This is a genomic window from Duganella sp. Leaf126 (assembly GCF_001423125.1).
In the GTDB taxonomy this organism is placed as follows: Bacteria; Pseudomonadota; Gammaproteobacteria; order Burkholderiales; family Burkholderiaceae_D; genus Rugamonas.
Genome location: NZ_LMNW01000001.1, coordinates 115,344 through 173,014 on the forward strand (window position 1 = coordinate 115,344; position 57,671 = coordinate 173,014).

A 57,671-nucleotide genomic window follows, 5' to 3' on the forward strand; every position below is an offset into this window, starting at 1 on the left:
AGCAGGCACAGGCCCAGCATGCCGTTGAGGATAATCATGACTGCCGCAAACACGGTGTCGCGCGCCAGCCCGGCGGTGGACGCGCCGCCGGCGATCATTAGCGACACGATCAGCGCCACCTCGATGGCGGTCACCGCGATCGCCAGCACCAGCGTGCCATACGGCTCCCCGACCTTGTGCGCCACCACCTCGGCATGGAATACGGCTGCCAGCACGCCACCGAACAGGCCCGCCACCAGCAGCAAGGTATAGGCCAGGCCCAGCGTCTGCTGCGCCCCCAGCGCCTGACCGGCAATCAGCAACCACGCCACCACCGGCGCCGCCATCGACCACAGGGGCAAAGACTTCGTAATTTTCACTATGACGCTCCCGTACGTAGCTCAAGAAAACCCATTGTATCTTGTGCATCGTGCGGGCCCGGTTCCGCACCAGAACGCCCCCAGCTACGCTTAAAACAAACGCGATTGCATGGTGGTGAGGTTACCGAAACTGTCGTGCATCGGTTGCAGGATGGCGTCGGCGATCGGTTGCAGTTGCTTGGTCAGGTAGTGCTCGTAGTCGATCGGCGAGCGCAGCGCTTCCAGCGGTTCGGGGCCGCTGGTGGTCATCACGTAGCTGATCCAGCCGCCGTTCTGGTAGCGCAGCGGGCGGCGCTGCGCCAGGTAGTATTCGTCGGCCAGGCGCGCCGCGCGCACCTGCGGCGGCACGTTGACCTTGTAGTCGTCGAGCGGCTGGCGCAGGCGCTTGCGGTAGACCAGCAGATCGTCGCAGGCGCCGGCCAGCATGCGGTCGGCGTAGTCGCGCACGTAGTCCTGGTAAGGCTGGTTCTTGAAGATGCGCAGGAACAGGCCCTGCTGGAACTGCTGGGCCAGCGGCGTCCAGTCGCTGCGCGCCACTTCCAGGCCGCGATAGATCACCTCTTCTTCGCCACGGCCGTTGATCATCAGGCCCGCGTAGCGCTTCTTGCTGCCGAGGTCAGTGCCGCGGATGGTGGGCATGAAGAATTTCTGGTAGTGGGTGTCGAACTCGATTTCGAGGTGGCTCTCGAGCCCCTGCTTTTCCCTGAGCGTGGTGCGCCACCAGTCGTTGATGCCGTCGGCCAGCTGCTGGCCGATGGCCAGCGCATCGTCGTTGCGGTGCGCTTTTTTGAGCCAGATGAAGATCGAATCGGTATCGCCGTAGATCACGTCGTAGCCCTCGGCTTCGACCAGCGCGCGGGTCTGCTTCATCATCTGGTGGCCGCGCAGCGTCACCGACGACACCAGGCGCGGATTGAAGAAGCGGCACTCGGTGGCGCCCAGCACGCCGCAGAAGGAATTCATCAGCAGCTTCAGGGCCTGCGACAGCGGCTCGTTCTTCGCGCGCTTGGCGGCGTCGCGCTGCTGCCAGATCCGGGTGGTGATCTCGGGCAGGCAATGCCTGGTGCGCGAAAACACGGTGCCGTTGATACCTTCCACCTGGTCAGCCGGATCGGTGGCCGCTTCGCCCTCGATCAGCCCCACCGGATCGACCAGGAAGGTGCGGATGATGGACGGGTACAGGCTTTTGTAGTCGAGCACCACGACCGAGTCGTACAGGCCCGGCTTGGAGTCCATGACGAAGCCACCGGGCGACGCCCCGCCCGACACGTCACCCACGCTCGGTGCCACGTAGCCCTCGCGGTGCATGCGCGGCAGGTAGTGGTGGCTGAAGGCGGCGATCGAGCCACCCAGGTGGTCGGCCTGCAGGCCGGTGACGGTGGCGCGCTCGATCATGAAGGCCAGCAGGTTGGCCTGCTCGAAAATGCGCGTGACCAGCTCGCAGTCCCTGAGGTTGTAGTGCGCCAGCGCCGGCTTGTCCTGATGGAAGCGACGCTCGATCTCGGCCATCTTGTCGTCATCGCTGCCGATGTCCTTGCCCTCGCCCAGCATCTCGCGCGAGACGTTTTCCAGGCTGTAGGACTGGAACATCCACGACGCCGCCTTGAGCGCGTCGATCCCGTCAAGCACGATGCGGCCGACCACCGGCGCGAACATATAGCCCGGCTTGCCCGGATGCTCGCGCCATTCGATGGTCTTGCCTTCGCGGCCCAGCGCGAGCGCGATGCGGTGCTTGTCGGCGTTCTTCTGCAGCACCCGCAGATCGAACTGCACCACGTTCCAGCCGATGATGACATCGGGATCGTGCTGCGCGAACCAGGCGTTGAGGCGTTCGATGATCTGGCGCGGCGTGGCGCAGTAGTCGAGAGCGAAGTCGATGGCCTGGCCGGCGCTTTCGGGTGCGGCGCCCAGCATGTACACCTGGCGCTGGCCGCAGCCTTCCAGCGCGATCGAATACAGGTCGCCATGGGCGCTGGTCTCGATGTCGAGCGAGACGATGTTGAGCCTGGGCCGGTAGTCGGGCGCCGGTTTGAGCCGGCCATCGAAAATGGTGCACCCGTCGCTGCGGCCGCCCTCGACCTGCACGCCGGCCGAAATGAAGCGCTCCATCAGGTAGCGCTCGGGCGGACGCACATCGGCCTCGTACATGCGGATGCCATGCTCGCGCAGCGTGCGCTCGAGCGCCGTCAGAGCCTTGTAGCGCGAGGCGTACACGCCGATCACCGGCGCCTGGCCGAAGGTTTTCAGCTGCAGATCGCGCAGCTCGATGCCGGCGGCAGGGTCGATCAGGGCCGCGATGGCCGCGCGCTGTCCTGCCTCGGCAAAGGCGACCGATGTCTGCGCGGTCAGCCGGACCTTGCGGGGGCCGTCATCGGTGGCCAGCCAGAAGTGGATCTCGGTGCCGTGCGCGGTATCGCGCCAGTGGCGCGTGAGAATGAAGCCGGTGCAGGTCATGCCGGCATTATACTGTACACACATACAGGCAAGTACGTGGCAACAGCGCCTGAATTCAGGCGCTGTCGCGCTCGATGATCGAGAAGCCGATATCGTGTATCCGCTCGCCCACCTCGCGCTCGTGCGAGCGGTCCAGGATGTAGCGCGCGGCCATGGTGCCGATCAGGGCGCCGTCGATGCGCACCGTGGTCAGCGCCGGGTGCAGCTCGCGCGCAAACGCCAGGTCGCCCTGGCCCACCACCGCCAGCTGCGCCGGCACCGCGATGCCCAGCGCCTGCGCCTCGGTCAGCACACCGAGTGCCACCATGTCCGAGCTGCAGAACACGGCGTCGATGTCGGGATGCTGCGCCAGCAGCGCGCGCAGGCCGGTGCGCCCGAAACCGGTATTGGTGGGCGCGGGCGCCACCAGGGCCGGCACGGCCGCCTCGCCCGGCGCCGCCATGCCCAGCGCAACGGCCTCTGCCGAGAATGCGCCCATGCGGCGCCGCGCGCGGTCGTCGTCGGCGCCGAGCGTGGCGACGCGGCGGCGGCCGCGCCCATGCAGGTACGCGGCCACCGCCTGCCCCACTTTTTCGTGCGAAAAACCGATCAGCATGTCGATCGGATCGGGCGTCAGGTCCCAGGTTTCCACCACCGGGATGCCGCTGCTGAGCAGGCGCTTGCGGCCGGCCGGCGAATGCATGATCCCGGTCAGCACCACGCCGTCGGGACGGCGGCCGATGATCGCCTCCAGCAGCTCGTCCTCGCGCGAATTTTCGTAACCGGACTGCCCCAGCATGACCTGGTAGCCGTGCTGCGCCAGCGCCGCCGTGAGCGACTGCACCATCTCGAGGAAGACGTTGCCGGTGATGGTCGGTATCACTGCGGCCACCAGGCGGCTCTTGCGCGACGCCAGGCCGCCGGCCAGCATGTTCGGTACATACCCGGTCTGCGCCACCGCGTCCTTCACGCGCTGCATGATCGCGTCGGACACCACGCTGGGATTGTTCAGGGCGCGCGACGCGGTGATCGGCGCCACCCCGGCCAGGCGCGCGACGTCGCGCAGCGTGATGCCGCCGCTGTTACGGCGGCGCCGGGGGCTGTCGGTACCGGGCGGGTTGTCGATGGGATCGGTCATGCTGCGATTCTAACAGGTGGCCCGGCAGAGCTGGGGCCGGGCGATCGCTCGCCCGGCCGACTTGATTTAAATTGCATTAAAAGTAACAATAGGCGTCTAGCACCAACCCGACCTTCCTTCTGCAGGCCCTGACATGACCGACAACGCGCTGCGACCGCCCCCCATCCTGCTGATGGTCTTGCTGCTTTTTGCTACCCAGGCGTGCACCGATATCTACCTGCCCGGCTTGCCGCAGATCGCACGCGAGTTCGGCGTACCGATGAGTGTCAGCAATCTGACCATTTCGGCCTATAACTACAGCCAGGCCGTGTTCGTGCTGTTCATCGGCGTCGTCAGCGAATTGTGGGGCCGCCGCCCCACCATCCTCTGCTGCCTGCTGGTGCAGATCCTCGCCTCGGCCTGGATCGCCCTGTCCACCAGCATGCCGACCATGATCGCGATGCGCGTGGCGCAGGCGCTCGGCAGTGCCGCCATCTACATCGTCCTGCGGCTGGTCATCAAGGACACGATGGACAAGAAGGCGCAGCTGCACGCCACCGGCCTGCTGGTGGTCGGGCTGGTGCTCTCGCCGATCCTGGCGCCGGTGCTGGGCGCGTGGATCGTCAAGGTCTCCAGCTGGCGCAACTGCTTCTGGGCCATCGCGCTGTTCGAACTGCCGCTGTTCGCCTGGGCCTGGTTAGCGATCCGGGAGAGCAACCACCGGCAGCAGGCGTTCCGCCAGGCCTTCAGCCTGCAGGCCCACCTGCGCGCGTATGCCAGCGTGCTGCGCAACCGCTATTTTTTGAGCCTGGCGCTGATCGTCGGCTCGGCATTTGCCGCCTTCTATGCCTTCATCGGCATTTCCAGCTTCATGTACATCGACCAGTACCGGATCGCGGAAACCAGCTATGGCTGGCTGTTCGTCGGGATCGCCGGCGCCTACCTGTTCGGTAACCGCGTGATGAGCAAATTGAACGAAAACAACCTGGCGCCGCAACGGATCGTCGGCATCGGCATCGCCATTTCCCTGCTGGGCGCCCTCGTAGTCGCCGCCCAGTCAGCGAGCCATGACACCCTGCTCACCGTCGCGCTGCTCACGCTGGGAAGCTGTCTGCTGCGCCTTGCCACGGCCCTCATCAACCCGCCGGTGCAGGTGATGGTGACGAACCAGTTCCAGGACCAGGGCGCCCATGCATTGGGACTGCTCACCTGCATCCAGTACGGCTTCGCCGGTGCAGGCACCATGGTGGTATCGGGCCTGCCGCTGACGCCGAGCGCCAATTTTACGGTCAGCACAATCCTGTTCACGGTGCTGGCGCTGGCCGGCTATCTGTGCGCGACCAAGACAGGGTCGCGCGCAGCCCGGTCCGATCCCCGCTAGGCGTCGCTAGCGGTAGGTCAGCACGTCAGGTCCGCCGAGCGCTTCCAGGTGCGCATAGTTGTTGAAGTAATCAAGGCCGAATTCGCCGGGCCGGTGCAGCAGCCGGGTCACCGAGCAGTTGGCCATCTTCCAGGTCATTTCCATCACCTGGTAATCCTGCAGGCCCAGCACGTGCTGCATGACGGTGGCGATCACGCCGCTGGAGGTGAAGACCAGCGTGGCCTGCTTGCTGTCGGGGCGGTCGAGGCGCTCCAGCGCGGCCACCACGCGGCCGCGAAACTCCGGCCATGCTTCCGCATACTGGTCGTCGTGCCAGCCTGTCATCCAGCGCTGCATCGCCGCGCGGAACAGCTGCTCCATGGCGCGCTGCGGCGCGGGCTGGCCGGCCAGCCGCAGCGCCAGCGCTGCCGGGTCGGCAAATTCCGGACAATGGCGCAGCATCACCTCGTGGTGGTCGAACTCGGCGAAGCCCGCTTCGGTATCGCGGAGGGATGGCCACGCGCCGGCCGGCATCTCGGCCTGGCACGCGTGCGCTGCCTGCGCATGGCGCACCATGCCGCCGGTGAGCACGCGGTGGAACTGCTGACCGCGACTGGCAAACCACCGGCCCAGCAGGCGCGCCTGCTGCACGCCGCGGGCCGAGAGCTGGTCGTAATCGGCACTGCCGAACGAGGCCTGCGCGCTGCGCACCAGGAAAATCTGTCCCATGGCCGGCCTACGGTTGCGCAGCCGCTGCGGCCGACGCGGACGGGCAGGCGGCGCTGCCATTGACCGCCAGCGCGCGCACCACGGCAGCGACATCGTTGCCCAGGCGCGCCACGGCGCGGCGGTGGCCGGCCACCAGCGCCTCATTGCCGGCACCCACGGTCTCGCTGGTCACGGTGCGGCAGGTCAGTACCTGCGGACTGCCTACACGGCGCACGCTCCAGACGGCGTCGAGCAGCGCGTATTTGCCCGGCGCCGATTCGAAGCGCTGGACGTTGGTGCTGATGCGGTACACGGTGGCGCCGTCCGGCGTCGGCGTGCGGAACACGTCCACCGCGCCGAGCGCGCCGGTCACCACCTGGGACAGGGCCTGGCCGATTTCCGCCGCCGGCGGCGAGGTCCACAGGTCCTGCTCCAGCAAATCCATGCGCCCGTCGGTGACCACCACCAGCTGCTTGCGCGTCACCTGCTGCGGCACGGTCACTGCCGGAATCTCGACATAGTAGTTCGGCGCCGCGCCGCTGTGCGCGGCGGGCGTGCCCATGCCGGTGGCCAGGCTGTAGAAACGGTCCGGCGGCGTGCTGGAGCAGCCGGCAAGGGCCAGCGCAGCAGCGGCAGCGATTGCGGCGGCCACGCGGGCACGGCGATACGGGCGTTGCATCATTTCTTCTCTCCTTTTTTCTCCGGCTTGCCGCGGATGAGGGACTCGGGATGGCGTTCCAGGTAGTCCGACAGCGCATTGATCGACTCCATGGTCTGCGTCAGCTGCTGCAGCGCCTCGCGCAGGTCGGACTGCACCGGCGAATCCTTCTGCAGCAGTTCGTCGGCGGTGCTGAAGGTCTTGCGCGCCGCGCCCAGCGTGTCTTTCATCTCGGGCACCACCTGCGCGTCGAGCTGCTTGAGCAGGATGTTGGCGCTCTTGAGGGTGTCGCGCAGGTTGGTACCGATTTCCTCGAACGGCACTTTATCGAGCTTGCGGGCGATGCTCGAGAGCTGGGTCTGCAGCTCGTCGAGCGTGTTGGGCACGGTCGGAATCTCGAGCGGATCCTTGCTGGTATCGACCTTGACCGACGGTGCGTTGGGGAAGAAGTCGAGCGCCACGTACAGCTGTCCGGTGAGCAGGTTCCCGGTGCGCAGCTGGCCGCGCAGGCCGCGCGCCACCATGCGCTCCATCAGCTGCGGCCCGGCATTGCGGTCTTGCTCGTTATCGATGCTCTTCTGGAAGGCGCGCCCGAGACGTGCCGGGTACATGTCCACCGTGACCGGCATGCGGAAGGTTTTCTTGACGCGGTCGTATTCGACGCCGACCGAGCGCACTTCGCCCAGCACGATGCCGCGGAAGTCCAGCGGCGCGCCCTGCGACAGCCCGCGCAGCGACTGGTCGAAGTACAGCACGGTGGTGATTGCCGGGCCGTCCGGGTCGCGCAGTGCGCTGGCCTGGTCGGCGGCCAGCAGGAACTGGCTGCCTTGCGGCGCCACGGCGTCCGGCTTCTGGCCGTTGGCGCTTTCGAAGGCGATGCCGCCGACCACCAGCGCTGCCAGCGATTGGGTATTGAGCTTGAAGCCCGACGAATCGAGCCGGACATCGACACCGCTGGCATGCCACCAGCGCGTGTTCTTGCCCACGTACTGGTCGTACGGCGCGCGGATGAACACCTTGAGTTTCACGCCGCGCCCCTGCTCTTCGAGGTCGAAGGCGGTCACCCGGCCGACGGCGATGCGGCGGTAATAGATCGGCGAACCCACATCGACCGAGCCGAGGCTCTCGGCATGCAGGGTGTACAAGCTGCCCTTTTCGTCGGCCGCCACCTGCGGCGCTTCTTCGAGCCCGGTGAATTCGGTGGCGGTATCCTCGGACTTGCCGGCATCGACCCCGATGTAGGCGCCGGACAGCAGCGTACCGAGCCCCGTCACGCCGGTGGCGCCCACCTTGGGCCGCACCACCCAGAAGCGGGTATCGGTGGCGGCGAAGCGCTCGGCATCCTTGCTCATGTCGATCTTGACCAGCACCTTGGACAGGTCGCGCGCGATCGAGATCGAACGCACGATGCCGATATCGACATCCTTGTATTTGACCTTGGTCTTGCCCGGCTCCAGGCCGTCGCCGCTGCGGAAACTCACCGTCATCGACGGTCCCTGGTCGACAAAGGTCTTGATCACCAGGCCGACGCCGATCAGCGCTGCCAAGAGCGGGATCAGCCAGACCAGCGATGGCAGCCAGCGATGGGATTTTTCGACAGCCGGTTCGTGCACCGGCGCCCGGTGGTCTTCGTTTTCAGGCATGCTTTTCTCCATGTGATTCGACGGGGTCCCAGATCAGGCGCGGATCGAACTGCATCGACGCCATCATCGTGAGCACCACCACGGCGCAGAACGCCAGCGCGCCTGGGCCGGCGGTGATCACCGCCAGCGACTGGAAGCGCACCAGCGCCACCGTCAGCGTAATGACAAAAATATCGAGCATCGACCAGCGGCCGACGAATTCGACGATGCGGTACAGCGCCGTGCGCTGGTCCGGGCGCCAGCGCGAACGGCGCTGGGCGGTGGTCGCCAGGATGGCCAGCGCCACCAGCTTGAGCACGGGCACCGCGATACTGGCCACGAAGATGATGATGGCCAGTGCCTGCGAGCCGCTGTTCCAGAACAGCAGCACGCCGCTGATGATGGTGTCATCCTCCTTGCCGAGCAGCGAGTTGGTGTACATCACGGGCAGCAGCATGGCGGGGAGGTAGAGAATGGTGGCGGCCAGCAGCAGCGCCCAGGTACGGCCCACGCTGTTCGGGCGGCGGCGGTGCAGCGCCGACTTACAGCGCACGCAGCGCTGGTGTCGGCCCTCTTCGGGCGCGACCAGGCCGCAGCTGTGGCAGGCCACCAGCGGCGCGCCCGCGGCCAGCGCGCGGTAATTGACTTGCGACTGCGACGGCCGCATGCCCTTCGGTCCCGGCAGGTGCTCGCCGATATTCCACAGGATTTTCGGATCGAACGACATCACCACGGCCAGCATCAGCGTCAGCACGGCAAACGCAAACAGGCCCGGATGCACGATGACGCGGGCCAGGCTGGTCATCTTGACGATGGTGATCAGGATGCCGATCATCAGCACTTCCGTCATGCCCCAGCGGCGCGCCGTGCCGAGCGCACGCAGCATGGAGTCGAAGCCGGGCGGCCGGCGCCCCCGGCTCAGCGCCAGCGTGACATAGAACAGCGCTCCCAGCTCGACGGCCGGCAGCACGATGGTAAACAGCGTGACGACGGTGGCGACGATTTCCATCTTCTCGCGCCAGAGCACGTAGATCGCGCCCAGCAGCGTGGAATCGATGCTGTAGCCGCTGACGGACAATTCGACGATGGGAAAGAACTGGGCGATCAGGAAGGTGAAGATGGCGGCCAGCGTGATGGCGGCCATGGCGCGCGGGTCGGACCGGATGCCGCGATACAGGATCGAGCCGCAACGCACGCACCGCGCCTTTTCGCGCGGTTGCACAGGGCGATGCTGGTGCAGCACCCCGCAGTCGTGGCAGCTGATCAAGTCGTAGCGATACACGGTCCGGCCGTAAGGAGGAAAACATTCGTATCATACGGCAATACCACCGCGCACAATTGTGCGGCGGGACCGGTTTCTTGGCAGTTATTTACTTGCCTCCCAGGAAATCGAACAACGTGGCGGCCACCACCTTGGTCGCCTTGCGCAAATCGTCGAGGCTGAGGCGCTCGTCGGCCTTCTTGGCGTTCGATTCGGGCACCGTGCGCGGGCCGGCGCCGTACAGCACGGCCGGAATGCCGTATTCGCCGTACAGGCGCGCGTCCGCGTACAGCGGCGTGCCCTGGGCCGGGATGGTCTCGCCCAGGTAGGTCTCGGCGTTGCGCTGGAGGCTGGCCACCAGGTGCGCCGTCCCGGGCAGCTCGCGCAGCGCGTGCGACAGCAGCAGGCGCTTGATCTCGAGCGTGATGCCCGCCTGCCCTGCCACCGCCTGCTCGATCAGCGCGCGCACCTGGGCCTCGACCTGGACCGGATCCTCCTCGGGTATCATGCGGCGGTCGAGCTTGAGCACCACCTTGCCCGGCACCACGTTGGTGTTGGTGCCGCCATCGATACGACCCACCAGCATGGTCGGCGAGTCGATGCCGGCGATGCCGGACTTGATTTTCTTGAGTTCGGGCAGCTGGTCGTAGAGCGCGTTGAGGATGCGGGTGGCCGCCTGCAGCGCATCGTGTCCCGTTTCCGGCATGGCGCCGTGACCCGATTTTCCGTGGACCGTGACTTCCAGCTGCAGGCAGGCGTTATGGGCGGTGACGATGTGGTAGCTGAAGCCTGCCGCAATCACGTAATCGGGCCGGGTCAGCTTCTGGTCGAGCAGCCAGCCGGGGCCCAGCAGCCCGCCGAATTCCTCGTCGTAGGTGAAGTGCAGCTCCAGCGCCCCCTGCAGCGGCACGCCCAGCGCTTCCAGCGCGCGGGTGGCGAAGAGATAGGTGGCAAAATCGCCCTTGGAGACGGCAGCGGCGCGGCCATAGATATAGCCCTGGTCGACCACGCCGCCGTACGGCGGATAGGTCCAGTTGTCGCCGGGCGGCACCACGTCGCCGTGGGCGTTGAGCGCCAGCGTGGGACCGCCGCTGCCGTAAGGGCGGCGCACGATCAGGTTGGTGATGCTCTCCATGCCGTACTCGCGCACCTGCTGCTGCGGCACCGCGTGCCGTTCGGCAGTCCAGCCGTATGCCTGCACCAGGTCGGCCACCATCTCGGCGTGCGGCGCGTTATTGCCGGGCGGGGTGTCGGTGGGAATGCGCAGCAGCTGCTGGAGCACGCCCAACTGCTCGTCGAAATGGGCGTCGATCCACTGCGCCAGTCGGTCTTTTTGGTCGTTCATGTCGGCTTTCATTGTGCGCCGGCCTGGTACCAGGCGGCGATCTGCGCCCGTTCGGCGTCGGTCATCTGGGTCAGGTTCGCCAGCGGCATGGCTTTGAGCTGGACCGTCTGCTTGTAGATCTTCTCGGCGTTCTGACGGATTTCCGCCTCGTGCTCGAGCATGATGCCGGCCGGCGCCGCGGCAAAACCGGGCTGCTTCGGTTGCGCGGCATGGCAGGCCACGCAGCGGTGGTCGATGACGGCTTTCACCTGCGCGAACTGTGCCGCCGCTGCCTGCGGGGCAGCGACAGCGGCACCGGTCACCGGGGCCGGGCGGCTCGGTGCGATCGCCACGGCCACCGTCGCCAGCAGCACCACGCCGATCGCCGGATAGCGCCATTCCACGCGGCCCTTGTGGCGCAGGTTGAAGAAGTGGCGGATGAACACACCGGCGGCCATGATCATGGCCAGCACCAGCCACGCATGGTCGTGGCGATAGGTCATCGCGTAGTGGTTGCTGATCATGATGAACAGCACCGGCAGGGTAAAGTAGTTGTTATGGACGCTGCGCTGCTTGGCCTTCTGGCCGTGCACCGGGTCGGGCATGCGGCCGGCCGACATGGCCTCGACCATCTTGCGCTGGCCGGGAATGATCAGCATCAGCACATTGCCCACCATGATGGTGCCGATCAGTGCACCGACGTGGATGTAGGCGGCGCGGCCGCTGAGCACATGGGTCAGGCCGAACGCCGCTGCCACGATCAGCGCGAAGATCACCACGCCGAACCAGAAGTCGTGCTTGCCCAGCGGCGAGCGGCACAGCAGGTCGTACACGGTCCAGCCGACGACCAGCGTGCCGATGCCGATGCCGACCGCCTGCCAGCTGGTGATGTCGGCCACCGATTTGTCGATCATCATGGCCTGGGCGTTGAAGTAGTAGGCGATGGTCAGCAGGGCGATGCCGGACAGCCAGGTGGAATAAGCCTCCCACTTGAACCAGTGCAGCTCCTTGGGCAGTTCGGCCGGCGCCACCAGGTATTTTTGCGGGTTGTAAAAGCCGCCGCCATGCACCGCCCACAGTTCGCCGGACACGCCTTTTTTCGCCAGGTCGGAACCTGGCGCCGGCGGACGGATCGAGTTGTCGAGCCAGACGAAATAGAACGAGGCGCCGATCCAGGCGATACCGGTAATGACGTGCAGCCAGCGCACCAGGAGGTTGAGCCATTCGAGGCCATAAGGGACGAGTGACGCGAACAATTCCATGGCTGCTCTTTCAGGTGGAGGCTAGGCTGATGTAAGGACGATAGTCGCAAATGCTGCATGGCACATGAACTATCGAGTATATTAAACATATCGCAATCTGTATAAACCGAACAAGACTTTTCATGGCCGCTCTCCCGCAACACCTGGACCTGCACCTGATCCGCATCCTGTACCTGCTGCTGGTGGAGAAAAATGTCTCGCGGGTGGCGCTCAAACTGAATCAGCCGCAGCCCTCGATTTCGGCGTCGCTGCGCAAGCTGCGCGAGCTGACCGGCGATCCGATCCTGGTCCGCGGCGCCCGTGGCATGGTGCCCACCCAGCACGGCGAAAGCCTGCTGCTGCCGGCCAAGCGCATCCTCGACGAAACCGAGAACCTGTTCCTGAAAAAGTCGCCGTTCGTGCCGCAGATCGAAGCGCGCACCTTCCACGTGGCCGCCCCCGATTATCTCGACAGCCAGTTCCTGCCGAATCTTGTTGCGCTTTTGCGACGCGGCTCGCCCAACAGCCGCGTCAAGATCCACAGCCTCGGTCCGCGCGTGGACTACGTGCGCCTGCTGTCGGACGGCGACATGGACCTCGTCATCGCCAACTGGGACGAGCCGCCCGAGCATCTGCACATGTCCAAGCTGTTCGAAGACCCGATCACCTGCGTGATGCGCGCCGACTGCCCGTACGCGCTGCGCACGCCCAGCGACGCCATGACGCTCGACGATTACCTGGCCCTGCCCCACGTGGCGCCCACCCAGCTGATGCCCGGCTACCTGGGCGTGATCGACGACTTCCTCGACCGCCAGGGCCTGCAGCGCAACGTGGTGGTGGAATCGGCCTACTTCGGCCTGATCCCGAACATGCTGGCGCAGACCGACCTGGTGCTGACCACGGGCCGCCAGTTCGTGCGCCAGTACGAAAAACAGATGCAGCTGAAAACCTATACCGTGCCGGTCAAGTTCCCGGCCATGCGTTTCTACCAGCTGTGGCACGAGCGTGTCCACCAGGCGCCCGAACACAAGTGGCTGCGCGACCAGGTGGCGGCGGCGGCCAAGGGCCTGACGCTGAAGTAAGCGGCTCCGAATGGCCCCCCACCGCGCCGGCGGAGAGCCGATGCATGTTTTCACCGTATAGGCGATAAACGGCGCGGCATATGTCGGATCTTCCCGCCCGCGCTATGATCGAGGTTCGCTCACATACAAGCCCATACATCCACACAACCACGCGTCCCCCGTGCGGACATCCACGCCATGACCACCGTCACCCTTTCCGAGCTCAATGGCTGCAACGCCGCCGCCTTCATCGACCACCTGCGCGGCATCTACGAACACTCGCCGTGGATTCCCGAGCGCGCGGCCGCGCAGCGGCCGTTCGCCAGCGACACGGCGCTCAAACTGGCCTTGCAGGACGTGGTCACGCGTGCCACGCTTGATGAACAACTGGGCCTGATCCGCGCCCACCCGGAACTGGCCGGCAAGGCCGCCGTCGCCGGCCAGCTTACCGAGGAATCGAGCAGCGAACAGGCAGCGTCGGGCCTGCACCTGTGCAGCGCCGCAGAGTACGCGCAGCTGCAGCAGCTCAATGCCGACTACAACGCGAAGTTCGGCTTTCCCTTCATCCTGGCCGTGAAAGGCCCGACCGGCAAGGGGCTGACACGGCGCCAGGTAATCGCCGCCTTCAGCCGCCGCCTGAACCATCGCCGCGATGACGAAATCGCCGAATGCCTGCGCCAGATCAAGCGCATCGCCGAGATCCGCCTGGGCGACCTGCTGGGCGTGTCGCTCGCCTTCGGCCCCGCCATCATGGCGTGGGCCGAAACCCTCGCTGCCTGGAGCGATATCGACGCCGGCCCCGGCCCCGGCCATGAACCGGATCTCACCTGCGCCTACCTGACGCCGGCCCACCAGCGCACCGCCGCCCAGCTGCGCGACTGGATGACCGACGCCGGCATGGACGCCCGCATCGACGCCGTCGGCAACGTGGTGGGCGTGTACCGCAGCGGTGCGCCGGGCGCGAAAACGCTGATGACCGGCTCCCACTACGACACCGTGCGCAACGGCGGCAAATACGATGGCCGCCTCGGCATCCTGCTGCCGATCGCGATCGTGCGCCACCTGCATCAACGCGGCGAGCAGTTGCCGTTCCAACTCGAGGTGGTCGGCTTCGCGGAAGAAGAAGGCGTGCGCTTCAAAAGCACTTTCCTCGGCAGTAACGCCATCACGGGACGCTTCGATATGGCGCTGCTTGACCAGCAGGACGCCGACGGCATCACGATGCGCGCGGCACTGGCCGCTGCCGGTCACGATGTCACGCACATCCCTGCCCTGGCCCGCCAGCCGCAGGACGTGCTGGCCTTTGTCGAGGTCCATATCGAACAGGGCCCGGTGCTGCTGCAGCGCGACCTGGCGCTGGGCGTGGTGACGGCGATTGCCGGCAGCTCGCGTTTCCTGGTGCAGCTGACGGGACTGGCCAGCCACGCCGGCACCACGCCCATGGACATGCGCAAGGACGCTGCCGCCGCGGCCGCCGAGATTGTGCTGCTGGTCGAACGGCGCTGCAGCCAGGCGCCATCGCTGGTGGGCACCGTGGGCCAGCTGACCGTCCCCGGCGGCTCGGTCAACGTGATTCCCGGCGCCTGCCAGCTCTCGCTCGACATCCGCGCCGCCGACGATGCGGTGCGGCAGGCCGCAGTGCAGGACGTCCTCGATGGCATCGCTGCCATCTGCGCACGGCGCCAGGTGACATTCACCTCCGAACAGATCGTCGACGCTGCCGCCGCCCCCTGCGCGCCACGCCTGATGGACCAGCTGGGCGCCGCAGTCGAACGCGCCAGCCTGCCGCGCTACGATCTGCTCTCGGGCGCCGGCCACGACGCGATGGCCATGGCCGCCATCACCGACGTCGCCATGCTGTTTACCCGCTGCGGCAACGGCGGCATCAGCCACAACCCGTTGGAAACCATGACGGCGGACGATGCCGACATCGCGGCGCGGGTGTTGCTCGACTTCATCCGCAACTTCCAAACTTAGGGGTCAGTTCCTCATGCAGTGAAGTTAAGCGAAAAGTATTAATTTTGTTGGCATAAAAACGTCGTCCCTGCGCAGGCGGGGACCCAAGTTGGCTGACATGTCGACGCATCTCGCGGAACTTGGGTACCCGCCTTCGCGAGTACGACGGAAATGAAGGGCCTAACTTAACGGCCATCGTAGGCACAGTGAGCATGATTGCCAGGGCGGGAAACACAACCGGCTTCCTGGGATGGCATCAACAGTTCCGATGGACCGGTGCAGGTGGCGCCGTCACCTTGCACGAGCTAGCGCGCGCCCATGTCCTCGATGCGCGGCCGGGCCGAGCAGGCAGCTCGCCTGCGCCCAGAGGACGACAGTGGACGTGGCGGTGCGTCGAGGGATGTTAATGGTCATGACCGGCATTTTACCGACGCCGCGCCCGGCAGCTTGCGCCACCACGGCGTCAGCGCTGCTGCGCTTTCTCCGCCCGCGCAGCCACCGGCAGATACGTCAGCCCGAACAAGCCGGCATATTCGGCCATGGTCGGTAGCCCGATGCTGCGGCGGCGGGCGTCGACGTTGGCTTCGTCCTCAATCGGTTGAAAATGCAGCGGTTCGCCGCCGAGCTGGGTGCCGTAACGTTGTGGTTTGCCTTCCGCCACCAGCAGCCTGTCTTCCAGCATCGCCAGCTCGCTGCCCAGCGCATCGTGCCGCTCCACCGCCTGCCGCAGCAGGGGGAGATATTTGCGCTGGGTGGCATCATCGGCGTGCTGCAAGACCAGGAAGGCGGTCTGCGAGGCCGGGCCGGCGAAGCGCAGGCCCGGCCAGCCGAAGGTGTCGATGATCTGCACCAGGCGATTGGCATTCGCAACATCGATGGCGGTTTGCCGGCGCCAGTCGTCATCGGTCAACGAGACGCCTGTCGCGTCGCGTCCCCGGTACAGCTGGTCGGACGCCGCCATCTTTTCCAGGTCCTGCATGGCTTTTGCCCGCTCGGCGCTGATGACTTCCCGGGTGAGCACGATGTCTTCGCCGAACAGCGCGATGGACTGGTCTGCCGGCAGTGTCAGGCGCCCTTGCACGTTGCCGGTCAGGTGCATGGCCTTGCCATCATTCTCCCTGTTGTTGGCAACCACGGAGAGTGTCGGCCGGACCCCGATCGGGAACAGCAGGCCGGCGACCGGCTTGCCGCCGGCGTAAATCGAGATCGTACCCTGGGTCAGGGCTTCTTCGGCGTGGCCGGTCTGCATCGCGCCCAGCGTCAGGCTCAAGGCCTGGACAACAAGCGCCGCTGCCGGCAAATAAGGTATTTTCAAGAGTCCACTTTCCCGGCGCGTTCGAGCATCGCATGCAGCAGGACGTTGCACCCGGCTTCAAGGTGCTCGGGCTTGGCGTCCTCGATTTCGTTGTGGCTGATGCCGTCCTTGCACGGCACGAAGATCATACCCGATGGCGCCAGGCGCGCCGCATAAATCGCGTCGTGGCCGGCGCCCGAGACCACGTCCATGGTCGGGTAACCGAGTCTGGCGGTGGCGTTGCGCACGGCGCTTACGCAGTCGGGGTGGAACGGGCATGGCGGATAGTACGACACGCGGTCGAGCGCAATCGTCAGACCGGTGTCGCTGCGCGTCTTGTCGATAAATGCCAGCAGCTCGGCGTGCATGGTGTTCAGCAGGTCGTCGTTCACGTTGCGCAGGTCGATGCTGAATTTGACTTCGCCCGGGATCACGTTGCGGCTGTTGGGGAACACTTGCACCATGCCCACGGTGCCGCGCCCGTACGGCGGGTAGCGGTGGGCGATGGCCACCACTTCCTGCATGATGACGGTGGCCACCTGCAGCGCGTCCTTGCGCAGTCCCATCGGCGTAGGGCCGGCGTGCGCTTCCATGCCGGTCACCACGCAGTCGTACCACGACAGTCCCATCACGGCCGGCACCACGCCGATCACCTTGCCCGCGTCTTCGAGTACCGGGCCCTGTTCGATATGGGTCTCGAAGTAGGCGCCGATCGGATGTTCGCCGGGCACCTGGTCGCCGCGGTAGCCGATGCGGGCGAGTTCTTCGCCCACGGTCTTGCCGTCGATGTCCGTGGCCGCATACGCGGTCTCCAGGCTGAAGGCGCCGCAGAAGACGCCGGAACCCATCATCACCGGCACGAAGCGCGAGCCTTCCTCGTTGGTCCAGAACGCTACCTCGATCGGCGCTTCGGTGCGGATATTCAAATCGTTCAGTGTACGCACCACTTCCAGCCCGGCCAGCACGCCGTAATTGCCGTCGAACTTGCCGCCGGTGGGCTGGGTGTCGATATGACTGCCGGTCATCACCGGCGGCAGCGCGTTATTGGCGCCGTCGCGGCGCATGAACACATTGCCGATCTGGTCGATCGTAATCGACATGCCCGCTTGCCTGCCCCACTGCACCACCAGGTCGCGCCCCTGCTTGTCGAGGTCCGTCAGTGCCAGGCGCTTGACGCCGCCCTTGGCGGTGGCACCGATCTGTGCCAGTTCCATCAGCGATGCCCACAGGCGGTCGCCATCAATGCGCAGGTCTGTCATGGTCAGGCTCCTTGGGTGGAATGGGTGAATGCCGGACGGTCGATGTGGCGGCCGGCGCCTTCCACGGCCATCAACTGGCCATGCTGGAACACCACCTTGCCCGCTGCCACCGTGGTGGACGGGATGCCCTTGACGGTGCGGCCCTCGAACACATTGAAGCCGCCCTTGGCAAACTGGGTTTTGGCGGAAATCGTGCGCGTACCCTGCGGGTCCCACACCACGATATCGGCGTCGGCACCGACGGCAATCACGCCCTTGCGCGGATAGATGTTGAAGATCTGCGCGGCGTTGGTGGAAGTCACGCGCACGAATTCCGACGGCGTCAGCCCCCCCGTGTTCACGCCGGCGTCCCATACCACCGCCATGCGGTCTTCCACCCCGCCGCAGCCGTTCGGGATCCTGGTGAAGTCGTCCTTGCCGGCTGCCTTTTGCTCGGCACAGAAGGTGCAGTGGTCGGTGGCGGTCGTATGCAGGTTGCCGCTTTGCAGACCGTCCCAGAGCGCCTTCTGATGGTGCTTGCTGCGAAACGGTGGGCTCATCACGTGGCCCGCTGCATAGGCGAAATCCTCGCTCTGGTACACGCTTTCGTCGATCACCAGGTGGCCGGCCAGCGCCTCGCCGTACACGCGCTGGCCGTGCGACCGCGCCCGGGTGATGGCCTCGAGCGACTCCGCGCACGAGACGTGGACGATGTACACGGGGGTGTTGAGCACATTGGCGATCGCAATCGCGCGGTTGGCCGCCTCCGCTTCCACCGCCGGCGGGCGCGATAGCGGATGCGAGGCGGGACCGGTCAGCCCTTGCCTGAGCAGATCCTGCTGCAGCTGATACACGAGCTCCCCGTTTTCTGCATGCACGGTCGGGATCGCACCGAGTTCGAGCGACCGGCGGAAGCTTTTGACCAGGGTCTCGTCGTCGGCCATGATGGCGTTCTTGTACGCCATGAAGTGCTTGAAGCTGTTGACGCCATGGTCGCGCACCAGGATGCCCATGTCGCGGTGCACGGTATCGTCCCACCAGGTAATGGCCACGTGGAAGCTGTAATCGCCGGCCGACCTGGCTGCCCACTGGCGCCACTGTCGGTAGGCGTCGATCAGGTTCTGCTGCGGCGCCGGGATCACGAAGTCGATGATGGTCGTGGTGCCGCCGGCCAGACCGGCTGCCGTACCGGTAAAAAAATCGTCCTCGGTGACGGTGCCCATGAACGGCAGATTCATGTGGGTGTGCGGGTCTATCCCGCCCGGCATCACATACTGGCCGCCGGCGTCGATCACGCGGGCCGATGCCGGGGCCTCGAGATTTTCGCCCACGGCCACGATCTTGTCGCCGTCGCACAGCACATCGGCGCGAAACGCGCGGTCGGCGTTGACGACGGTGCCGCCCCGAATCAAGGTAGTCATGCAGGTCTCCTTTTCCCTTTCATCATGATGCCGTAGGCGATGGCCGAGATGGCCACGCCGACGAACCATGCATAGGTGTAGATGGTCTTGAACAGCGGGCCCACGCCCGGGAACGACGCCGGAAACGCAGCGTTGAGAAAGCCCGGAATATTGGGCAGCACGCCGACGATGAACGCTGCCAGCGCGGCCACGTTCCAGCCGCGCAGTGATCCCCCGGGATAGCTATAGCAGCCGTTCTCGCGGTACAAATCGTCGACCTCGAGCTGGGTCTTGCGCACCAGGTAGTAATCGACGATCAGAATGCCGGCGATGGGGCCGAGCAGCGCCGAGTAGCCGATCAGCCACGTGAAGATATAACCCTCGGTCGATTCCAGCAGCTTCCACGGCATCATGACAATCGCGATGGCTGCCGTCAGGTAGCCGCCCGTGCGGTAGCTGATCCGGCTGGGCGCCAGCGCCGAAAAATCGTAGGCCGGACCCACCAGGTTGGCGGCCAGGTTGACCGATACCGTGTCGATCAGCAGGATGATCAGCCCCACCAGCACCGCCACGCCGGTCATGCGGCTGGCCAGGTCCACCGGATCCCAGATCGCCTTGCCGTACAGGACCACCGTGGCAGAGGTGACGATCACCGCCATCATCGACAGCAGCGCCATCGGCACCGGCAGGCCGACCGACTGGCCCACCACCTGGTCGCGCTGGGTTTTGGCAAAGCGGGTAAAGTCGGGAATGTTCAACGCCAGCGTGGCCCAGAAACCGACCATGGCGGTCAGCGAGGGCCAGAACACGGACCAGAACTGGCCCGCCTTCTTGCCGCCGGCGACGAACTGCGAGGGCGCCGACAGCAGGTCGCCAAAGCCGCCGGCCTTGCTGTGGACCCAGCCCAGCAAAACAAAGCAGATCAGGATCTTCAGCGGCGCCGTGTAAGTCTCCAGCTTGCGGATCGACTCCATGCCATGCACGATGTAGTACAGCTGGATGGCCCAGAACGCCAGGAAGCACAGCAGCTGCGCACCATTGATGCCGAGGATGGCGATCCGGGCGCCGCCGATCTCGCTGCCCGCCAGCACGCCGAGCAGGGTATAGATCATCTGGCCGCCGAACCAGGTCTGGATGCCGTACCAGCCGCAGGCGACGATGGCGCGCATGAGTGCCGGCAGTTTGGCACCGGAAGTGCCGAACGACGCGCGCGCCAGCACCGCGTACGGGATGCCGAACTTGGTGCCGGCATGGCCGATCAGCAGCATCGGCAGCAGCACGATGGCATTGGCGATGAATACCGTGAGTACCGCCTGGTAGCCGGACATGCCGCCCTCGATCAGGCTGGCCGACAGCGTGTACGCCGGGATGCACATCACCATGCCCACCCACAGCGCCGCAAAATGGTACCAGCGCCAGGTGCGCTGGGCAGCGGTGGTCGGCGCCAGGTCTTCGTTCCACAACTGCGTGCTGCGGGACGAGTTTGCCGGACTTGGTGGACTTGGTGGACTTGCTGGTCTTGCTGTCACGGGCACACTCCCAAGGTTGGTCGACAAGCTGCTGCGAAGCCGGCGCCGCGCGCGATGCGGTTGCCGCCAGCGCAAACCGCCATGCGTTACGACAGGCCGGCCTGCGGCATTGACGCTGCAAGTTTCATACCCAGGGAGGTTACACCCCCTGCGCCACGGCGGAGCGCTCGGCGCGCGGGTTGCGCGGGTCCTCGGTCCAGTTCATATACGGCTTGCCGGTCTGCTGCGGCACCATCGTGATGCAGCCCTGCACCGGGCAGGTGATCTCGCACAGGTTGCAGCCCACGCACTCTTCCTTGATCACTTCATAGCGGCGGCCGCCGGCAGCATCGATGGTCTGCCGGATCGACTGGTGCGATGTATCTTCGCACGCCACGTAGCAGCGGCCGCACTGGATGCAGTCGTCCTGGCTGATCTGGGCAATGACCTGGTAGTTCATGTCCAGGTATTTCCAGTCGGTGGTATTGGGCACGGCCTTGCCGGCGAAGTCGCTGATCGTGTGATAGCCCTTCTGCGTCATCCAGCGCGCCAGGCCATCTTTCATTTCCTCGACGATGCGGAAGCCATGCAGCATGGCTGCCGTGCACACCTGCACGCAGCCGGCGCCGAGCGCGATGAATTCGGCGGCATCGCGCCAGTTGCCGATGCCGCCGATGCCCGATATCGGCAAGCCGGCCGTGGCCGGATCGCGGGCGATTTCTGCCACCATGTTCAGGGCGATCGGCTTGACGGCCGTGCCGCAGTAACCGCCGTGGGTACTGGCGCCGCCCACCACCGGGAACGCCACCATCCGGTCCAGGTCCAGGTGCGTGATCGAATTGATGGTGTTGATCAGCGAGACCGCGTCTGCGCCGCCAGCCTTGGCCGCGCGCGCCGGCGCGCGCACATCGGTGATATTGGGCGTGAGCTTGACGATGACCGGCAGCCTGCTGTGGGTCTTGCACCAGCGCGTGACCATTTCCACGTACTCGGGCACCTGGCCCACGGCCGCCCCCATGCCGCGTTCCGGCATGCCATGCGGGCAGCCGAAATTGAGCTCAATGCCGTCGGCGCCGGTCGCCTCCACCAGTGGCAGGATCTCGGCCCACAGCTGTTCCTCGCACGGCAGCATCAGCGAGACGATGATCACACGGTCCGGCCAGTCCTTTTTGACCTGCGTGATTTCCTGCAGGTTGATGGCAAGCGAGCGGTCGGTAATGAGCTCGATATTATTGAAGCCGATCACCTCGCGGTTCTTGCCGTACAAGGCCGAGTACCGCGACGAGACATTGACGGCCGCCGGGTCTTCGCCCAGCGTTTTCCACACCACGCCGCCCCAGCCGGCTTCGAACGCGCGCACCACGTTGTAGGCCTTGTCGGTCGGCGGGGCGGAGGCCAGCCAGAATGGATTGATCGATTTGATGCCGCAGAATTCGATGCTCAGATCAGCCATGCCGGGCCTCCAGTTCAGGGTTGATGTCGCTGTGGATGGCATGCGCGGCCAGTTTGCCGTGCTGTACCGCCTGCACCGTCAGGTCCTGGCCCGGCGCCACGCAGTCGCCGCCTGCATAAATCCCCGGCAGCACGGTGCGGAAATGCGCATCGACATAGATCTTGTCGCCGTCGCGCTGCAGGGTCGCGGCCAGCGGATCGCTGATGCTGACGGTGTCCATGCCCTGGCCGATGGCCTTGAAGATGGCGTCGGCAGCAAGCTCGAAGGTTTCGCCGGTGCCGTTCAAGCGGCCACCGGTGTCCGTGGTGCGCTCGAAGCGCATGCCGCGCACGCGGCCGGCGTCGTCGAGCAGCACCTGCTGCGGCTGGGCCCAGGTGCGCAGGCGCACCTGGTTATCCCTGGCGATATGCTGTTCGTGCCCGGTCGCGCTCATCGCTTCGAAGCCACGGCGGTACACGAGCGTCACTTCCTCGGCGCCCAGGCGCTGGATCTGCACCGCCATGTCGATGGCGGTATTGCCGGCGCCGATGACGATGGCGCGCGACGGCAGCGGCAGTGCAGCCAGGTCGCTGGCCTGGCGCAATTCGGCGATGTAATCGACCGCCGCCAGCAGGCCCGGTGCTTCCTCGCCGGTCAGACCCAGCTGCCTGCTGGCGCCCAGGCCCAGCGCCAGGAACACGGCGTCGTACTGCGCATGCAACTGCTTGAGCGACAAGTCGGCGCCAAGCTTGTGGCCATGACGGATCTCGATGCCGCCGATCTCGAGCAGGAAGTTCACTTCCTTCTGCGCGAAGTTATCGGTCAGCTTGTACTTGGCGATGCCGTACTCGTTCAGGCCACCGGGCTTCTGCTGCGCCTCGAACACCACCACGTCGTTGCCGAGCATGGCCAGCCGGTGTGCGCACGACAGCCCTGCCGGCCCGGCGCCGACCACGGCGACCGTCTTGCCGGTGGCGGCAGCGCGCGCGAACGGATGCGCGGCGAGCGCCATGTTGTCGGTCGCGTAGCGCTGCAACAGGCCGATCCTGACCGGCTGACCTTCCGCGTCGTGGTTGCGCACGCAGGCGTCCTCGCACAGGATTTCGGTGGGACAGACGCGCGCGCAGCTGCCGCCGAAGATGTTCTGCCTGAGGATGCCGGTGGCAGCGCCGTCGATGTTGTCATCGTGGATATTGCGGATGAAACTGGCGACATCGATACCGGTCGGGCAGATGCGCGTGCATGGCGCATCGTAGCAGTACAGGCAGCGCGCGCTCTCGATGGCAGCCTGGCGCGCAGTGAGGGCCGGCGCCAGGTCGGTAAAGCGGGAAGCCAGTTGGGCATTGGCTTCCCTCGGATGCGGCAGGTGGTTGAGGGCTTCGATCATCATGCGTTCTTCCTGGCGAGATACAACGATGGCTGGGATTACTTCATCTGAGGGAATGCAAATTCTGCGCCAGCGGTCGCGGTATTTGGCCAGCGTTCCATCACCGCCTTGTGCCGCGTGTAGAAGCGCACGCCTTCCGGTCCGTAGGCGTGGTGGTCGCCGAACAGGCTGCGCTTCCAGCCGCCGAAACTGTTGAACGCCATCGGCACCGGCAGCGGCACATTCACCCCCACCATGCCCACCTGGATCTGCCGCACGAATTCACGCGCCGTACCGCCGTCGCGCGTGTAGATCGCCACGCCGTTACCGTATTCGTTACGGTTGATCAGGTCCACCGCGCTGCCCACATCGGGCAGGCGCACCATGCACAGCACCGGGCCGAAGATCTCTTCCTTGTAGATGCGCATGTCGGGCGTGACATGGTCGAACAGGGTGCCGCCGACGAAGAAGCCGTTCTCGCGTTCGGGCACCACGTGGTGGCGGCCATCGACTACCAGGGTCGCGCCTTGCGCCACACCGTCGCCGATCAGGTTCTCGATGCGCTGCTGGGCCGCGCGCGAGACCACCGGTCCCATTTCGGCGTCATGCGCCATGCCGTCGCGCACTTTCAGTGCGGCCGTGCGCTGCGCCAGTGCATCGACGAGGCGGTCGCCGGCGTCGCCGACGGCCACCACCACGGAGATGGCCATGCAGCGCTCGCCCGCCGAGCCGAATGCGGCGCCCATCAGCGCATCGACCGCCATGTCCATGTCGGCGTCGGGCATGACCACCATGTGGTTCTTGGCGCCGCCGAGCGCCTGCACGCGCTTGCCCGCCGCGCAGCCGCGCGCATAGATGTATTCGGCGATCGGTGTGCTGCCGACGAAGCTCACTGCCGCGATGGCAGGATGGTCGAGCAGCGCATCGACCGCGAGCTTGTCGCCCTGTACCACGTTGAACACGCCGTCCGGCAGGCCCGCCTCCTGCAGCAGTTTGGCGTGCAGCAGCGAGGCGGACGGGTCGCGTTCGGACGGCTTGAGCACGAAGGTATTGCCGCAGGCGATGGCAAGCGGGAACATCCACATCGGCACCATCACCGGGAAGTTGAACGGCGTGATGCCGGCCACCACGCCGAGCGGCTGGCGCAGCGACCAGGCGTCGATGCCGCGCGAGATCTGCTCGGTGAATTCGCCCTTGAGCATCTGCGGGATGCCGACTGCGAATTCCACCATCTCGATGCCGCGCGCCACTTCGCCCTGGGCGTCGGCAAAGGTCTTGCCGTGTTCCAGCGTGACGACTGCCGCAAAATCATCGACATGCTGCTGGCACAGCTGCAGGTACTTGAACAGCACGCGGGCGCGGGTCAGCGGCGGCGTCGCCGACCACGCCGGAAACGCCGCCTCGGCAGCGCGCACGGCCGCATCGACCTCGTCCGCGCTGGCCAGCGCCACGCGCGCAACCGGTTCGCCCAGCGCCGGGTTATAGACATCGGCATAGCGGCCGGACGCCGTATCCCGTTTGGCGCCGTTGATGAAGTGCGTGATGGTGTCAGGATGGTTCATGTCGTGGATCGCTTCAGTCGAGGTTTTTCAAAATCGTGGTCAGCTTGCCGAACAGTTCATCGACATGTTTTTTCTCGAGCACCAGCGGTGGCGAGAGCGCGATGATGTCGCCGGTCACGCGGATCAGCACCCCGTCTGCAAAGGCCTGCTTGAAGGCGGCAAACGCGCGCGCGCCGGGTTTGCCGGCGATCGGCGCCAGCTCGATGCCGGCCACCAGGCCGATGCTGCGGATGTCGATCACGTGCGGCAGCCCCTTGAGCGCGTGCACGGCGTCGGTCCAGTACGCGACCATGCCGGCCGCGTGGCCGAGGATGTCCTGTTCCCTGAACACTTCCAGCGTGGCCAGCGACGCGGCACAGGCCACCGGGTGGCCCGAATAGGTGTAACCGTGGAACAGTTCGATGCCCGGCGGCGCATCCATGAAGGCGTCGTGGATGAACTGCTTGCTGAACACGGCGCCCATCGGAATGGTGCCATTGGTCAGGCCCTTGGCGGTGGTCATCAGGTCCGGCTCGACGTCGAAGTAGTCGACTGCGAAGGGCGTGGCCAGGCGGCCGAAACCGGTGATCACTTCATCGAAAATCAGCAGGATGCCGTGCCTGGTGCACAGCTCGCGCAAGCGTTTCAGGTAGCCCTTGGGCGGCACCAGCACGCCGGTGGACCCGGCCACCGGCTCGACGATCACGGCAGCGATGGTGGAGGCGTCGTGCAGCGCCACGATCCGTTCGAGTTCGTCGGCCAGTTCGAAGCCGTGCTGCGGTTCGCCGCGCGTGTAGGCGTTTTTTTCGAGGTCGTGGGTGTGCGGCAGGTGATCGACGCCGGGCAGCATCACGCCGTATGGCTTGCGGTTGCCGGCGATGCCGCCGACCGAAATGCCGCCGAAACCCACGCCGTGGTAGCCGCGTTCGCGGCCGATCAGGCGGGTGCGACCAGCCTCGCCGCGCGCCCGGTGGTAGGCCAGCGCCATCTTGAGCGCAGTGTCGACGGACTCGGAACCGGAGTTGGTGTAGAACACGTGGCCGAAGCGGTGACCGGTGTAGTCCATCAGCCGCTCGGCCAGTTCGAAGGCGGCCGGGTGGCCCATCTGGAAGGTCGGCGCGAAATCGAGCTGGCCGACCATCTCGCGCACGGCAGCGACGATCCTGGGCTGGGCGTGGCCGCACGGTACGCACCACAGGCCGGCCGTGCCGTCGAGGATGGTGTTGCCATCGACATCCTTGTAGTACATGCCTTCGGCAGAAACCAGCAGGCGCGGATGGGCCTTGAAATCGCGGTTATTCGTGAAGGGCATCCAGAACGATGCCATGGCGTCGGGACGGGACAGGTGCATGCAAAGCTCCATCGTAAGGGTTTTGACGACCCGTAAAAAAATTTTACAAGTGGCAAAATGATGATGCAATAATAGTCAGCGATGCAACGATGGCACAGATACACGGGCGGCAAAACAGTCCAACCGTATCGGTCGCTGAAACGATACAGTTTTGAGGTGGACCCGGAAGGAGTCAAGCATGGGCAATGGAAACGTTGCGGTGGATCAACCCGACTGGCCCGTCGTCGCTATAGAGCGCAGCAAGAAGGGCAGCCTGGTCGAGCAGATCGTCGCGGCAATCTCGGCCCTGGTGGGCAGCCGCGCCCTGCGCGTCGGCACGAAAATGCCGTCCGTGCGGCAGTTTGCCAAGTGTAATGGCGTGAGCACCTTTACAGTTGTCGAAGCCTACGACCGGCTGGTGACGTCGGGCCTGCTGATGTCGCGGCGCGGTTCCGGCTACTTCGTGGCCCGCCAGGACCTGCCGCCGGTGCTCACGCCGATGGCTTTGCACACGATGCCGACCGCGATCGACGCGCTCACCCCGGACCTGTATTCGGGCGTCTCCGAGGCGCTGGCCGCCGGCGTGGGCTGGCTGCCGCCCGAGTGGTACGGCGACGACACGGTGCTCGACGCCGTGCGCCACGCGATGCGCATTCCGTCCAGCCGCCTGCGCGGCTATGGCCACGCAATGGGTTTTCCCACGCTGCGCCACCACCTGGCCGCCACCCTGAGCGACGAACTGTTCCCGGTCGATCCCGAGCAGATCATGCTGACCCACGGCGCCACCCACGCCTTCGACCTGGTGCTGCGCACGCTGACCCGCCCCGGCGACACGGTGTTTGTCGAGGACCCCGGCTACAGCAACCTGCACTCGCTGATCCGCCACCACGGCTGCATTGCGGTCGGCATCCCGCGCGGCGAACACGGGATCGATGTCGAGCTGCTGGCGCGCGAGGCCGCGCTCACGCAGCCCAAGCTCATGTTCGTCAACACGGTGCTGCACAACCCGCTGGGCACGTCGCTGTCGGCAGCGCAGGCGCACCGGCTGCTGGCCCTGGCCGAGCAGTTCGATTTCTGGCTGGTGGAGGACGATATCTACCGCGAACTGGCGCAGCGCGGCGACGCCTCGCTGGCGGCGATGGACGGCCTGCGCCGCGTGATCCGGGTGGGCAGCTTTTCCAAGACGCTGTCGCCGGTGCTGCGGGTGGGATCAATCTGTGCGTCCGCCTCGCTGCTGCCCGAGCTGCTGCGGGTGAAAATGCTGGCCGGGCTGACCACGTCCGAGATCAACGAGCGCGCCGTGTACCACGCGATCAGCGCCCGCCCCTACCGGCGCACGGTGGACAAGCTGGTGGCGCAGCTCGATGCGGGGCGCGAGCGCACCCTCGACAGCCTGCACGGCGCCGGCATGACGCCGCTGGCCAGGCCGCGCGGCGGCATGTTCGTCTCGGCCGGCTGGCACGCTGCACCGCGCGCGGACTGGAACGGCAAGCGCATTGCGGACGCGGCGCTCAAGGCCGGCATCCTGTTGTCGCCGTGCGATTTCTTCATGCTGCGCCCGCCCGAGTCGGTCTGGTTCCGGTTCAACGTCGCCTATAGCCACCACCCGCAGTTGCTGGACTTCCTGCAATCGTTCCGTCCTGCCTGAAAGCGCTGCCGATGAACACCGTCAAACCGCAAGCCCCGCGCATCAAGCGCCGCCTGCTCAACCGCGACAAGCTCGAAGCCGAGATCGTGACCGCCGCCGTGCGCGTATTCGCCGAGAGCGGCTACGAGGGCGCGTCGATCGCCACCATTGCCGACCGCGCCGGGCTGTCCAAGCAAAACCTGATGTACTACTTCGCCACCAAGCAGCTGCTGTACGAACGGGTGCTCGACGACGTGCTCGACGACTGGCTGGACCGGATGGAAAGCCTGGCAGCGGTCGCGCAGTCGCCGCAATCGGTGTTGCGCGCCTATGTGCAGGCCAAGCTGAAATTTTCGCGCGAACAGCCGTGGGCCTCGCGCGTGTATGCGATGGAAGTGATCGGCGGCGCCCAGCTGTACGGAGCGCAGATCCGGCGCCGCGTGGTGCCGCTGCTGCGCAAGGACATCGCGGTGTTCGAACAATGGATCGCAGCCGGCCGGATCGCACCGGTCAACGCCACCCACCTGCTGTTCGCCATCTGGGCCATGACCCAGTCCTACGCAGACTTCGCCCCGCAGATGGCGCTGGTCCTGAACCGCAAACAGTTAAGCAAGAAGGATTTCGACGACGCCGAACGGCTGATCGTGGACATGGTGCTGGCGGCAGTCAGCCTGCCTGTGCTCAACCCACCCTAGAACACCAGGAACGCCCCGAACAGCTTGTCAGGGCAAGGCGCAGCGCCGCAGACAGTKCGCAGYACGGCRAGGCGCTGCAACGCCGCCATGGAGGCCAGGTCAGGCGCACTCAAGAGCGCCTGACAACCGTTCAGGGCAAGGCGCAGCGCCGCAGACAGTGCGACAGTACGGCAAGGCGCTGCAACGCCACCCTGAACGGCTTGTCAGGCGCCTACCAAGAGCGCCTGACAACCGTTCAGGGCAAGGCGCAGCGCCGCAGACAGTGCGCTAGCACGGCAAGGCGCTGCAACGCCGCCATGAACGGCTTGTCAGGCGCTCTTGCGGCGGCGGGCGACGAAGGCGAGCAAACCCAACCCAGCCAGCATCATCGCAGACGTCTCCGCTTCCGGCACGGCCGTGGCCAGGCTGCCGCTGAACTGCTGCAGGTGCACTTCGCCGTTCTGGATGAACGACTTGGCATAGACGCCGCCTTCGATATTGGCGCCGCCCTGGTTGCTGAACGTGCCGTCGGCTACCAGGACCTGGCCGCCGAAGGTGCGGTTCACGGTCACGCTGCTGGCGCCGGCGAAGTTCCAGATCAGCGAGCTGCCCAGCGCCTGCGCCTGGTTGAAGTTGGCGGTCAGCGACAGCGACTTGTTGTCGGTGTTGAAGATCACCGTGCTGGCGTTGGTCAGGTTGAACGAAATGTCGGTGGTATTGGTCGAGAAGATTTTGCTGTCGAGCGCGGTCAGGTCGAACACCAGCACGCCGTGGGCATCGCCCTTGCCGCTGAAGGTCACCTGGTGGTCGTTGTTCGAAAAGTTCACCGCGCTGCCGGCAGTGCCCTTGAGCGCCGACAGCTTGGTGCTCATGTTGTTCATCACGTTGGTGAAGCTGGTGGTGGTCGATGCTGCCAGCGTGCTGTTCATCACCGCAGTTTTCGCAGTCAGCTTGTTATTGTTGATGTTGTTGACATTGCTGTAGCTGCCGGCGTGCTGCTTGCCGTTGAAGTTCACGCTGCTGGCAGTACCCTGCACCCAGGCGTCGCCATTGAAGTTCGACGACGAGGCATTGCCGCCGATGTAGGTCGAACCGTTGTTGACGATGATGCCGTTGGCGTTGCCACCGACGACTGCGCCCAGGCCATTGACGTGCAGGTTGCCGCTGGCGTTGCCGCGGACGGTCAGGCCGGCATAGGCCGATTTCGGGGTCTGCGCCAGGTGCTGCACGTAGTCGCCGCCCGACAGGTCACCGCCGACATAGGTGCGGCCATCGACGTGCGAGGTCGACGTCATGCTGCCGTTGACGACCACGTTGAACTGCTTGAGCATCTGATCGGCCGTCAGTGGTGCGGCGTGTGCAACGCCTGCGATCAGGGTGGTAGCGGCAACGGCAACACAGGTACGAACCATCATGGAGACTTATCCTTAAAAATGAGTAGGGGCCGTGATTCTGCTCAAGCAAATTTCAGAACCACAACAATAATTGCGATTATACCACTAGGATTGCATTTCAAATATTTTTATTTTGTAACACTCAATGGTCGTGCACGTTCTTTCATTCAAGGAAAAGCGCGTTCTGTCGCACGCCGGTGCCGCTGGCCCCGTCGAAACCGCAGTTGATCGGAAACCGCCTGCCTTTCTCCGGCAGTATCGCTACAGTGAGACCATCGTCACCCCACCAAGGAGAGCAGCATGAGCAACTTTTTCCACCGCACCGGCAACGTCGTCGATGAAATCGTCAGCGCGTTCGCGCAGGCCCTGCGCTTTGGCGCCCGCACCATCCGGCGCTTGTCCTGGCCCGCCCTGCTCGGCTGCGCGGTGGTGCTGGCCTTCATCATCAGCATCCTGCCGCTGGCGCTGACGCTGTTTGCCATCTTCCTCGTGTTCAAGCTGGTGATGGCTGCCTGCGAGGGCCGGCGTGGCCGCTATCATTGAGGCGCATCAGGCGAACAGTGATATCGTTTGAACTTATCGGCGCGTCGATGATCGTAACAATTTCACTTTTCGCCCAGGAGCCGCCATGACCAGCATCCCCAAGCAAACCTTGTGCAACGTCGTGCCCTGCATGCGTTACCGCGATGCGCCGGCTGCCATCAAATGGCTGGGCGACACCTTCGGCTTCGAAGCGCAACTGGTAGTGCCCAACGACGACGGCACCATCGCCCACGCCCAGCTGGTCTTCGGCAACGGCGTGATCATGCTCAGTTCGGTCTTCGACACCGAGTTCGGCCGCCTGATGAAGCAGCCGGCCGAAGTGGGACACTTCGTTACCCAAAGCACCTACCTGGTGGTCAACGATGCCGACCACGTGTATGGCCGGGTGCTCGAAGCCGGCGCCGACATTGTGCTCGATATCAAGGATGAAGACTACGGTGGCCGCGGCTTTACCTGCCGCGATCCGGAAGGCCATATCTGGAGCGTCGGCACCTACGACCCGCAGCAATGACGCAGGCAGTCATGGCGGTCCGGACAGCGCAACCACCAGCGCCCGGTCGTTCACCTGGACCGGCTGGACCTGTATCACGTCGCGGTACAACGGCGGCATGGCCGCGCACATGGCGTCAAGCTCTGCGGCGGTGATGCGCGGCGTCACGTACTGGAACTGGCGCCGGTTATGCGCCGGCAGCGGGCCTTCCATGGTCGAGGCCCAGGCGCCCAGGTCCATGAAACTCGCCGCCCCATGGTCCGGACCACAGGCGAACACGAACGTGCCCTCGCGCGGATGGCCGAGGTAGCGCCGCACAGCCTCCTGCTCGTCGGCTGTGGCGCCATCCATCAGCTTGTAGCGCAGCTGCGCATAGGCGCGCGTGATTTCCATGAACGCGGTGCGGATCGCAGACTGCGCGCGCTTGCCGGACATGCACAGCAGCAGGTTGCCGAAGGCGTCGAGCAATGCCACCGCCTGCTCCGGTTCGTCCTCCGCTGCTTCGTCGCGCGCCATGGCCTGTCGCAGAAACGGCGCCAGGCCCGCGTCCGGCGCGTGCGGTGCGCAGCGGTAGGCCAGCGCATCGGGATACAGCTGCTTGAGGGCGCGCACGATGCGGTGATCGGGCGCCAGCGTGGCCGGGTCGCGCAACTGCGCGCGCGGACAGTCCGCACCGAACAGCGCCACCACCTCGCGTGCCGTGGCTTCGAAGGCCAGCGCGCACAGCGCCTGGGTGGCTTCCGCGATGGTCTTGCCGATGAAAAAGGAACGCGGCGCGGCGCCGGCACCGGCGCGCGCATACAGCGAGCTGCCCAGCACCGCCGGGTAACTGAAGCTGCGCTGCGCCTGTTCACGCAAGCCGGACGACAGCGCGCCGAAGCGGGCGTGCTGGTCGTAGTTGATGCCGGCGATGCGATCGGGCGCAGCCGCCACCACGTTGAAGCCACCGGCCAGGACCGCGCCGCTGCACATGCAGCACGGGTCGAGCGTGGTGACGATGGTGATGTCCTCGGGCGGCGGCAGCACCCGGCCCCGCGCGCGCTCGGCGTAGTACCAGTCGATCAGCTGGCGCTCGCCGTGCGCGGTGGGATCGAACACCAGGCCGTGGCGCACCACGTTGTTGTGCAGCGACTTGAGCACAGTGCCGTGCTGGTCGAGCATCAGGCCGCCCACGCCAAACGTGCCCTGCGTCTTGGCCGCAATCGCCTCGCTGGCAGCGATGGCAACGGCGGCCTGGACGTCGATCGTCTTCTTGAAGACCAAGAACTTACTTCTTCAGGTCGGCGCGACCGAAGCCGTTGGGCAGCTGCTCGGCGGCCGTGGTCTCGAGGATATCGCCCTTGAGATTGGTGAGCAGCACCGGCAGATCGTCGCCGCCCAGTTCTAGGATCACCTGGCGGCAGGCGCCGCACGGCGCGATCGGTCCCTCGGTTTCGCCGATCACGACCAGCTGGGTAAAGTCGCCGGGCTGGTAGCCGTGGGCAAAAGCGCTGAAGAAGGCGGTGCGCTCGGCGCAGTTGCACAAGCCGTAGGAAGCGTTTTCCACGTTACAGCCGTGGAACACCTTGCCGTCACGGGTCAGCAGCGCCGCGCCCACCTTGAAGTTCGAGTAAGGGGTATAAGCCTTTTGGCGCGCGACGGCGGCTTCGGCGATCAGTTGTTGTTTGTTCATGTCGTTGTTCTCTGGGGCGTCATTCCTGCGCAGGCGGGAATTCATATGTTGTCATATATCCCGTCAATCCCGCGCAGGCGGGAATTTGTACGTTGTCTTATATCCCGTCATTCCCGCATTCGCGGGAATGACGGATTGGCGGTTGGCGGTTGGCGTCTGGCGTCTGGCGTCTGCGTTTTGCGCTAAATTTACGGGCGGATCGTGCGGTACACAACCGGATTGGCGGCAGCCGGGGTCTCGCTGATCCGGTACGCGGCCTGGATTTCGCGTACGGCCTGCTCGGCCGCTTCCTCGGTGCGCGCGTGCACCATGGCCAGTGGCTGGCCGGCGGCTACCGGGTCGCCCAGCGACACCAGCGCGGTAAGGCCGACCGCGAAGTCGATCGGATCGGCGGCGCGGCGGCGGCCGCCGCCCAGCGACACCACGGCCAGGCCGATCTCGCGGCAGTTGGTGGCGGTGGCATACCCGGACGAGAGGGCCGGCGCCGGCACGATCACCGGCGAGCGTTCCAGGTACTTGTCCGGCTGCTCCATCAGGTCGGCCGGGCCGCCCAGCGCCACCACCATGCGCGCGAAGCGTTCGGCTGCCTCGCCACTGTCGAGCGCTGCCTGCAGCCGGGCGCGCGCGTCGTCTTCGCTCGCTGCCAGCTTGCCCAGCACCAGCATCTCGGCGCACAGCGCCATCGTCACGTCGTGCAGGCGCGCCGGACGCGATTTGCCGGTCAGGTAGTCGATTGCGCCACGTACCTCGATCGCGTTGCCGGCATACGGCGCCAGCGACTCGTTCATGTCGGTCAGGATGGCGGACGTGGTCATGCCGGCGCCATTGCCGACCTTGACGATGCTCTCGGCCAGCTCCACCGATTTTTCGTAGGTGGGCATGAAGGCGCCGGTGCCGGCTTTGACGTCCATCACCAGCGCATCGAGTCCCGCCGACAGTTTCTTCGACAGGATGGAACCGGTGATCATGGCCACCGATTCCACGGTGGCGGTGACGTCGCGCACGCCGTAGAAAATCTTGTCGGACGGCGCCAGCGACGCCGTCTGGCCGATGATGGCCACGCCCACTTCCTTGACCACCTTGCGGAACAGGGCATTGTCGGGCACCGTGCTGTAGCCGGGAATCGAATCGAACTTGTCGAGCGTGCCGCCGGTGTGACCGAGGCCACGGCCCGAAATCATCGGCACGAAGCCGCCGCAGGCGGCCACCATGGGCCCGAGCAGCAGCGACACCACGTCGCCGACGCCGCCGGTCGAGTGCTTATCCACCACGGGGCCGGGCAGGTCGAGCGAGCGCCAGTCCAGCACTTCGCCGGAGTCGCGCATGGCCAGCGTAAAGGCCACGCGTTCGTCCATGGTCATGTCGTTGAAATACACGGCCATCGCCAGCGCGGCGATCTGGCCTTCGGTAATGCGCTTGGTGGTGATGCCGCCGACGAAGAAGCGGATCTCCTCGGCCGACAGCACGCCGCCGTCACGCTTCTTGCGTATGATCTCTTGAGGTAAAAACATGCGATTCTCCGCTTGATAATATTGGTGTTGAAAATGCGAGGGGCCAGCAGCTTCAGGAGAAGCGCCGGCCCAAAATCCCGTCATTCCCGCGCAGGCGGGAATCCAGTGAATGTACGTTGTCGCGCGCCACATTGGATCCCCGCCTTCGCGGGGATGACGTTGCACGTGGTTGCGCGCGGATGACGGTTTAAACGCCGTAAGGAATCCAGACGTTCTTGACCTGCGACGCATGCGCCAGCACGGCGCGGCCGCCGGCTTGCGCCGTGCTGTACCAGTCGCGGCCCCGTGCGCCGCCCACCCAGGTGCGCTTGAGCGAACCGGCCGACAGGCGCTCGACTTCGGCGCAGCCTTCGGCCGAACCGTCGTGGCGCCAGACGGCGTCGATGTCGCTGTGGGTCGCCAGCGTGCGCGCCAGCTCGTCGGCGCTGCCGGTGACGATGTTGACCACGCCGCCGGGCAGGTCCGACGTATCGAATACCTGGTACAGATCGGTGGCCGACAGCGGATGCGCCTCGGACGGCACCACCACCACGCGGTTGCCCAGCGCGATGGCCGGCGCCACCAGCGAGATCAGGCCGAGCAGCGGCGCCTCGTTCGGGCAGACGATGCCGATCACGCCGACCGGTTCGTTCAGCGCCACGGTCACGCCGTGCATCGGCGGCTGGTGCGCCAGGCCGTCGTACTTGTCGGCGTACGCCGCGTAGTAGAACAGGCGCTCGATCGAGGCCTGCACTTCCCGCTCTGCGCTGGCGCTGGCGGCGCCGGTCATGGCGCTGAGGCGGGCGGCAAATTCCGCACCGCGCGCGGCCAGGTTTTCGGCGATGTAGTACAGCACCTGCGCGCGGTTATGGGCGGTCGCCTTGGACCAGCTGCCGGCCTTGTGGGCCGCTTCCACCGCGTTGCGGATATCCTTGCGGCTGCCCTCGCCCACTTCGGCCAGGAAGGCGCCGTCGGCGCCGTGCACGGCGCGGCTGTAGGCGCCGTCAGGACGGGCCTGCTTGCCGCCGATGTACATCTTGGCGGTGCGGTCGATGGCGAACGCGCCGCCGGCTGCCGGCGCTGCGGCCCTGGAAGTGGCCTGCACCGCAGCCACCGGTGCAGCCGGACGCGCATCGTCGGCCAGCGCGGTCAGGTATTCGTACATGCCTTCGCGCCCGCCTTCGCGGCCGAAGCCGGACTCGCGGTAGCCGCCGAAGCCGCAGGCGGCGTCGAACTGGTTGGCGGTGTTGATCCACACCACGCCTGCCTTGATCTGCGGCGCCACGTCCAGCGCCAGCGAGATGTTCTCGGTCCACACGCAGGCGGCCAGGCCATAGACCGTGTTGTTGGCCAGCTGCACCGCCTCGGGCGGCGTGCGGAAGCTCATCGCCACCAGCACCGGTCCGAAGATTTCGGCTTGCGCCACGGCGGCCGAGGTCGAGGCGCCGGTGATCAGCGTGGGCGGGAACCAGGCGCCGGCAGCGGGCAGCTCGCACGCCGGCTGATACACGGTGCAGCCTTCCGCGCGGGCCGAGTCCACCAGCGCAGCAATGCGCTGCTGCTGGACCGGATCGACCAGGGCGCCGACGTCGATCGATTTTTCCAGCGGCGCGCCGAGCGTCAGCTTGTCCATGCGCGCGCGCAGCTTGGCCAGGAATTTCGCTTCGACCGATTCCTGCACCAGCAGGCGCGAACCGGCGCAGCAGACCTGCCCCTGGTTGAACCAGATCGAATCGACCAGGCCTTCCACGGCTGCGTCGAGGTCGGCGTCTTCGAAGACGATGAACGGCGACTTGCCGCCCAGCTCCAGCGACAGCTTCTTGCCGCTGCCGGCGGTGGCGATGCGGATCTGGCGGCCCACCTCGGTGGAACCGGTGAAGGCCAGCTTGTCGATGCCGGCGTGGTTGACGATGGCCTCCCCCACGGCGCCGTCGCCGGTGACGATGTTGACCACGCCGGCCGGCACACCGGCCTGCACGCAGATGTCGGCAAACAGCATGGCGGTCAGCGAGGTGAATTCGGCCGGCTTGAACACCACCGTGTTACCGGCAGCCAGCGCCGGCGCGATTTTCCACGACAGCATCAGGAGCGGGAAATTCCACGGCACGATCTGGCCCACTACGCCCACCGCGCGGTAGTCGGCGAATTCTTCGGCCTGCAGCTGCGCCCAGCCGGCGTGGTAATAGAAATGGCGGGCGGCCAGCGGCAGATCGACATCGCGCGTCTCGCGGATGGTCTTGCCGTTGTCCAGCGTTTCGAGCACCGCGAACAGGCGTGCGTGCTTTTGCAACAGGCGCGCCAGCGCATACAGCACCTTGGCGCGGCCATGGCCACCCAGAGCCTGCCAGCCCGGCTGGGCGCGGCGGGCGGCGGCCACGGCGCGATCGACATCGTCGCCGGTAGCCTGGGTCAGGTCGGCCAGCTTGGCGCCATCGGCCGGGTTGGTGGAGGCGAACAAGGCGCCCGCGTCGGTCCAGGCGTTGTCGATGAACAGGCCGAAGGTGCGGCCATGCTGCTCGAGCCACGCTTGCGCTTCTTTCTGGCTTTCGGGTGCGGGGCCGTATTCCATGGTGTTGAGGATCTCTTTGATTGATGGCATGACGTGTCCGAAATTATGGTTGTGCGTGGCGATGTGCAGCAGAATAACTGCCGGTCACGTAGTGCTCGAGCTGGCGTTCGATGTCGGTCAGCAGGCTCGATGCGCCGATGCGGAACAGGTGCGGCTGCAGCCACTCGTTGCCCAGTTCTTCCTTCATCAGCGTCAGATACTGCAGCGCCGCCTTGGCCGTGCCCACGCCGCCGGCCGGCTTGTAGCCGATCTTGAAGCCGGTCTGCTCGTGGTAGTCGCGAATCGCGCGCACCATGGTCAGCGAGACCGGAATGGTGGCGTTGACCGGCTCCTTGCCGGTGGACGTCTTGATGAAGTCCGCGCCGGCCATCATGCACACCCACGACGCCTTGGCCACGTTTTCCAGCGTCACCAGCTCGCCGGTGGCGAGAATCGCCTTCACGTGGGCGTCGCCGCACGCCTGGCGGTAGGCCAGCATTTCGTCGTACAGCGCCTGCCAGTTACCGGTCAGTACGTGCTGGCGCGTGATCACGATGTCGATCTCGGTCGCGCCTGCAGCGACCGACAGTTCGATCTCGCGCACCTTGGTTTCCATGCTGGTCAGACCGGCCGGGAAACCGGTGGATACGGCGGCGATCGGCAGGCGGCCCTGCAGCACGTCGACGGCCGGCTTGATCATTTCGTGGTACACGCACACGGCGCCGGTGGTCAGTGGATGACCGGTGAGGCCCAGCGCCTCGACCAGGTCGGCGCGCAGCGGCCGCATGGCCTTGCGGCACAGGCGCTCGACGCGGCCCGGCGTGTCGTCGCCGGACAGCGTGGTCAGGTCGATCAGGCCGATGGCCTTGACCAGCCAGGCGGCCTGGTATTCCTTCTTGACGGTGCGGCGGTTGGCCAGGCTGGCGGCGCGGCGGTCGGCCGCGCTCTTGTTGACGTGGATGTGGTTGATCCAGCCCAGGTCCAGCGGGACCGCTGCGTTGCGTTTGAAGTCCGCGAGATGTGCGTCGATGGTCATAACAGGTTGCTTCCGTTGGAAAGTGGTGGCACGCCCAGGTGGTGCGCCAGGGTCTGGCCGATGTCGGAGAACGATTCCGAGACCGGCAACTGCTGCGGCTTGACGCCCGGGCCGAAGAAGATCATCGGGATGTGCTCGCGCGTGTGGTCGGAGCCGGGCCAGGTCGGGTCGCAGCCATGGTCGGCGGTGATCACGGCCACGTCGCCCTCCTGCATGCGGGCGACGAACTCGGACAGGCGGCCATCCATCTCATGCAGCGCGTTGGCGTAGCCGGTGACGTCGCGGCGGTGGCCGAACGCCTGGTCGAAGTCGACGAAGTTGACGAAGGTGAGCGACTTGTCGCCGGCTTCGTCCTGCACCTTGAGCAGCGCGTCGAACAGCGCCATATTGTCCTTGCCCTTGACCACGCGCGAGACGCCCTGGGTGGCGAAGATGTCGCTGATCTTGCCCAGCGCGATGACCTCGCCGCCATCGTTCTTCACGTGGTCGAGCAGCGTGGGCGCCGGCGGCGCCACCGCGTAGTCGTGGCGGTTGGTGGTGCGCGTGTACTTGCCGTTGGCGCCCGTGAACGGGCGCGCGATCACGCGGCCGATGTTGTACGGCTCGACCAGCTTGAAGGCGATCTCGCACACTTCGTACAGGCGCTCGAGGCCGAACGACTCCTCGTGCGCGGCGATCTGCAGCACCGAGTCGGCCGAGGTGTAGATGATCGGTTTGCCGGTGGCGACGTGTTCATCGCCATGCAGGTTGATGATTTCCGTGCCCGAGGCATGGCAGTCGCCGAGGAAGCCCGGCACCCCGGTCAGTTCATGCAGCTTCTGGGTGAGCTCCGCCGGGAACGACGGCACCGTCTTCGGGAAATATCCCCAGTCAAATTCCACCGGCACACCGGCGATCTCCCAGTGGCCGGACTGGGTGTCCTTGCCGGTGGAGCGCTCGCGCGCGGCGCCGTAGGCGGCGGTAAAGCCGTCGCGCTGGTGGAAGCCCTGCGCCCATTCGCCACTGGCGGCGTGGGCGGCAGCAGCCAGCCCCAGTTTTTCCATCACCGGCAGCTGCAGCGGCGCGCCGGCCTTGGCGGCCCAGTCGGCGATGTGACCGAAGGTGTTGACGCCGACATCGTTGTACTTGTGGGCGTCCGGCGTGGCGCCGATGCCGAAGGAATCGAGCAGGAGGATAAATGCGCGTTTCATGGTGTGCTCCTTCAAAACAAAAAAGGGCGGACCAGCCGCCCTTCGGGAGTGACTCAGGCTTGCGGGGTTTTGCCCACGTTGGCCAGGAAGGCCAGGATGACCTCGATCAGCGAGGTGGCGGCAACGGCCGCGTATTTCAGCGTCTGCTCGTGCGACAGCGGGAACGGCGACAGGCCTTCGGCCAGGTTGGTGATGGCCGACACGCCCACCACTTTCAGGCCGCAATGGCGGGCCGACACCACTTCCGGCACGACCGACATGCCGACCACGTCGGCGCCCAGCGTCTTGAAGGCGCGGATTTCGGCCGGGGTCTCGAAGTTCGGGCCGGCGTAGGCGATGTACACGCCTTCGTGCAGCGTGACATTCTTTTCCTTGGCCGACGTGTGCAGCAGCGCGCGCAGGTCGGCATCGTAGGCGTTGGCCATGCTGAAGAAGCGTGGGCCGAAGCGTTCGTCGTTGGGGCCCATCATCGGGGTGCCCGGCAGGTAGTTGATATGGTCGGTCAGCGCCACCAGCGAGCCGGCATCGACTTCGGTGCGCAGCGAACCGGCGGCATTGGTCACGAACAGCATTTCGCAGCCGAGCAGCTTCATGGTGCGCACGGCGCTGGTCATCACGCCCAGGCCATAGCCTTCGTACACGTGGCCGCGGCCCTTCATGCACACGACCTGGACACCGGCCAGCGTGCCCACGACCAGCTCGCCGGCGTGGCCGTGCACGGTGCTGATCGGGAAGCCCGGCAGCTCGTTGAAACTGATGGTGACCGCATCGGTCATCTGCTCGGCCAGCACGCCCAGGCCGGAGCCCAGGATCATGGCGACGCGTGGCTTGAAGTCTGCTGGAATGCGGGCGCGGATGATCTCGGCGGCCTGGAATGGGGAGTTGCTGTGCATGGAATTCCTCTGTTGTTCTGGGGCGTGCTTCGGACAGGACACCCGCGGGTGGCGTTGGACGAGCATGGTAATGCATGGGGATACGTAATGATGCCTCATCCGCTATATGTATGGCAAATACCATTTTTCTTGTCGATTTATATGTCCGATGTATAAATAGATGGATGAGCATCCGTTCATCTGCAGCAGTTGACTGCAAACAAACCTTTGTTTATGATTTCAGACAAATGTTTATATGAATTCAGCGACCGTGAACGAACCGTCCCGCAAAGAGCAGCTGTACCAGCTGATCGAGGCTAACCCCTTTATTTCGCAGCAAGACCTGGCAGCCGAACTGGGCCTGTCGCGCTCCGCCGTGGCCGGCCATATCGCCAGCCTGATCCGCGAACGCCGCCTGCTCGGGCGCGCCTACGTGTTGCCGGCGCCGGCCGTGCTGCGCCCCGTGGTGTGCATCGGCGCGGCCAACGTGGACCGCAAGCTGCGCTCGGTCGCCCCGCTGCAGGCTGGCACGTCGAATCCCGCCACCGCGTCGGAGACCTACGGCGGCGTGGCGCGCAATATCGCCGAAAACCTGGCGCGCCTGCACACCCCGGTGGCGCTGCTGACCGCCGTCGGCGACGACGGCGCCGGGCGCGCCCTGCAGGAACACGCGCAGGCGGCCGGCATCGACATGCGCGGCAGCCTGGCGCTGGCCGGCACCGCCAGCGGCACCTACACCGCCATCCTCGACGCCGAGGGCGAGCTGCACGTGGCGCTGGCCGACATGGCGCTCTACGACCAGCTCACTCCCGCCTTCGTCGCCAGCCGCGCGCCGCAGCGCGCCGCTGCTGCCCTCACGGTGGCCGACCTGAACCTGCCGGTCGACACGGTGGCCGCGCTGGTCGCCAGCGCCCGGGCGGACCGGGCGCCGCTGGTGATCGTGGCCGTCTCGCAGCCCAAGATGGCGCGCCTGCCGGACGACCTGCGCGGCGTGCGCCTGCTGATCCTCAATCGCGCCGAACTCGAGACCCTGGCCGGTCGCCCCCTGCCCACCGAGGCCGACGTGCGCACCGCCTGCAGCGCCGTGCAGCAGCGCGGCGCCGCCGATGTCGTGGTCACCTGCGGCAGTCAGGGCGTGTTCCACACCGGGGCCGGCCAGCTGGTGTGGCTGGCCGCACACCAGGTTCCGGTGGTGGACGTCACCGGCGCCGGCGACGCTTTTGCCGCCGCCGTGTGCTGGTCGCTGGTGCACGAGCGCGTCTCCGCTCAGAATCAGGGTCAGCAACCTCGCCAGCAGCAACACCACAGCGACAGCGCCGACCTGACCCTGGCCTGCCGGCGCGGCCTGGCGCTGGCAGCGGTTACCGTGCAGAGCGCCAGCACGGTGGCGCCGGCGCTCGACGCCGGCCTGCTTGCGCGCATTACCGCTGCCGATGCGGCGCACGACCAGGCCGCGCCGCTGTACCCCCTTACCTGACTCCCGATTGTCGTCTCACCACACCATCCAAGGACACACCATGCAACAGTATCTGCAGTTTTCCCCTGAAGTCGCCGCCGCCCGCGCTGCCGGCAAAGCCATCGTCGCGCTGGAATCGACCATCATCTCGCACGGCATGCCTTACCCGCAAAACGTGCAGATGGCGCGCGAAGTGGAACAGATCATCCGCGACGGCGGCGCCGTGCCGGCCACCATCGCCATCATCGGCGGCAAGATCTGCATCGGCCTCTCGGACGATCAACTGGAGCTGCTGGGCACCTCGCCCGACGCCATGAAGGTCAGCCGCCGCGACCTGCCGTTCGTGCTGTCGCAGTCGAAGCTCGGCGCGACCACCGTGGCCGCCACCATGATCTGCGCCGAGCTGGCCGGCATTTCCGTATTCGTCACCGGCGGCATCGGCGGCGTGCACCGCGGCGCCGAAACCAGCTTCGACATCTCGGCCGATCTGCAGGAACTGGCGCAGACGTCGGTGGCCGTGGTGTGCGCGGGCGTCAAGTCCATCCTCGATATCGGCCTGACGCTCGAATACCTGGAAACCCACGGCGTGCCGGTGGTAAGCGTGGGCCAGCGCGGCTTCCCGGCGTTCTTCACGCGCGAGAGCGGTTTCAATGCCGACTTCCAGCTCGACACTGCGGCCGAACAGGCCGGCTTCATCCGCACCAAGTGGGCGCTGGGTCTGAAGGGCGGCGTGGTGGTCAGCAACCCGGTGCCGGCGGCCGAGGCCATGCCGAAAGCGGAAATCGACGCCATCACGCTGCAGGCGCTCGGCGAAGCCGATGCCCAGGGTGTGACCGGCAAGAACGTCACGCCGTTCCTGCTCTCGCGCATCAAGGCGCTGACCGAAGGCCGCAGCCTGGCCACCAATATCGCGCTGGTGAAAAACAACGCCCGCTGCGGCGCTGCACTGGCGGTGGCGATGCTGGGAGCCTGATACACTACCGGTCATGTCCATCGACCTGAAACAACTGAAGTACTTCCTCGCCGTCGCAGAAGAAAAGAGCTTCAGCCGGGCCGCCGAGCGGCTGCATATCTCGCAGCCGCCGCTGAGCCAGCAGATCATGAAGCTCGAGAGCGAGCTCGGTGTGAAACTGTTCGCCCGCACCACGCGCACCTTCGAACTGACGGTGGCCGGCAAGGCGCTGATGGCCGAGGCCTCCGACCTGCTCGGCCGCATGCGCATGACCATCGACACCATCCGCCAGATCGATCGCGGCGAAGTGGGCCGCCTGCGGGTGGGCATCGTCGGTTCGGCCATGTGGGGTCCGATTCCCAGCCTGCTCGAGCAGTTCCAGACCAGCTTCCCGCGCGTGACCTGGACCATCCACGAATTGGGGCCCACGCTGCAGTACGAGGCGCTGCGCGCCAAGCAGATAGACGTGGGTTTCTGGCGCGAGCCGCGCATCGACGAGGATGTGCTGCGCCAGGACCACCTGCGCCAGGAGCTGTGTTTCAGGGAAAACGTGTGCGTGGCGGTCAACGAGCATCACCCGCTGGCCAAGGCCGACGCCATCGAACTGACCGACATCGCCAGCGAACCGCTGCTCACGCTGGCGCTCGACAAGTCGTCGTTCCCGCGCTACCTGATCCAGTGCTGCGTGGATGCCGGCTTCCAGCCGACGATTTTCCAGGAGGCGACCGAGCCGCAGACCCTGCTGGCCATGGTGGGCGCGGGCCTGGGCGTGACGCTGCTGCCCGAAACCACCAGCCGCATCGGCTGGCCCGGCGTGGTGTTCGTGCCGATCCGCACCAAGCCGCCATCGGCCAACCTCTATATCACCTATACCGCGCTGGACGACGCACCGGTGGTGCGCGCCTTTCTCAATATCCTCAATCCGCCGGCCCGCGCGGACTAGGCGCCAACCGCAAAACTAATGGGTAAGGCCGCCGGCTTCGCGCACATCGACCGTGTGGGCGAGCGTGGTGCGGATCGCGATGCGCAACCCTTCCACCATGTCTTCGAGCTTCATGCTGGCGGTGCCGGGATGGGCGGCAGCCTGCTGCGGCAGGTACGGAATATGGATAAAGCCGGCACGCATGGTGGTGCCCCAGTCGCGCGCCTGGTGCATCAGGCCATAGAAAACATGGTTGCACACGAAGGTGCCGGCGCTTTGCGACACCGACGCCGGCAGCCCGGCCTCGCGCAGCGCGTGGACGATGGCCTTGATCGGCAAGGTGGAAAAGTAGGCGGCCGGCGCGCCGTACACCACCGGCTGGTCGACGATCTGGCGCTGCACGTTGTCGGCAATCGGCGCGTCGTCGATATTGATGGCGATGCGTTCCACCGACAGGTCCACGCGCCCGCCGGCCTGGCCCACGGCGATCACCACGCACGGCTGCAGTTCCTCGACAGCCTGGTGCAGCACCTTGTTGGCGCGGCCGAACACGCAGGGCAGCTGCCGCGCATGGACGATGAAGTCGCCTTCGCTCCAGTCGCGCAAGGCCCGTACCGCTTCCCATGAGGGGTTGATGGTCTCCTGGTTGAACGGCTCGAAGCCCGTCAACAGTATGATTTTCTTCATTGGCATAATCGTTACCTCCTACCAGGACGCTACTCTACCCGAATTGGCGCCGCCCGGCGTGGCCGTTACAAATTCATCAGGCAGTACAGCAGGCCGATGTTGACCAGCAGGACCGGCACCGCAGTGGCCACCTGTGCCTTGATCACCGCGTGCTTGTCGGGCAGCGCCAGCAGGGCCGCCGGCACGATGTTGAAGTTGGCCGCCATCGGCGTCAGCAGCGTGCCGCAGTAGGCGCTGAACATGCCGATGGCGGCCATTACGGCCGGGTTGGCGTGGTAGACGCCGACCAGCACCGGCACGCCGACGCCGCCGGCAATCACGGGAAAGGCCGCGAAGCCGTTGCCCATGATGATGGTAAACAGCGCCATGCCCAGGCAGTACACGGCCACGGCCACCAGCTTGACATCCATGTCGATATAGGACGTGACCACGTACGCCACCGCCCTGCCCATGCCGGCCTCGGAAAACAGCAGTCCCAAGACCGCCAGCATGTGCGGCAGCACCACTGCCCACCCCAGGTGATCGACCAGCCGGCGCGACTCGCGCAGCGCCTGCAGCGGCGTGGCGCGGGTCAGCGCGCAGGCCAGGGCGACGGCAATCAGGGCGCCGCAGCCCAGACTTGCCAGCGTCAGGTTTTTCGGGTCGAGCAGGAAGCGGCCGTCGAACTGCACATCCTTGAGCACGGTGGAACCAAGCATCGTCACCAGCGGCATGGCCAGCGCCGGCAGCAGCAGCTTGTGCCGGAGCCGCGCGGCGCTCTCCTGGCGCTGCTGCGCCGTGCGTTCGCCATGGCGGCCCGCCGTCACCCCGCCCAAGCCGGCGAGCAGCGCCATCGCCAGCATTAGCACACCGGCCGCCACCGGCGGCAGCGCCTCGCCGGCCAGGTAGAGCAGCGCATACAGCGCCCAGAACAGGGCACTGCTGTAGCGCCTCGGGTGGTGGCGGTCGCGCAGCGTCATGCCGGCAATCGCCAGCAGCATCAGGCCCACCACGATGTAGAAAAAGTCGAGCGCGACGATCATGGCGCGGCCTGGTCCAGGGTGCGCAGCGTGCGCGCGATGCGGGCATCGAAGCGGTGCAGGCGCCAGGCGTGGATGATGAAGGCGGTGACCGCCGTCGGGATGCCCCACAGCGCGATCTGCAGCGGGTCCACGTCGATTCCCTCCCCGTGCAGGAACGTCTGCATCAGGACGATGGCGCCGAACGCCACGAACACGTCTTCGCCGAAAAACAGGCCGACGTTGTCGGTTGCAGCAGCCATGGCGCGGATGCGGTGGCGCACCGCGTCGGAAAGCGCCGGATACCGCGCCTCGGCTGCCCCTTCTGCCATCGGCGCGACCAGCGGGCGCACCATGTTCGGATGGCCGCCCAGGCTGGTCAGGCCGAAGGCGGCGCTCAGTTCGCGGATGGCCAGGTAGACGATCAGCAAGCGCCCGGTGGTGGCCGACCGGATGCGCGCGATCGTCGCCTGCGCGTACTCCTTCAGGCCATGGCGCTCGAGCAGGCCGATGGCCGCCAGCGGCAGCAGCAGGATCAGCGGCAGGTTGCGCGTCTTGACGAAGGCCGTGCCGAGGGTGGCCAGCAGGGTCGGCACGTCCATGGCGGCGGCCAGGCCGGTCACCAGGCAGGTGGCCACCACCACCAGCACGGGATGGGCGCGCAGGACGAAGCCCGCGACGATCACGGCCACGCCCAGCAGCGGCCACAGGTTGACGGTGTGATGCAAGGAAGGCTCCCTAAAATAAAAAACCCCGCGCACCTTGCAGTGCGCGGGGTTGCCGATCGACGTTACATCAGAAATTGACCTTGAAGGTACCGCCCCAGGTGCGCGGTTCGTTCATGATGCCGGTCAGGTTGTCGAAGTCGATCGCGCCCAGGATGACCTGGCGGTTGGTGATGTTGCGGCCGAAGGCTGCCACTTCGTACTTGCCGTTCTGCCACTTGTAAGCTGCGCGCACGCCGCCTTCGGTCAGCTTCTTGGCCGTGTACTCCGGTGCTTCGTACAGGAAGAAGTTGTAGCTGGTGCGGTAGGCCCAGTCGGTCATCGCGTAGAACTCGCCGTTGCCGATCTCGGTGCTGTACTTGAGCGTGAAGTTCAGCTGGTGTTTCGGTGCGCGCGGCAGCGGGTTGCCGTCGATCGACGAGGTGCCGGCAAACGGACCGGCCGCGTTGGTCGGCGTGCAGCCGCTGGCCGGATTGTTCAACACGTTACCGCAGTATTGGACGAACAGGTTCTTGTCCTTGATCTTGGTATCGTTGTAGCTGTAGCCGGCCGTCATGCTGAATTCGTCGCTGAGGTTGGCCTGGAAGTCCAGTTCTGCGCCCTGGCCGGTCACCTTGTCGGCGTTGATCAGCTGATTCATATTGACGGTACCGCTGCCGGCGGTCAGCTGCTTGTCCTTCATCCGGTACTGGAAAACGGAAGCGCTCAGGCGCGCGCGGCGTTCGAACAGGTCCTGCTTGACGCCCACTTCGTACGACAGTGCGCGTTCGGCATCGGCCGACGACGGTTTATCGGTCAGGCTGTTGAGGCGACCCTGGATCGACGGCGCGCGGTAGCCGGTCGCCACGCGGGCAAACAGGTTGGTAGCCTTGCTCAGTTCATAAGTGCCGCTCAGGTCCCAGCTGACATTGTGCGAGTCTTTGTTGACCGGCAGCAGACCGGAGGTATCCGGCGGTTCCACGCGCATCGCCGTAAAGTCTTTCTTGTCGCTCGTGTAGCGCAGGCCGCCGCGCACTTTCAGCTTGTCGGACACCGTGTAATTCAGCGAGCCGAACGTCGCCCACGACTTGCTCTTCTGGTGCTGCACCGCGTACGCCGCATTTTGCGGATTGCCGGCCGCGAAGGTATTGAAGCTCAGGCTGTCGATCTGGATGTCCTCGTCGAAGTAGAACAGGCCGCCGATCCACTGCAGCGGGCCGCTGTAGTTCGACTCGGCGCGGAACTCCTGGGTGAATTGGTGGTGTTTCGGCAGCACGTCTGCCGTTTCGACCGGGAACGGGATGAAGCCGGGACCCGACGGCGGCGCCGATGCAGCGCCATAACCGCCATCGACGTCGGCGCGGCTGTAGAACTTGAGCTTTTCGTAACCGGTGATCGAGTGCAACGTGATGTCGCCGGCGTTGTACTTCAGGCGGATGCTGCCGCCCTTGGTTTCCAGGTCCTGCTTGTTGATGCCGTCGCTGGGGTAGGAGCCGTAGTCGAAGCCGTCCACCAGGTCGTTGGTACCCTTCTTGATGATATTGGCGCGGAACAGCGCGGCATTGCCGTGGTAGTTGCGGGCGTGGACGTTGAACAGGGCCGAGAAGTCCTTGTTCGGCTGCACCAGCGCCTGCAGGCGGAATGCCTGGTCGCCGTAGCCTTCGAAGTCCTGCGTGCCTTTGTCGGGCGTCGGGTTGGTATTGTGGACGCGGTTGTCGCGGTGCTGGCTGGTGCCCGCGAAGCGCAGCGCCACGGTGTCGCTGACCGGCACGTTGAACATGCCTTCCACGGTCTTGGCCGAGAAACTGCCGATGCCCAGCTGCAGATAGCCTTCCTGCTTGAAGACCGGCTTGGCCGAATCGAACTTGATCACGCCGGCCGGCGAGTTGCGGCCGAACAGCGTGCCCTGCGGGCCGCGCAGCACTTCGACCTGGTCGACGTCGAACACGGGGAAGCCCTTGAGCATCGGGTTTTCCATCACGATGTCGTCCATCACCAGGCCAACCGGCTGCGAAGCATTGAGGTCGAAGTCGGTGTTGCCGAGACCGCGGATATAAAAACGCGGGAAGGTGCGGCCGAAGTCCGACTCGATGCTGACCGACGGCGAACGGCCGGACAGGAAGCGGATGTCGGCAGCGCCGGACGTGAGCACATCGAGCTTGTCGCCCTTGACGGTGGCGATCGACATCGGCACGTCGCGGATGTTCTCGGCGCGGCGCTGGGCGGTGACGATCACGGTCTCGAGCTGGTTGCGCGGCGCAGGCGTGGCGGCGGGATCGGCAGCAGGCGCGTCGGCCTGTTCTGCCGCCGGCGCCTCCGCAGCGAACGCGTGGCTCAGCGGAAAGGCGCTGGCGACCGCCACGGCGATCAGGGATCGCACTGCGACACCGGTACGATGTTTGCTCATGAAGACTACTCCCGTAAATTGTTTATATGGTTATGTTGAAAACGCTGTGTGCGATGCTAGCACGGGGAAAAACCGCCGCAAACAGGCAAAAACCCTGGCTTGATTAATAGCCAATTCGTCTAAATGGCAAACAAAAAACGAATTTGTCGTCCAAATCGTCGTGGTGCATAGTTTCAGGCTGCTTAAAAAATAGTCGCGAGCGGCCTATTTGCTGCATTGCAGAGGGAAAAGCGCTGAACGGCGCGCAACATCGACCAGGCAAGCAACGCCGGCGCCTGGCCCGGCAGGGCCGCATGCGGACGGAAACGCAACAACAGAAAAATATTTTATTCGGCTAGCAATGTTGCTGCGGTGCGACACACGAAGCGGCTGGCGACGGCGGCGCGCGTGGGGCCGTAAATGGCGCGAATTGCTTAAAAATAAGGCAATTGACGTGAGAAATCACCGGCAAATTAGATGTTTGGACCAATAAAAATATACAATATCGTTCTTCCAGGAGCCTATTCATGAAACTTAAACAATTTAGTTTGACGGTTGCAGCCATGTTGGTCGCTGCCAGCGCGTCCGCAGCGGCCCCAAAACTGGCCGTCGTGTATGACGCCGGCGGCAAGTTCGACAAATCGTTCAACCAGTCCGCATTCGAAGGCGCCTCGCGCTTCAAGCAGGAAACCGGGATCAATTTCATCGAGGTGCAAGCGTCCAGCGACACCCAGGCCGAACAGGTGCTGCGCGGCCTGGCCCGCAAGAACCTCGACCTGATCGCCTCGATCGGCTTCGCCCAGCAGGCTGCCGTGCAAAAGGTCGCCAAGGAATTCCCGAAAGTGCATTTCGTGCTGATCGACGGTGTGGCGCAAGGCGCCAACGTCAATTCGATCACGTTCAAGGAAGAAGAAGGCTCGTACCTGGTCGGCGTGGCCGGCGCCATGGCCTCGAAGTCGAAAAAGCTCGGCTTCATCGGCGGCATCGACATCCCGCTGATCCGCACCTTCGCGTGCGGCTATGCGCAAGGCGCCAAGTCGGTCAGCCCGAAGGTTGACGTGGTCTCCAACATGGTCGGCACCACGGCCGCCGCCTGGAACGATCCGGCCAAGGGCGGCGAGCTGGCGCGCTCGCAGTTCGACCGCGGCGTGGACGTGGTGTTTGCCGTGGCCGGCGGTTCGGGCATGGGCACGCTGCAGACGGCCAAGGAAAAGGGCAAGCTGGCGATCGGCGTCGATTCGAACCAGAATGCGCTGTACCCGGGCGCCATCCTCACCTCGATGGTCAAGCGCGTGGACAATGCCGTCTACGATGCCTTCACCCAGGTCAAAAACGGCACCTGGAAGGCCGGCGTGACCGCCAAGGGCCTCAAGGAAGGCGGCGTCGACTGGGCGCTGGACGCCAACAACCGCAAGCTGATCACGCCGGAGATCGAAAAGCGCGTGCTGGGCGCGCGCAAGGACATCATCGACGGCAAGATCAAGGTGATCGACATCCGTTCGGGCGCGGCCTGCCCGGTCTGATTTCCGTTTGAACTTGGAACGCGCCGCCGGGGACACTGCCCCGACGGCGCGTTCGGCTTTTTTCACATCGGGGGCATCCCCCCTATTCCGCACCAACTACGACTATGCAGCCAGCAGTAGAATTTCGCGGCATCTCCAAGCATTTTGGGGCTGTCAAGGCGAACACGGACGTCAGCTTCGCCATTGCCAAGGGCTCGATCCATGGCCTGGTGGGCGAGAACGGCGCCGGCAAATCGACCCTGATGAGCATCCTGTACGGATACTACCGCGCCGACGGCGGGGAGATCCTGCTCGATGGCCAGGCGCGCCAGATCCGCACCAGCCAGGAGGCGATCGCCATGGGCATCGGCATGGTGCACCAGCACTTCATGCTGGTCGAGAACATGACCGTGCTCGATAACGTCATGCTGGGCAGCGAAGGCGGTTTCCAGCTCAAGCCCAAGCGCGCCGCCGTGGAGGCGCAGCTGCGCGAGATCTGCACCCGCTACCGGCTCGATGTCGATCCGCTGGCCGTGATCCACGACCTGTCGGTGGGCGCCCAGCAGCGCGTGGAGATCCTCAAGCAGATCTACCGCAGCGCCAACATCCTGATCCTCGACGAGCCGACCGCCGTGCTGACGGCGCAGGAAACGGCGTCGCTGTTCGAGATCCTGCGCCTGTTCAAGGAACAGGGCAAGACCATCATCCTGATCACCCACAAGCTGCAGGAGATCCTCGACATCACCGACACCGTCACCGTGATGCGGGGCGGGCGTGTGATCGGCGCCGTGCCGACCGCCTCCACCACCAAGGAAGACCTGGCCAACATGATGGTGGGCCGCCAGATCATCAACAACCTGCCGCGCGGCGCCTACAACCCCGGTGCGCCGGTGCTGCACGTGCACGACCTGCAGCTGCAGGACGACCAGGGCGTGAAACTGCTGGCCGATATCGGCTTCACGCTGCGCGCCGGCGAGATCGTCGCCATCGCCGGCGTCTCCGGCAATGGCCAGAGCGAACTGATGGAGATCCTGTCGGGCATGCGCCTGCCCTCCTCGGGCCAGGTCGAGTTCCAGGGCAAGGCGCTGCCGTTTGCCGGCCGCTCCGACGCCGACGGCCTGCCGCGCACGATGCGCGAACTGGGCATCGCCCACATCCCGGAAGACCGCCTGCGCGACGGCGTGGTGAAGAATTTCTCGGTCATGCACAACACCATCCTCGGTTACCAGGACCAGCTCAAGGGCCGCTGGGGCCTGTTCGACTTCAAGGCCATCGCGGCGCGCTGCGCGGCGCTGATGAAGGACTTCGACGTGCGCCCCGATAATCACGACCTGCGCATCGGCCTGCTCTCGGGCGGCAACCAGCAGAAGGTGGTGATCGCGCGCGAAGTGCTGGCGCAGCCTGCCCTGATGCTAGTCGGCCAGCCCACGCGCGGCGTCGATATCGGCACCATCGAGAGCATCCACCGCCAGCTGCTGGCGCTGCGCGACGCCGGCGTGGCGATCCTGCTGGTGTCGGTCGAACTCGAGGAAGTGCGGGCGCTGGCCGACCGCATCCTCGTCATGTGCGGCGGCCGCATTACCGGCGAACTGAAAATTGAAGAATTCGATACCACCCGCATCGGCTTGCTGATGGGCGGGATGCACAAATCATGAACAACCAAGACCTGCCACGCTGGGCGACCGCTTTTGTCATGCCCCTTTTGAACCTGCTGTCGGCCCTGCTGGTGACCGCGCTGGTGATCCACCTGCTGGGCGAAAGCCCGACCGAGTCGCTGGCCATCCTGGTCAACAGCGCCGTGGTCAACCCCGAAGGCCTCAGCTACACGCTGTTCTATGCATCGACCTTCGTATTTACCGGCCTGGCGGTGTCGATCGCCATGCAGGCCGGCCTGTTCAACATCGGCGCCGAGGGGCAAATGTACCTGGGCGGCCTGGGGCTGACGCTGGCTATGCTGGCCTTCGACGGCGCGCTGCCGGCGTGGGCGCTGATTCCGCTCGGCGTGCTGGGCGCGGCGCTGTTCGGCGCCCTGTGGGCTTTCCTGCCCGGCTACCTGCAAGCCAAGCGCGGCAGCCACGTGGTGGTCACCACCATCATGTTCAACTTCATCGCCGCCTCGCTCATGAACTTCGTGATCGTCAAGTACATGATCCCGGACGGCGAACAGAATCCGGCCAGCCGCGTATTCGCTGCCGCCGCCGAGCTGCCGCGCCTGAACCAGTGGTTCCCGGTCCTGGGCGAGACGCCGCTCAACATCAGCTTCTTCCTGGCCATCATTGCGCTGGCCGTGTACGGCGTGATGACCACCCGTTCGGCCTGGGGCTTCAAGGTGCGCGCCACGGGCCTGAACAAGCACGCGGCCCACTACGCCGGCATCCGCATCAGCAAGATGGTGATCGTCGTGATGCTGATCTCGGGCGCGCTGGCCGGCCTGGGCGCGGTCAACTCGGTCATGGGCTCGACCCACTACCTGTCGCTCAACTTCGTCGGCGGCGCCGGCTTCATCGGCATCGCGATTGCGCTGATGGGCCGCCAGCACCCGGTCGGCATCTTCCTGTCGGCGCTGCTGTTCGGCGCACTCACGCAGGGCGGCTTCGACTTGTCGCTGGAAAAGCAGAACATCCCGCCCGAAACCGTGATCCTGATCCAGGGCCTGATCATCCTGTTCTGCGGCGCCATGGAAAACCTGTACGCGCCGGCCATCGCCAGGTTGCTGAAGCTGAAGAAGTGATGCGCGGATTACATACTGGATTAACGATATGACTTTTGACGACCTCCATCTGGGCAGCATCCTGGTATCGACCGTGCGCAATGCGCCGGTGCTGATTTTCGCCGGCATGGCCGGCCTGTTCGCCGAACGCTCGGGCGTGATCGACATCGGCCTGGAAGGCAAGATCCTGGCCAGCGCCTTCGTGTCGGCCGCAGTCGCCTACCTGACCCACAACCCGTGGAACGGCATTGCGGCCGGCATGCTGGTGTCGGTGCTGCTGGCCACCCTGCAGGCCTACGTGGCGATCACGCAGCGCGGCAACCAGCTCGTTGCCGGCATCGCGATCAACATCGCCATGAGCGGCCTGACCTTCGTGGTGGCCCAGTACATCTTCCAGCAGGGCGGCCGCACGCCCGACATCGGCTCCGCGCGCCTGTTCGACGTGGTGCTGCCGGGGACTGCCGCGATCGCGGACGTGCCATTCATCGGCTGGGTGTATGCGCACCTGATCGGCGGCCACTCGGTGCTGGTGTACCTGGCGTTTGCGCTGGTGCCGCTGGTGCACTGGCTGCTGTACCACACCCGCTTCGGCCTGCGCCTGCGCGCCTGCGGCGAGAACCCGCACGCGGCCGATGCGGCCGGTATCAACGTCGCGCGCCAGCGCTACACGACGATGATCGTGGCCGGCGTGCTGTGCTCGTTCTCGGGCGCCTACCTGTCGCTGGTGCAGAGCGGCTTCTTCCTGCGCGACATGTCGGCCGGCGCCGGCTACCTGGCCCTGACCGCGATGGTGTTCGGTAACTGGCGCCCGCTGTACACCTTCCTCGGCTGCCTGATGTTCGGCTTCTTCGCGGCAGTACAGATCCAGATCGAAGGCGTGGACTTGCCGGTGGTCGGTCGCCTGCCCGGCTCGCTGATCCAGATGGTACCTTACGTGGTGACGGTGATCGTGCTGGCAGGCCTGATGGCCAAGTCGGTGGCGCCGAAGGCGCTGGGAACGCCGTTCGTCAAGTCGCGCTGACGCCACGCGCGGCGGCGCTCACCGCACGCTGCGCAAATACGCCAGCAAATCGGCCACCTCCTGGTCGTCGCCGATGCCCCGGAAGCGCATGCTGGTGCCCGGGACCACGTCGTGCGGGGCGTGCAGGAAGGCGGCCAGGTTGGCGTCGGTCCAGACCAGGCCCGAGCGCTTCATCGCTTCCGAATATCGGAAACCGGCCGAGGTGCCGGCCTTGCGCCCGACGATGGCGTTCAGCTGCGGGCCGTAACCCGGTTGCGCATACTTGCCGACCTGGTGGCACGAGGCGCAGGTGCGGAAGGCGATTTCGCCGGCCTTGGGATTGCCGATCCTGGCGGCGGCCGCAGCGGCCGGAGCTGCTGACGAGGCGGGCGCCAGCGTCCACGCCAGCGCCGCACACAGCGGGAAAATAAGGTTTTTCATTCGGAGCAAGATTGAGCCGGCGTCGTGCCGGGATCCGGAAAGTCTACCGCAAACCACGTCTTTCTATCATTTTGGAAAGGATAGGGTTTCCGCGAGGAAATTAACGTACGATCGCTGCCATACTCTTGCATGTCCCCGCCCCGACGTGCACCTCCCTTACGCAATACGCCGGCCCCAAGTCCCGCCGCTGTTCATCTTTACAGGAGCAGCACCATGAAACTCAGTCATATCAACATCGGCCCCCGCCTGATCGCCGCCTTCAGCATCATCCTTGCCATGCTGCTGGCCGTCTCGGTGCTGGGCGTGACCCGCATGGCCGCCATCCAGCAATCGATGGTTGAGATCACCAAGGGCAATAACGTCGAAGCGAGCATGGCGTCCGCCATGCGGCTGGCCGTGGACGACCGCATGATCGCCCTGCGCAATATCGTGCTGCTGCAGGACCCGGCAGAAATGCAGGCCCAGGCCGACCGCATCCGCCAGCAGGGGGCCGATTACGCCAGCGCCGCACAAAAGCTGCACCAGACCTTTGCCGTGTACGGCATCCTTCCCGAAGAGACCGCGATCCTGGAAAACATCGACGCCCAGGCCGCGGCAGCGGCGCCGCTGATGGAAAAAGTCCAGGCCCTGGGCCTGGCAAACAACAACGCCGAAGCCACCCGCATCCTGGTGCACGAACTGCGCACGGTGCAGCGCAAATGGCAGGATAGCCTGTTAGCACTGGTCGCCAGCGAAAATCGCCAGAACGAGGAAGCCACCGTCAAGGCTGACGCAACCTACACCTTGGCGCACAATCTGACCATCGGCATCAGCGCGCTGGCGATCGCCGCCGGCCTGGTGGTGGCCCTGCTGATCACGCGCAGCATTACCGCGCCGATCCAGCGCGCTGTGGCCATCGCCCGCACGGTGGCGGCTGGCGACCTGACCAGCGACATCGTGGTCCAGGGCCGCGACGAAACCGCGCTGCTGCTCGCCGCGCTCCAGGCCATGAATACCAGCCTGCAGCAGATCGTCGGCCAGGTACGCGCCGGGACCGAGACCATGCAGACTGCCGCGCAGGAAATCGCCGGCGGCAATCTCGACCTGTCCTCGCGCACCGAGCAGCAGGCCGGCTCGCTCGAAGAGACCGCGTCCTCGATGGAAGAACTGACGTCCACCGTCAAGCAGAACGACGACAATGCCCGCCAGGCCAACAGCCTGGCCGCCAGCGCCGCCGACCTGGCCGGCAAGGGCGGCACAGTGATCGCCAATGTGGTGCAGACCATGGAAACGATAAACGACTCGTCAAAGAAGATCGTCGACATCATCAGCGTGATCGACGGCATCGCGTTCCAGACCAATATCCTGGCGCTCAATGCCGCCGTGGAGGCGGCGCGCGCCGGCGAACAGGGTCGCGGCTTTGCCGTGGTGGCTTCCGAAGTGCGCAACCTGGCCCACCGCAGCGCGGCTGCGGCAAAGGAGATCAAGACCCTGATCGACGATTCCGTGACCAAGGTCGGTGCCGGCGCCGTACTGGTCGACCAGGCCGGCGCCACCATGAGCGACGTGGTGGACAGCGTGCGCCGCGTGCGCGACGTGATCGGCGAGATCGCCGCCGCCAGCCGCGAACAGAGCATGGGGATCGAGCAGGTGAACCAGGCCATCATCGAGATGGACGGCGTGACCCAGCAAAATGCCGCGCTGGTCGAACAATCGGCCGCCGCCGCCGCCGCGATGCAGGAGCAGGCGCATGAACTGGCGGACATGGTGGGCAAATTCGTGCTGGCGTCGCCCGCGGCAGCCCACGCAGCACGCGCGGCCACGCCGGCCGTCGGCACGCGGCGGGCCGAGCACGCCGGTTTGCGCCTCGCAGCCTGAAACAGCAGACCTTGAACAGGCGGGGTCCAACGCTTCCGGCCGATGCTGCCGCGACCGGCCCGGGGCGCACAGGCACTGCTCCTGGCATGCCAGGGGCAGTGGCGCCGCCATCGGTACAGGTGCAGAACCGGAACTGCCAGAGCTACCGGAGTGCACACCGGCACGGGTACTGTCACGCAGCCGCCTTTCGTTCCGGCTGCCGGCTGCCGATAGTCGGTAGCCGGTAGTAGCGACGCTAGCGGCGCCTGAGCGCCGGCGCCGTAGCCGGTGCGGCGTGGGCTGCGCCGGCTACCTCCGCTTGCAGGCACGCGGCAAGCACCACCAGCGCTGTCATCGCTGCGCCATCGCCTGGCCGCAGTGCCAGCGACGCTAGCGGCGCCTGAGCGCCGGCGCAATGGCCGCTGCAGCGCGGGCTGCGCCGGCTACCTCCGCTTGCAGGCACGCGGCAAGCGCCACCGGCGCTGTCATCGCGGCGCCATCGCCTGGCCGCAGTGCCAGCAGCGATGCCAGCGACGCTAGCGCAGCCTGAGCGCCGGCGCGGCAGCCGGTGCAGGCCGGGCTGCGCCGCGATCGAGCTTGAACACGCTCACCGCCTGCGCCAGGTTGGCGGCCTGCTCCTGCAGGCTTTCTGCAGCGGCAGCGGCCTGCTCCACCAGCGCGGCGTTCTGCTGCGTGACGCCATCCATCTGCACCACGGCCTGGTTGACCTGGGCGATGCCTTCGCTCTGTTCGGCCGTGGCCACCGTGATCTCGCTCATGATCTCGGTCACGCGGCGCACGCTGGACACGACGTCGTCCATGGTGCTGCCCGCCTCGTCCACGAGCCGCGTACCGGCGGCCACCTTGCCCACCGAGTCGTCGATCAGCACCTTGATTTCCTTGGCTGCCGCCGCGCTGCGCTGGGCCAGGTTGCGTACCTCGGACGCGACGACTGCAAAGCCGCGTCCCTGCTCGCCCGCGCGTGCCGCTTCCACGGCGGCGTTGAGCGCCAGGATATTGGTCTGGAACGCGATGCCGTCGATGACGCTGGTGATCTCGACGATCTTGTTCGACGACGCATTGATGGACGCCATGGTGGACACCACCTGCGCCACCACCGCGCCGCTCTTTTGTGCCACGGTCGAGGCGGAATCGGCCAGGTGATTGGCCTGGCGCGCATTCTCGGCGTTTTCGCGCACGGTGGACGTCAGCTCCTCGATCGAGGCGGCGGTTTCCTCGAGTGCGCTGGCCTGCTGCTCGGTACGCGCCGACAGGTCGGTATTGCCGTGCGAGATTTCGGCGCTGCCGCGCGCGACGTTTTCGGCGCTGGCGCTGACCTGCACCAGCACGTCGTGGATATTGCCGACGAACTGGTTGAAGCCGCTGCCGATCATCGCCAGCTCGTCGTTGCCGCGCACGTCCAGCTTGACGCTGAGATCGGCATCACCGCTCGACAGCGCCGTCATCCTGGCACCGAGCGCGCGCAGCGGCGCGGTCAGGCGGAACACCACGCCGATCAGGATCAGCGCCGTGGCGACCGCGCACACCAGCGAGACGATCAGCGTGTAGAGCAGCAGTTCGCGCGCTGGCGCCGTCGCCACGCTTTTCGGGAAGGTCAGCTGGACCGCCCACGGCGCCGATTGCGGATGGATGAACAGCGGCTGCAGCAGGTGGATCGAGCCGTTCTCCTCGTACTCGTAGGACTGGCCCTGGCGCACGCGCTCGAGGCCTGCCGCCGGAATGTCGTCGGCCTTCTTGCCCAGCTTTTCGGGGACCGGGTTGCTGGCGTACAGGCCGCCGTTGGAAACCAGGCTCAGTTTGGCGCCCTCGATGGTTTTCAGTTCGGCCAGGATGGTAGCGAGCCGCGTGAGCATGAAGTCGGCGCTGGCCACGCCCTGGAACCGGCCGTCGATCATGATCGGCGCCACCAGCGACGCCATCAGCGTGGGCTTGCCGTCGACCGGATAGTTATAGGGCTCGGTGAAAAACACCTTGCCGCTGCGCTTGGGGATGTCGTACCAGTCGTTGGCGCCGGGCGCGGCATCGAACACGATCGGTTCCACCTTGAGGGCGCCGCCCGCGCCGCGCGTCCAGTACGGCATGAAGCGCCCGCTGGCGTCGTAATACGGCAGCTTGCCGGCAAACTCGGCGTCCTTACCGTCGAGCGCATTCGGTTCCCAGGTGACGGCTGCACCGATCAGGTCATCGGAACCGGTGAGCGTCGCTTTCACCAGTTCGTTGATCTGCTCGCGCGCCAGCGGCAGGTTGGCCGTGCGGGTGCCGCGCATGGCGCCGGCCAGGTTGACGATGGCCGACAGGTTGGTGGCAATGC

General features: G+C 65.7%; 46 protein-coding genes (2 of these 46 cut by a window edge). 15 read left to right on the forward strand and 31 right to left on the reverse strand.

The features are described from left to right. From ASF61_RS00395 to ASF61_RS00405, 3 genes are all read right to left on the reverse strand, one after another. Positions 1-359 carry the 5' end (the start) of a calcium:proton antiporter gene (locus tag ASF61_RS00395; protein WP_373994513.1) on the reverse strand. 736 nt of this gene lie to the left of the window's left edge, so the window shows 359 of its 1,095 coding nt (coding positions 1-359); it begins with the start codon at positions 357-359; its stop codon lies off the left edge, out of view. A gap of 90 nt (positions 360-449) precedes the next feature. Further along, positions 450-2,813, reverse strand: coding sequence for a DNA polymerase II (locus ASF61_RS00400; protein WP_056151153.1), 2,364 nt, complete (start codon positions 2,811-2,813; stop codon positions 450-452). 55 nt (positions 2,814-2,868) lie between these two features. Further along, on the reverse strand, positions 2,869-3,930 hold the full coding sequence (locus tag ASF61_RS00405) for a LacI family DNA-binding transcriptional regulator (protein ID WP_056149952.1): 1,062 nt from the start codon (positions 3,928-3,930) through the stop codon (positions 2,869-2,871). Between the two features lie 133 nt (positions 3,931-4,063). On the opposite strand from ASF61_RS00405, the gene ASF61_RS00410 reads away from it, so the two are divergent. Next, entirely contained in the window at positions 4,064-5,290 is a 1,227-nt protein-coding gene (locus ASF61_RS00410; protein ID WP_056149957.1) for an MFS transporter, read from the forward strand. A gap of 6 nt (positions 5,291-5,296) precedes the next feature. On the opposite strand, the gene ASF61_RS00415 is transcribed toward ASF61_RS00410, so the two are convergent. The 6 genes from ASF61_RS00415 to ASF61_RS00440 all read right to left on the reverse strand — a co-directional run bounded on the left by ASF61_RS00415 (position 5,297) and on the right by ASF61_RS00440 (position 12,104). Continuing rightward, positions 5,297-5,998, reverse strand: a complete 702-nt coding sequence (locus tag ASF61_RS00415; protein WP_056149960.1) for a histidine phosphatase family protein — start codon at positions 5,996-5,998, stop codon at positions 5,297-5,299. A gap of 7 nt (positions 5,999-6,005) precedes the next feature. Beyond that, positions 6,006-6,659 carry a membrane integrity-associated transporter subunit PqiC gene (locus ASF61_RS00420; RefSeq protein ID WP_229205662.1) on the reverse strand — a complete coding sequence of 218 codons (654 nt, stop codon included), beginning with the start codon at positions 6,657-6,659 and terminating at the stop codon, positions 6,006-6,008. Further along, positions 6,656-8,278: an intermembrane transport protein PqiB gene (locus tag ASF61_RS00425; RefSeq protein ID WP_056149963.1), complete on the reverse strand. Its 1,623-nt coding sequence runs from the start codon at positions 8,276-8,278 to the stop codon at positions 6,656-6,658. Before ASF61_RS00425 ends, ASF61_RS00420 begins: the two co-directional genes overlap by 4 nt. Continuing rightward, positions 8,271-9,539 (reverse strand): paraquat-inducible protein A, encoded by a 1,269-nt coding sequence (locus ASF61_RS00430; RefSeq protein WP_056149970.1) that lies wholly within the window; start codon positions 9,537-9,539, stop codon positions 8,271-8,273. Before ASF61_RS00430 ends, ASF61_RS00425 begins: the two co-directional genes overlap by 8 nt. 88 nt (positions 9,540-9,627) lie before the next feature. Then, positions 9,628-10,863, reverse strand: coding sequence for a M20/M25/M40 family metallo-hydrolase (locus tag ASF61_RS00435; RefSeq protein WP_056151158.1), 1,236 nt, complete (start codon positions 10,861-10,863; stop codon positions 9,628-9,630). 8 nt (positions 10,864-10,871) lie between these two features. Next, the gene (locus ASF61_RS00440) at positions 10,872-12,104 is read right to left on the reverse strand and encodes a urate hydroxylase PuuD (RefSeq protein ID WP_056149973.1); all 1,233 of its coding nucleotides are present in this window, start codon (positions 12,102-12,104) and stop codon (positions 10,872-10,874) included. Between the two features lie 122 nt (positions 12,105-12,226). Here ASF61_RS00440 and ASF61_RS00445 point away from each other — a divergent pair, with 122 nt between their 5' ends. Beyond that, positions 12,227-13,165, forward strand: a complete 939-nt coding sequence (locus tag ASF61_RS00445; RefSeq protein WP_056149976.1) for a LysR family transcriptional regulator — start codon at positions 12,227-12,229, stop codon at positions 13,163-13,165. Positions 13,166-13,342: 177 nt separating this feature from the next. Continuing rightward, positions 13,343-15,121, forward strand: coding sequence for an allantoate amidohydrolase (locus tag ASF61_RS00450; protein ID WP_056149979.1), 1,779 nt, complete (start codon positions 13,343-13,345; stop codon positions 15,119-15,121). A 442-nt stretch (positions 15,122-15,563) separates the two neighbouring features. Here the strand turns inward: ASF61_RS00450 and ASF61_RS00455 are convergent, their stop codons facing one another. The 8 genes from ASF61_RS00455 to ASF61_RS00490 form a co-directional block, all read right to left on the reverse strand. Continuing rightward, complete coding sequence (locus tag ASF61_RS00455; RefSeq protein WP_056149983.1) at positions 15,564-16,370, reverse strand: DUF6624 domain-containing protein; 807 nt, start codon at positions 16,368-16,370, stop codon at positions 15,564-15,566. Positions 16,371-16,411: 41 nt separating this feature from the next. Beyond that, positions 16,412-17,653, reverse strand: coding sequence for a Zn-dependent hydrolase (locus ASF61_RS00460; protein ID WP_056149985.1), 1,242 nt, complete (start codon positions 17,651-17,653; stop codon positions 16,412-16,414). Between the two features lie 2 nt (positions 17,654-17,655). Next, the gene (gene hydA, locus ASF61_RS00465) at positions 17,656-19,053 is read right to left on the reverse strand and encodes a dihydropyrimidinase (RefSeq protein ID WP_056149988.1); all 1,398 of its coding nucleotides are present in this window, start codon (positions 19,051-19,053) and stop codon (positions 17,656-17,658) included. Continuing rightward, complete coding sequence (locus ASF61_RS00470) at positions 19,050-20,495, reverse strand: NCS1 family nucleobase:cation symporter-1 (RefSeq protein WP_156369416.1); 1,446 nt, start codon at positions 20,493-20,495, stop codon at positions 19,050-19,052. The genes hydA and ASF61_RS00470 overlap by 4 nt, the downstream gene beginning before the upstream one ends. A 205-nt stretch (positions 20,496-20,700) precedes the next feature. Further along, positions 20,701-21,993, reverse strand: coding sequence for an NAD-dependent dihydropyrimidine dehydrogenase subunit PreA (gene preA / locus ASF61_RS00475; RefSeq protein ID WP_056149994.1), 1,293 nt, complete (start codon positions 21,991-21,993; stop codon positions 20,701-20,703). Next, entirely contained in the window at positions 21,986-23,362 is a 1,377-nt protein-coding gene (locus ASF61_RS00480; protein ID WP_056149997.1) for an NAD(P)-dependent oxidoreductase, read from the reverse strand. The genes preA and ASF61_RS00480 overlap by 8 nt, the downstream gene beginning before the upstream one ends. A gap of 35 nt (positions 23,363-23,397) precedes the next feature. Further along, positions 23,398-24,900 (reverse strand): CoA-acylating methylmalonate-semialdehyde dehydrogenase, encoded by a 1,503-nt coding sequence (locus ASF61_RS00485; RefSeq protein WP_056149999.1) that lies wholly within the window; start codon positions 24,898-24,900, stop codon positions 23,398-23,400. 13 nt (positions 24,901-24,913) lie between these two features. Then, the gene (locus tag ASF61_RS00490; protein ID WP_056150003.1) at positions 24,914-26,230 is read right to left on the reverse strand and encodes an aspartate aminotransferase family protein; all 1,317 of its coding nucleotides are present in this window, start codon (positions 26,228-26,230) and stop codon (positions 24,914-24,916) included. 178 nt (positions 26,231-26,408) lie between these two features. Here ASF61_RS00490 and ASF61_RS00495 point away from each other — a divergent pair, with 178 nt between their 5' ends. Then, positions 26,409-27,857 (forward strand): PLP-dependent aminotransferase family protein, encoded by a 1,449-nt coding sequence (locus ASF61_RS00495; protein WP_056150005.1) that lies wholly within the window; start codon positions 26,409-26,411, stop codon positions 27,855-27,857. Positions 27,858-27,868: 11 nt separating this feature from the next. Then, positions 27,869-28,531 carry a TetR/AcrR family transcriptional regulator gene (locus ASF61_RS00500; protein WP_056150007.1) on the forward strand — a complete coding sequence of 221 codons (663 nt, stop codon included), beginning with the start codon at positions 27,869-27,871 and terminating at the stop codon, positions 28,529-28,531. A gap of 308 nt (positions 28,532-28,839) precedes the next feature. Here ASF61_RS00500 and ASF61_RS00505 read toward each other — a convergent pair whose 3' ends face one another. Further along, positions 28,840-29,925: a collagen-binding domain-containing protein gene (locus ASF61_RS00505; protein ID WP_229205663.1), complete on the reverse strand. Its 1,086-nt coding sequence runs from the start codon at positions 29,923-29,925 to the stop codon at positions 28,840-28,842. Between the two features lie 279 nt (positions 29,926-30,204). Between ASF61_RS00505 and ASF61_RS00510 the strand changes: the two genes are divergently transcribed. Together ASF61_RS00510 and ASF61_RS00515 are read left to right on the forward strand one after the other, a co-directional pair. Then, entirely contained in the window at positions 30,205-30,447 is a 243-nt protein-coding gene (locus ASF61_RS00510) for a hypothetical protein (protein ID WP_056150013.1), read from the forward strand. Between the two features lie 85 nt (positions 30,448-30,532). After that, positions 30,533-30,958 carry a VOC family protein gene (locus tag ASF61_RS00515; RefSeq protein ID WP_056150018.1) on the forward strand — a complete coding sequence of 142 codons (426 nt, stop codon included), beginning with the start codon at positions 30,533-30,535 and terminating at the stop codon, positions 30,956-30,958. 9 nt (positions 30,959-30,967) lie between these two features. On the opposite strand, the gene ASF61_RS00520 is transcribed toward ASF61_RS00515, so the two are convergent. The 7 genes from ASF61_RS00520 to xapA form a co-directional block, all read right to left on the reverse strand. Further along, entirely contained in the window at positions 30,968-32,200 is a 1,233-nt protein-coding gene (locus tag ASF61_RS00520) for a hypothetical protein (protein ID WP_056150022.1), read from the reverse strand. A 4-nt stretch (positions 32,201-32,204) separates the two neighbouring features. Continuing rightward, positions 32,205-32,654, reverse strand: coding sequence for a cytidine deaminase (locus tag ASF61_RS00525; RefSeq protein WP_162241962.1), 450 nt, complete (start codon positions 32,652-32,654; stop codon positions 32,205-32,207). 143 nt (positions 32,655-32,797) lie between these two features. Further along, a complete protein-coding gene (deoA, locus tag ASF61_RS00530) occupies positions 32,798-34,120 on the reverse strand; it encodes a thymidine phosphorylase (RefSeq protein WP_056150028.1) in 1,323 nt (440 codons plus the stop codon). 187 nt (positions 34,121-34,307) lie between these two features. Further along, entirely contained in the window at positions 34,308-36,698 is a 2,391-nt protein-coding gene (locus ASF61_RS00535; RefSeq protein ID WP_373994514.1) for an aldehyde dehydrogenase family protein, read from the reverse strand. Positions 36,699-36,711: 13 nt separating this feature from the next. Then, positions 36,712-37,683: a deoxyribose-phosphate aldolase gene (gene deoC, locus ASF61_RS00540; protein ID WP_056150032.1), complete on the reverse strand. Its 972-nt coding sequence runs from the start codon at positions 37,681-37,683 to the stop codon at positions 36,712-36,714. Beyond that, the gene (locus tag ASF61_RS00545) at positions 37,680-38,873 is read right to left on the reverse strand and encodes a phosphopentomutase (protein ID WP_056150035.1); all 1,194 of its coding nucleotides are present in this window, start codon (positions 38,871-38,873) and stop codon (positions 37,680-37,682) included. Before ASF61_RS00545 ends, deoC begins: the two co-directional genes overlap by 4 nt. Positions 38,874-38,926: 53 nt before the next feature. Next, complete coding sequence (gene xapA, locus ASF61_RS00550) at positions 38,927-39,766, reverse strand: xanthosine phosphorylase (RefSeq protein WP_056150037.1); 840 nt, start codon at positions 39,764-39,766, stop codon at positions 38,927-38,929. Positions 39,767-40,016: 250 nt separating this feature from the next. Here xapA and ASF61_RS00555 point away from each other — a divergent pair, with 250 nt between their 5' ends. From ASF61_RS00555 to ASF61_RS00565, 3 genes are read left to right on the forward strand one after another with little or no spacing between them, the layout of a single operon-like run. After that, positions 40,017-41,222 (forward strand): carbohydrate kinase, encoded by a 1,206-nt coding sequence (locus ASF61_RS00555; protein WP_056151163.1) that lies wholly within the window; start codon positions 40,017-40,019, stop codon positions 41,220-41,222. A gap of 40 nt (positions 41,223-41,262) precedes the next feature. After that, positions 41,263-42,174, forward strand: coding sequence for a pseudouridine-5'-phosphate glycosidase (locus tag ASF61_RS00560; protein ID WP_056150041.1), 912 nt, complete (start codon positions 41,263-41,265; stop codon positions 42,172-42,174). Between the two features lie 13 nt (positions 42,175-42,187). Beyond that, positions 42,188-43,096, forward strand: a complete 909-nt coding sequence (locus ASF61_RS00565; RefSeq protein ID WP_056150047.1) for a LysR family transcriptional regulator — start codon at positions 42,188-42,190, stop codon at positions 43,094-43,096. 15 nt (positions 43,097-43,111) lie between these two features. Here the strand turns inward: ASF61_RS00565 and pcp are convergent, their stop codons facing one another. The 4 genes from pcp to ASF61_RS00585 all read right to left on the reverse strand — a co-directional run bounded on the left by pcp (position 43,112) and on the right by ASF61_RS00585 (position 47,871). Beyond that, entirely contained in the window at positions 43,112-43,762 is a 651-nt protein-coding gene (pcp, locus tag ASF61_RS00570) for a pyroglutamyl-peptidase I (RefSeq protein ID WP_156369417.1), read from the reverse strand. 65 nt (positions 43,763-43,827) lie between these two features. Further along, positions 43,828-44,784, reverse strand: a complete 957-nt coding sequence (locus ASF61_RS00575; protein ID WP_056150056.1) for a DUF979 domain-containing protein — start codon at positions 44,782-44,784, stop codon at positions 43,828-43,830. Further along, positions 44,781-45,488, reverse strand: a complete 708-nt coding sequence (locus ASF61_RS00580; protein WP_056150058.1) for a DUF969 domain-containing protein — start codon at positions 45,486-45,488, stop codon at positions 44,781-44,783. Before ASF61_RS00580 ends, ASF61_RS00575 begins: the two co-directional genes overlap by 4 nt. Positions 45,489-45,555: 67 nt before the next feature. Further along, positions 45,556-47,871, reverse strand: coding sequence for a TonB-dependent receptor (locus ASF61_RS00585; protein ID WP_056150061.1), 2,316 nt, complete (start codon positions 47,869-47,871; stop codon positions 45,556-45,558). Between the two features lie 506 nt (positions 47,872-48,377). On the opposite strand from ASF61_RS00585, the gene ASF61_RS00590 reads away from it, so the two are divergent. The 4 genes from ASF61_RS00590 to ASF61_RS00605 all read left to right on the forward strand — a co-directional run bounded on the left by ASF61_RS00590 (position 48,378) and on the right by ASF61_RS00605 (position 53,083). Next, positions 48,378-49,373, forward strand: coding sequence for a BMP family protein (locus ASF61_RS00590; protein ID WP_056150063.1), 996 nt, complete (start codon positions 48,378-48,380; stop codon positions 49,371-49,373). A gap of 104 nt (positions 49,374-49,477) precedes the next feature. Then, positions 49,478-51,007 carry an ABC transporter ATP-binding protein gene (locus ASF61_RS00595; RefSeq protein WP_056150066.1) on the forward strand — a complete coding sequence of 510 codons (1,530 nt, stop codon included), beginning with the start codon at positions 49,478-49,480 and terminating at the stop codon, positions 51,005-51,007. Next, the gene (locus ASF61_RS00600; protein ID WP_056150069.1) at positions 51,004-52,083 is read left to right on the forward strand and encodes an ABC transporter permease; all 1,080 of its coding nucleotides are present in this window, start codon (positions 51,004-51,006) and stop codon (positions 52,081-52,083) included. The genes ASF61_RS00595 and ASF61_RS00600 overlap by 4 nt, the downstream gene beginning before the upstream one ends. Before the next feature lie 28 nt (positions 52,084-52,111). Then, positions 52,112-53,083, forward strand: a complete 972-nt coding sequence (locus tag ASF61_RS00605) for an ABC transporter permease (RefSeq protein WP_056150071.1) — start codon at positions 52,112-52,114, stop codon at positions 53,081-53,083. Between the two features lie 18 nt (positions 53,084-53,101). Here ASF61_RS00605 and ASF61_RS00610 read toward each other — a convergent pair whose 3' ends face one another. Next, on the reverse strand, positions 53,102-53,503 hold the full coding sequence (locus ASF61_RS00610; RefSeq protein ID WP_082491135.1) for a cytochrome c family protein: 402 nt from the start codon (positions 53,501-53,503) through the stop codon (positions 53,102-53,104). A 213-nt stretch (positions 53,504-53,716) separates the two neighbouring features. Here ASF61_RS00610 and ASF61_RS00615 point away from each other — a divergent pair, with 213 nt between their 5' ends. Then, the gene (locus ASF61_RS00615; protein WP_056150074.1) at positions 53,717-55,360 is read left to right on the forward strand and encodes a methyl-accepting chemotaxis protein; all 1,644 of its coding nucleotides are present in this window, start codon (positions 53,717-53,719) and stop codon (positions 55,358-55,360) included. Positions 55,361-55,875: 515 nt separating this feature from the next. Here the strand turns inward: ASF61_RS00615 and ASF61_RS00620 are convergent. Then, positions 55,876-57,671: the 3' portion of a methyl-accepting chemotaxis protein gene (locus tag ASF61_RS00620; RefSeq protein WP_056150077.1), read on the reverse strand. It continues 172 nt past the right edge of the window; only the last 1,796 of its 1,968 coding nucleotides appear in the window; its start codon lies beyond the right edge, outside the window; it ends in the stop codon at positions 55,876-55,878.

Coding starts and splice junctions, on each gene's coding strand:
- ASF61_RS00400 (WP_056151153.1), bottom strand. CDS start 2,813: ATGACCTGCACCGGCTTCATTCTCACGCGCCACTGGCGCGATACCGCG.
- ASF61_RS00405 (WP_056149952.1), bottom strand. CDS start 3,930: ATGACCGATCCCATCGACAACCCGCCCGGTACCGACAGCCCCCGGCGC.
- ASF61_RS00410 (WP_056149957.1), top strand. CDS start 4,064: ATGACCGACAACGCGCTGCGACCGCCCCCCATCCTGCTGATGGTCTTG.
- ASF61_RS00415 (WP_056149960.1), bottom strand. CDS start 5,998: ATGGGACAGATTTTCCTGGTGCGCAGCGCGCAGGCCTCGTTCGGCAGT.
- ASF61_RS00420 (WP_229205662.1), bottom strand. CDS start 6,659: ATGATGCAACGCCCGTATCGCCGTGCCCGCGTGGCCGCCGCAATCGCT.
- ASF61_RS00425 (WP_056149963.1), bottom strand. CDS start 8,278: ATGCCTGAAAACGAAGACCACCGGGCGCCGGTGCACGAACCGGCTGTC.
- ASF61_RS00435 (WP_056151158.1), bottom strand. CDS start 10,863: ATGAACGACCAAAAAGACCGACTGGCGCAGTGGATCGACGCCCATTTC.
- ASF61_RS00440 (WP_056149973.1), bottom strand. CDS start 12,104: ATGGAATTGTTCGCGTCACTCGTCCCTTATGGCCTCGAATGGCTCAAC.
- ASF61_RS00445 (WP_056149976.1), top strand. CDS start 12,227: ATGGCCGCTCTCCCGCAACACCTGGACCTGCACCTGATCCGCATCCTG.
- ASF61_RS00450 (WP_056149979.1), top strand. CDS start 13,343: ATGACCACCGTCACCCTTTCCGAGCTCAATGGCTGCAACGCCGCCGCC.
- ASF61_RS00460 (WP_056149985.1), bottom strand. CDS start 17,653: ATGACAGACCTGCGCATTGATGGCGACCGCCTGTGGGCATCGCTGATG.
- hydA (WP_056149988.1), bottom strand. CDS start 19,053: ATGACTACCTTGATTCGGGGCGGCACCGTCGTCAACGCCGACCGCGCG.
- preA (WP_056149994.1), bottom strand. CDS start 21,993: ATGGCTGATCTGAGCATCGAATTCTGCGGCATCAAATCGATCAATCCA.
- ASF61_RS00480 (WP_056149997.1), bottom strand. CDS start 23,362: ATGATGATCGAAGCCCTCAACCACCTGCCGCATCCGAGGGAAGCCAAT.
- ASF61_RS00485 (WP_056149999.1), bottom strand. CDS start 24,900: ATGAACCATCCTGACACCATCACGCACTTCATCAACGGCGCCAAACGG.
- ASF61_RS00490 (WP_056150003.1), bottom strand. CDS start 26,230: ATGCACCTGTCCCGTCCCGACGCCATGGCATCGTTCTGGATGCCCTTC.
- ASF61_RS00495 (WP_056150005.1), top strand. CDS start 26,409: ATGGGCAATGGAAACGTTGCGGTGGATCAACCCGACTGGCCCGTCGTC.
- ASF61_RS00500 (WP_056150007.1), top strand. CDS start 27,869: ATGAACACCGTCAAACCGCAAGCCCCGCGCATCAAGCGCCGCCTGCTC.
- ASF61_RS00505 (WP_229205663.1), bottom strand. CDS start 29,925: ATGATGGTTCGTACCTGTGTTGCCGTTGCCGCTACCACCCTGATCGCA.
- ASF61_RS00510 (WP_056150013.1), top strand. CDS start 30,205: ATGAGCAACTTTTTCCACCGCACCGGCAACGTCGTCGATGAAATCGTC.
- ASF61_RS00515 (WP_056150018.1), top strand. CDS start 30,533: ATGACCAGCATCCCCAAGCAAACCTTGTGCAACGTCGTGCCCTGCATG.
- ASF61_RS00525 (WP_162241962.1), bottom strand. CDS start 32,654: ATGAATTCCCGCCTGCGCAGGAATGACGCCCCAGAGAACAACGACATG.
- deoA (WP_056150028.1), bottom strand. CDS start 34,120: ATGTTTTTACCTCAAGAGATCATACGCAAGAAGCGTGACGGCGGCGTG.
- ASF61_RS00535 (WP_373994514.1), bottom strand. CDS start 36,698: ATGCCATCAATCAAAGAGATCCTCAACACCATGGAATACGGCCCCGCA.
- deoC (WP_056150032.1), bottom strand. CDS start 37,683: ATGACCATCGACGCACATCTCGCGGACTTCAAACGCAACGCAGCGGTC.
- ASF61_RS00545 (WP_056150035.1), bottom strand. CDS start 38,873: ATGAAACGCGCATTTATCCTCCTGCTCGATTCCTTCGGCATCGGCGCC.
- xapA (WP_056150037.1), bottom strand. CDS start 39,766: ATGCACAGCAACTCCCCATTCCAGGCCGCCGAGATCATCCGCGCCCGC.
- ASF61_RS00560 (WP_056150041.1), top strand. CDS start 41,263: ATGCAACAGTATCTGCAGTTTTCCCCTGAAGTCGCCGCCGCCCGCGCT.
- ASF61_RS00565 (WP_056150047.1), top strand. CDS start 42,188: ATGTCCATCGACCTGAAACAACTGAAGTACTTCCTCGCCGTCGCAGAA.
- pcp (WP_156369417.1), bottom strand. CDS start 43,762: ATGAAGAAAATCATACTGTTGACGGGCTTCGAGCCGTTCAACCAGGAG.
- ASF61_RS00575 (WP_056150056.1), bottom strand. CDS start 44,784: ATGATCGTCGCGCTCGACTTTTTCTACATCGTGGTGGGCCTGATGCTG.
- ASF61_RS00585 (WP_056150061.1), bottom strand. CDS start 47,871: ATGAGCAAACATCGTACCGGTGTCGCAGTGCGATCCCTGATCGCCGTG.
- ASF61_RS00590 (WP_056150063.1), top strand. CDS start 48,378: ATGAAACTTAAACAATTTAGTTTGACGGTTGCAGCCATGTTGGTCGCT.
- ASF61_RS00595 (WP_056150066.1), top strand. CDS start 49,478: ATGCAGCCAGCAGTAGAATTTCGCGGCATCTCCAAGCATTTTGGGGCT.
- ASF61_RS00600 (WP_056150069.1), top strand. CDS start 51,004: ATGAACAACCAAGACCTGCCACGCTGGGCGACCGCTTTTGTCATGCCC.
- ASF61_RS00605 (WP_056150071.1), top strand. CDS start 52,112: ATGACTTTTGACGACCTCCATCTGGGCAGCATCCTGGTATCGACCGTG.
- ASF61_RS00610 (WP_082491135.1), bottom strand. CDS start 53,503: ATGAAAAACCTTATTTTCCCGCTGTGTGCGGCGCTGGCGTGGACGCTG.
- ASF61_RS00615 (WP_056150074.1), top strand. CDS start 53,717: ATGAAACTCAGTCATATCAACATCGGCCCCCGCCTGATCGCCGCCTTC.